Source organism: Bradyrhizobium sp. CCH5-F6, from assembly GCF_001556045.1.
GTDB lineage: Bacteria > Pseudomonadota > Alphaproteobacteria > Rhizobiales > Xanthobacteraceae > Bradyrhizobium.
The window spans coordinates 1-41,769 of record NZ_LSIC01000035.1; the positions used below are offsets into that span (position 1 = coordinate 1).

A 41,769-nucleotide genomic window follows, 5' to 3' on the forward strand; every position below is an offset into this window, starting at 1 on the left:
CGGGCACCAATGCCACTCAGCCTCATCCTGAGGAGACCGCGAAGCGGTCGTCTCGAAGGACGAGGCGCGCGCTCAGGCCCCGCCAAGAACTCATATGCGATACCCCTGCGCTTGCGGGAGAGGGTTGGGGAGAGGGTGTATCCCCAATGGGACAACCCCTAAGAGGAGAAAGCCCTCTCCCGGCCTCTCCCGCAAGCGGGAGGTGAACGATCCGAGGCAATCGATTCGAGCTAAAGCCATTCGGCTTTAGAACTGATACCTCCGCAGCCCCCCATCCATCGGGATCACTGTGCCCGGGATGCAGCGCGCTACCGGTGATGCCAGGAACACGTGATGGCCGCCGGTCCAGATTGCTGCTCCTCGCCCGAAGCGGATTCAAGGGCAGTGCAAATCTCGCTGAACCTCACGGATGGTGGGCCGGGAGCCATCGCTTCAATCGGGCCGTTACACCCGACGTGACATCGGGCGGAACTCATCCCCCCGCCGTCACCGCCCGAGGCGTTGCAGCACGAGCTCGTTCGACTGGGCGGGCAGGGAGAACAGGCGCCGCTTCAGTTCGGCGAAGGCACGATCGGTGATGTCGAGCGTGTTGTCGATGTCGTCCGTCGTCAGGGCGGCGTTGAAGAACATGTTGTGATAGGGGTGAAGGTAGACCCCGGATCGAACTGCAAAGCTGGCCCAGAAGTAACCCTTCCGCATGTCCGGATCGTCATCGAACAGGATTTGTGGCATCTGCGACGGTCCGGTCTGGCGAACCGCAATGCCGTGTGCGGAGGCCTGCGCCGCGATCCCCGCCCGCAGGCGCGTGGAATTGGCGACGATCCGTTCGAGATAGTCGGTTGTCCGGATCTCCCGCAGGGTCGCGATCGCCGCCGCCATCGGCACGGCGGAGAACCAGAAGGATCCCGTGACGTAGATGCTGGACGCTGCGCTGCGCGCCTTCTCCGAGCCGAGAAGGGCCGAGATCGGATAGCCGTTGGCCAGCACCTTGCCCCATGCGCTGAGATCGGGCTGAACGCCGTGCACGGACCAGCTGCAGTCGCGCGAGAGGCGAAAGCCGGTGCGTACCTCGTCGAGGATCAGCAACGCATCCGCATCATCGCAGAGCTTCCTCAGTCCAAGCGCATATTCGGCCGAGGGCGCGTACTGGTCGTTGAACGTCTCATGACGGAATGGCGTCGCGAAAACGCCGGCGACGTCGCCATCGGCCTTGCGAAATGCTTCCGTCGCACTGTCCAGGTCGTTGTAGTTGAAATAGATGATGTGGGCCCGGTCCTCCGCCGTGATGCCCTTCATGTTGGGAGTATTCCAGGGGGCGGCGCCGTGATAGGTGCCCTTCGCGACGAGAATTTTGCGGCGATCCCGATAAGCCCGTGCCGTCACCATCGCCATCGAGGTCGCATCGCTTCCATTCTTGCAGAACATCGCCCAGGCTGCATGCCCGATCATCGATACGAGGTCTTCCGCAAGCACGACCATGGCCTCGGAGGGACCGGTCATGGTGTCTCCCATCGCGGCCTGAGCCCGTGCGGCTTCCTCGACACCGCGGTGCCGGTATCCGAGCAGATTGGGACCGAACGCACACATGTAGTCGACGTAACGGTTGTGATCGCAGTCCCAGAGATAGGCTCCCTCGGCTCGCGAGAAGAACTGCGGAAAGTCCTCTGAAAGAAGAGCGACCGATTCGTGACCATACATGCCCTTCGGGATCACTTGCCGTGCGCGTTCGCGCAGTTCGGAGTCCTTCGAATTTCTCATCATGGATTGTCCTGTCGGATTTGGGGCCGCGCGTCAGCTCGGCATCGCGATGTCGGGACGACGCTGTCTCCACGGCATTGCAGCCTCGAAGGCTGCGGCTGCCTGCAGGACGCCAAGATCGTCGAAGCGACGGCTGACGATCTGCAGGCCCACGGGCAGGCCGGCGCGGGTCATGCCGCAAGGCACGCTCGCCGCCGGATGGCTCGACATGTTGAAGGGGTAGAGGAATTCGGACCATGCGAGCCAATCCCAATCGTGCTCGGGCCAATGTTCCGGCCTGACGCGCTCGACCGGAAAGGCCTCAACCGAGGCGACCGGGGTGATCAGATAGTCCCAATCCTCGAGGAAGCTCGAAATGTCCGCGACGTACGCGTATTTGCGCTCGCGCATGTTCATGTACTCGGTCGCGGAATAGTTGGCGCCCTCGCGAATGCAGGCGACCAGGTCGCTGCCCATGCTGCCCTCCCATTCCGGCAGCAGTCCGGCCCGGCGCCCCCAGAGAGCCGCCCAGAAGAAGCGCCCGAGTTCCGGACCATGCGGCCCCCACGGCGGCGTCACGATCTCCACTTCGGCCTGAAGCTCTCCGGCAAAGACCTTGGCCGCCGATGCAACGATCCCTGCGATCTCGTCATCGACGCGGGCGTGACCGAGGTCGGGGCTGAAGGCGATGCGCTTGCCCTTCATCGAGGTCTTGAGCTTGGCGAGATAGGCATCGGGCGCCGCTTCGCAGCATGTGTGGTCGAGCCAATGCGGGCCGGCCATTGTCTCCAGCATCAGCGCGGCATCGGCAACGGTTCGCGTCATCGGGCCGATATAGGTGGCATAGTCGTTGTTGGAGACCGGCGCGTAGGGGACCCGGCCAAAGGTCGGCTTCAAGCCGAAGACGCCGCAGAAATGCGACGGCATTCGGATCGACCCGGCTCCATCGGAGCCGAGGTGGAGCGGTCCGTAGCCGGCCGCTGCACCTGCGCCTGCGCCTGCAGAGGAGGCGCCGGCATTGAAGCCGCGTTTCCATGGGTTGTGCGTCACGCCCGTCACCGGATTGCGGCTGATGCCGGACCAGCCGAATTCGGACATCGTGGTCTTGCCGAGGATGATCGCGCCGGCTTCGCGCAGGCGGGCGACGACGATATTATCCTCGCGCGCAACAGGGCCCTTCAGCGCATGCGTGCAGGTCGCCGTTTCGTAGCCGGCCACACCGAAGGCGTCCTTGATCGTGACGGGAATTCCTTCGAGAGGCCGCGCCTCTCCGCTGCGCAGGCGCCGCTCGGAGTCCCGTGCTGCAGCCAGCGCCTCGTCTCTCATCACCACGGAAAACGCGTTGATCGAAGGTTCAAGCGCCGCGATCCGGTCGAGAACGCCCGATACGGCTTCGACCGGAGAGAGCTCGCGGCGTTCAAAGCGCGCCTTCAGTTCCAGCGCGGTTGCGTACCCCAGTTCGGCGTGCAAGTCGTTCATGTTTTCGGCCATCCCACCGAGGCGTTGATTGCGTTGGTCGAGGTGTGATCGATGTGCTCTGACCTGCCTGAAGATCAGGCCTTCTTCACACCGTAGAACTGGGAGAAGCCCGAGGGAATGCCGCTGAGCTTTTGCGAGTATGCGGCCGGTTGCGCAAAGTAGCCGAGCGGCAGATATGGTGTGTCCTGCATGGCCTGCGCCTGGATTTCCCGAACCAGCCGCTGTCTTTCCTTGTCGTCCTGGGCCGACAGAAATGCGAGGCGCAGGGCCTCGATCTTTTCGCTGCTCGGCCAGCCAAAGGTGCCAGCCTTCCCAATGCCCCTGAGGTAGGAGTGAGCCGCGGGATTGATTGCGGACGCGCCGGGGACGTAATTGCACCATGCGCTCCAGCCGCCCTGGTCGAGCGGGCGCTGCGACGCAATGCGCTGCAACACGGTGCCCCAATCGGACACCTGGTAATCGACTTCAAGGCCGATCTTTTTGAACATGTCGGCGGCGACCAGGCTCATGGAATTGAGGGCGTGGAGGTCGGCCGGGACGACGAAGACGATACGCTCGCCCTTGTAGCCTGCCGCCTGCAGATCGCGCTTGGCCCTGGCGTAGTCCGGCGCCCCCGCGAAGGCGTCCATGCCCGCATCGTTCGCGAAGGGGGAGGCGGGCAGGAAGAAGCCGACATTGTCCTTCCAGAAAGCGCCATTGGTGCCCATGACGGCCGTCATGAATTCCGTCTGGCTGATGGCCGACAGGATGGCGCGACGGATCGCGGGATTGTCGAAGGGGGGAACGAGATGATTGAGCCTAATCATCGCGAGATAGCCGCCGGTGTCCTTGACCTCGACCTTGATGTTGCCTCGCTTGGCGAGCAGCGGCAACAAGTCTGGAGTCGGTTGCTCCCACCAGTCGACTTCGCCGACCTGAAGGGCGGCCGCGGCCGTCGCCGCATCCGGCAGAACGCGCCAGATCACGCGGTCGAGGTGGACGGTCTTGGGGCCGGCCATGAAGCTGGCGGTGCCTGATGGTCGCGGTACGTAGCCGTCAAACCGCTTGTAGACGACCTGGGATCCGACGATGCGTTCGTCCGGCACGAACTGGAACGGTCCGCTGCCGATCATCTCCTTGACCTGCTCCGTGCCCGGCGTGAGCGCGAGGCGCTCGGGCATGACGGGGCACACGCTTGACGGCTTGCCCAACGCATAGGCCAGCAAGGGAAAAGGCTTCTTCAGGTCGAAGACGATCGTATTGTCGGACGTTGCGGAGAGTTCGGCGGTTGCGCTGCGAAGATCTCCACCGAAGACGTCGCGGCTCCACCAGCGCTTGATGCTGGCCACGGCATCCCGCGCCAGGACCCGTTCTCCGTCGTGAAACTTCAATCCCTCTCGCAGCGTCAATGTCCAGCGCAGGCCGTCGCGGTCGATCTCGTGACCAGCGACCATCTGCGGCTGTGCTTCGAAACGTTCGTCGACGCCATAGAGCGTGTCGAACACCAGCAGTGCATGGTTGCGGGTCACAAGCCCGGTCGTCTGCACAGGATCGAGCAATGTGAGATCGGATTGCGGAACGAAGGTCAGGACCTTCTCGCCCGCCGCCGAGGCGAGGCGAGGCGCTGCAACCGTGGCCGTTGCCGCGGCGGTGGCGGCTTTCAAGAAGTCTCGGCGGTTCATGGCACTCCTTTCAGGAAACGGAGATCAGGCGCGGACCTCACCATGTGCGGCATGATAGTGATAAAAATTTCGATTATAAAGCGGAGTCTTTGGGCGTATCATCCAAGGAAAGATCCCTGCATTTTCACAATCATAGGGAAATATGAGCAAGAAATAGTCGCCGAGTCGCCCACAGCGGAAGCAGCGAGCGTCGGTATCCCAAGAAATAGTGAAATTTTATATGACTATAGGCAGGTTCAGGGGGCACGCCGTTCGACGACTTCCGGCAGGTAGCATCGCAAATATGCGATGGAGCATCTGATCGATTCCTCGAGATATTCCGGGGTGATGGATCGATGGAGGCTGTAGGACAGCGCCCAGATTCCATCCACGAGCGCGATCGACACCGCGACCCATTTCTCCAGATCCGGTACCTTGGGCATATCGAACGTCGCACGCAGATAGGCGGTACGCTGCTTTGCGAGATTGGCGTTGCCGCTGAGATCCGTGTTTCTCACCTCGACACTGACGCCTGCGCCCATGAAAAGCCGCAGCGCTGCAGGATTGCGGTTCAGATGCGCTGCGCCGGCCTTCTGGCTGTTGGCGATGTAGTGCTGCCAGGTCTGAGGACGAGGATGAACCGGTCCAGCGGCGCGTGCCGCGATCTCGGCGTGATAGCGTTGCGCCAGAGCTACGAAGGCGGCGCCTCGGTTCGGAAAGAAGTGATAGACTGAGGCGAGAGGCACATCCGCTCTCTCGGCGATCTGAGCGAGACTGATATCCTCGTCCAGCCGTTCGGCGAGCAGGTCTGCGGTGGCATCAAGCAGAAGCTGAAGCCGCTCGCGACCGCGCTTGCGCATCGGCGAACGACGTCCAGCACCCAATTCTCTGCCGTTCCCCAATTTGCTCGCCATCACGCACAGAGATTCAGACGAAGCGCGAAGCACTGCGCTCATCGACAGCCCGGCGTGTACCGGTCATGGTAGTTACCATCAACCCCTTGTCCAGATCAACCGGTGCTGCCGACGTGAAGCTGTCGCACCGCGTCGGTCGCTTCGTGACTCCGGCCGACATCGTGAAGGCGGCCGTCTCGTCGAGATTGTCGCAGACAGAGTGCGGACGGGGTCGTCATCTCTGCAGCCGAGATGATCTTGCGACACTTCGCGACTTGATCCTGATGGCCGGCCGCTCGCGTCCGGAAGACGCGATCGCCGACGAAGAAGGGTTTGTCTTGCGAGGCAAGCGTCAGGCGACAGGAAGCAATCCGCAGAACTGGCGATCGAAATGCACCAGCGGATCCTTTTGGTCCTCGAGCCGGGCGGCCTTCACCTCGCAGAACAGCACCGAATGCTGGCCGACCGCCTTCTCCTCCACGATCTGGCAGTCCAGCACCGCGAGGGCGCCCGTCAGTGCCGGCACGCCACTCGCCATCTCGACCCATTCGGCGCGCTCGAACCGCTCCGTGCCCTTGATGGTCGAAGACGAGAACAGCTCCGCGAGCTCGATCTGGTCGGAACCCAGCAGGTTCACGCTGACGCGCCGGGTCGAACGCATCGTCTCATAGGCTCCGGCGTCGCGGTTGACGCAGGCGATCAGCATGGGCGGATCGAGCGTCAGCGAGCACACGGCCGTCATGGTCAGGCCGTGACGCTCGCCGTCCCTCGCACTTGCCAGAATGCAGACGCCGCCTGCCAGACGGCGCATGCTCTGCTTGAATACCGCAGGAGAGATCGGCGTCTCCTTCGTCGTAACGGCTTGCTCTATCGCCATATCGCGCTGCCTCGATGTCGTTGGTGCAGGGTCGCATGCGTTGTGACGCCGGCCGGGCGAGCGGGACGAGCCCGTGCCGCTTGGTGCTCGGACCGGACGTCAGGTTCGCACAGCCTCAGGCGAGCGGTGCCGCGCGCGGGTTTTCACCGATGTCGCCCAGAAGCGCGATCTGTCCGCGCAGTCCGGACACGGTGTCGAAGTCGATCACCGCGTGATGGCAGGCCGTGTTGATGTCGCGATAGGCGCGATAGACGTCGCTGCCCTCGTAGACGCCATGCGCACCGGAGGCGGCGAACAGCCTGTCGATGGCGCGGCGGCTGAGCTCGACCACATAGGCCGCATCCCAGCGGAACTGGACGCGTTCGGCCGCGGGCATGGGACCCGCGTCGGCGGCGATCACCTGGTCGAAGCGTTCGCACATGTTGTCCAGCAGCCGTCGCGCGGCGGCCACTTCGGCGCTGGCTTCGGCCACCCGCTGCTGCATGTTGGCGTTCTGCGCCTTCGACACGCCGTGCGCGGTCGTGCGGACCGAGGTCCGCTCGATGAAATGCTTGAGGCCGCGCTCGGCCATGCCGAGCACCGAGCCCGACAGCATCGAGGACAGTCCGGCATAGACCGGCAGCCGATAGAGCGGGCTGTCGGTGTGCGGGCTCATCCCCATGAAGGTCGGGAAGGTCGGCATCGCCCGATGCTCGGGCACGAACACCTCCCGCGCAACGAGATCCTTGGAGCCGGTGCCGCGCATGCCGAGCGTGTGCCAGGTATCGTCGATCTCGATGTCCGCGGCGGGCACCATGACGTGATAATTGAGGTAGCCGTCGGCTTCCGGATTCTTGACCCTCGCGCCCAGGATGAACCAGGGCGAATGATCGCAGCCGCTGCCGAACTGCCAGCGCCCGCTGAGACGCCATCCGCCGCCGACGCGTTCGACCGTCCCCTGCGGCGCCAGCGCGCCGGCAAGCAGATTGTCGGCGTCGCCCTCATAGACCTCCTTCTGGCACTCCTCCGAGAACCGCCCGATGATGTAGTCGTGGGCGACGCAGACCATCAGCACCCAGCTCGCCGCCGAGCAGCTGTGCGCGAGCTCCGCGCAGGTCCAGATGTGCGCGCTCGGGGACAGTTCGAAGCCGCCGAACGCCTTGGGAGTCAGGGCCCGGGCCAGGCCGGATTGGCGCAGCGCCGCCGCTGCATCGTCGTCGAGCCGGCGCAGCCGCTCGCTGTTCGCCGCGGTGGCGTCGAGGCGCGGCAGGATCGCGCGCGCCGCGCTCTTGTAGTCGAATGCGGCCGTGGGCGATCCGGTCCAGTATTCACCCTTCGATACGTTGATGTGGTTCATCGTTTGCTCCTTGATGTCCGTGGTGACGGAATTTTGCGGGACGGGCGGCGGTGGCCCGCCGATGCGCGGCCGCACTCGGGATTGAGGGGATGGCCGCGCGGCGGCATCACGCGGTCGCTCCGGGCGGGAGCGGCGTCTTGCTTCCGCCGGTTCCGAGATAGGTGGCGACGACGTTCGCATCGGCTTGCAGTTCGGCGGCGGGCCCCTCCAGGACCACGCGGCCACCTTCGATCACGTAGCCGTAGTCGGCGATCTGCAGCGCCGCCCTGGCGTTCTGCTCGACGATGAGAAGCGAGACCCCGCGCTCGCGCAGCGACACGACGACGCGAAGGATTTCGCGCACGATGCGCGGCGCCAGACCGAGAGACGGCTCGTCCAGCATCAGCAAGGTGGGACGGGCCATCAGCGCCCGCCCGATCGCGAGCATCTGCCGCTCGCCGCCCGACAGCGTGCCGGCGCGTTGCGCCTTGCGCTCGCGCAGGCGAGGAAACAGGTCATAGACGCCTTCGATGTCGGCGTCGAAATTCCGCTCGCCCTTGCGGAAGCGGGCGTAGGTGCCGAGGATCAGATTGTCGAGCACCGACATTTCGGTGAAGAGCTCGCGGCTTTCCGGCACGAGGCACATGCCCAGCGCGACGCGATCCTCGACCGCCAGCCGGGCAATGTCGGCGCCCGCAAGCGACAGCCCGCCGGAGCAGGGAACGAGTCCCATGATCGCGTTCAACAGGCTGCTCTTGCCCGCGCCGTTCGGGCCGATGACGGTGACGATCTGCCCGCGCGCGACCCGCAGCGCGACGCCCGCGACAGCCTCGATCTTTCCATAGGCGACGTGAATGTCGCGTGCCTCCAGCAGCGTGTCCTTCATTCGATCCCTCCCAGATAGGCTTCGATCACCTTGGGATCGTTCTGGACCTCGCGCGGCGTTCCCGATGCGATCTGCTGGCCGTAGTCCAGCACGACGAGCCGGTCGACGAGGTTCATCACGAAGTCCATGTCGTGCTCGACGATCAGGACGGAGATGCCGTCGGCCCGCAACGCCCGCAGCACGTCGGCGAGGGCCTGCTTCTCCTGAAAGCGCAGGCCGGCCGCCGGTTCGTCCAGGAGGAGGATGAGCGGATCGGCAGCCATCGCGCGCGCAATTTCGAGCACCCTCTGCTTGCCGAGCGGCAGATTGCCGGCGTCGAGCGCGGCATCGGCAGCGAGGCCGGTCATGCCGAGCTGGTGCTGCGCCTCGCGCAGCAGCAGCTGCTCCTGGCCGCGATCGAGGCGGACCATCGAGGCCACGGCACCGGCGCCCGCCCGATGATGAGCGCCCACCGCAACGTTCTCGAGCACGCTCATGTCGGCCTGGAGAATGACATGCTGAAACGTTCGCGCGATGCCGCGTTCGGCCAGCCGGTGAGGAGGTAGTGTGTCGATGCGCTCGCCTCGGAACCAGATCTCTCCGCTGGTCGGCGCCAGCACGCCCGTGATCACGTTGAACAGCGTGCTCTTGCCGGCGCCGTTGGGACCGATCAGGCCGACAATCTCGCCGGGATGGACCTCGAAGCTCACGTCATTGACGGCGACGAGTCCACCGAACTGCTTCCTGGCTCGCTTCACCGAGAGAAGGGCATCGCCGGCCGCGACCCGCGGCCGCCGCGGCAGACGTTCGCCGCCCGGCAACACCCTGGCGCCGGCCCGGGCCGGCAGATAGCGCTTCACCAGGCTCATGACGCCGCCGCCCGAGCCCTGCAGCAGCACGACCATCAGCAGCCCGAACACGCTCAGCTCGAAATGGCTGGAGCCGCCGACCAGGACCGGCAGCGTCTCGCGCAGCCAGTTGCGCAGGAATTCGACGAGCGCAGGTCCGACCAGCGCGCCGGACAGATGAGACGAGCCGCCGACCACGACCATGAACATGTAGTCGATCGAGGCATTGGCGTTGAAGGGGCCCGGATTCACCACGCCGAGATAGTGCGCGATCAGCCAGCCAGAGATTCCTGCGAACATCGCGGCGATGACGAAGGCCTTGGTCTTCAGCTTCGAGATGTCGATGCCGAAGCTCCTCGCCATGGTGGCGTGCCGGACGACGCGCAGGGCCCGCCCGGTGCGGCTGTCGAGCAGATTGCCCGTCATCACCATGACGATGGCGACGATCGTCCACACCACCCAATAGACGGACCTCGTGTCGGCGAACGAAACCCCGAACAGGGTCAATGCGGGGATTCCGGAAAGGCCGTTATAGCCTCCCAGAAACTCGACATTGCCGAACAGGTAGTAGAGAGCGATGGCCCAGGCGAGGGTGCCGAGGACGAGGTAGTGGCCCGAGAGCCTGATCGTCAGCCAGCTCAAGCCGAGCGCCGAGGCTCCCGTCACCAGCAGAGCGGCCGGAAGCGTTTCCCAGGCCGACCATCCGAGCCTGGTGCTGAGCAGGGCGGCGGTATAGGCGCCGGTGCCGACGAAGGCGGCCTGTCCGAACGAGGCCAGTCCCTCCACGCCGGCCAGCAGCACCAGTCCGATGCAGACGATGGCGTTGAGGCCGACATAGTTCAGCGGCGTCAGATAGGACGTCGGAAAGGCGATCGGAGCGATGCCGAGCAGTGCGACCACTGCAAGCGAGAGCCAGCGCATGGTCACTCCGCGTCGTCAGGCAGGGCGTGCCGGCGCCGTTCGATCACGGAACGCCAGATCAGAATGGGGACCAGCAGCGAGAAGACGATCGCTTCCTTGTAGGCCGATGCGAAGAACGAGGCATAGCTCTCGAACAGGCCGAGGAAGATCGATCCGGCGATCGCCGCAGGAAAGCTCGCCAGCCCGCCCAGCACCGCGCCGATGAAGCCCCGCAGGCCGATCAGAAAGCCGCTGTCGTAATAGATGCCCGTGACCGGCGCGATCAGGATTCCCGACAGGCACCCGATCAGACCGGCGATGCCGAACGCAATCGTCCCCGCCGTTTCCGGCTTGACGCCGACGAGCCGGGCGCCCCTGCGGTTGAGCGCCACCGCGCGCATCGATTTTCCCCAGAACGTGCGTTCGAAGAACGCGAACAGGCTGCCTGTCAGCGTGAGCGCGACGCCGATCACCAGCAGCAGATGCCAGGAGATCCGCGTCACCCCGATGTCCAGCCGGCCGGGGATGAACGGCGGCGTACGCATTCCGTCCGGTCCAAAGAAAACGAGGCCGAGGCCCGTGAGCAGGTAGTGAACGGCCACGGCAACGAAGAGCAGGACGAGCACCGGCGAGCCGGCGAGGTCGAGAAAGGCGCTGCGATAGATCATCGGCGCCATCGGCACCGTGATCGCCAGGGTGAGAAGCACCTGAGCGAAGATCGGCAGGTCCATTGGTGCGAGCACGATGGCCGCGCCGACGACTACGGCCGGAAGCACGGCATAGGAGGCCGCCATCAGCCACCAATTGGTGCGGCGACCCGACCGCCACGCCCGCACCCCCTCCCGGGCGAGCGTGGCGCCGCCGAGAGCGGCGAGCAACCAGACCGTCGCCGGCACCTCGTGCCTTTGCAGCACGCCCATGGTGAGCGCGCCGAAGGTGACGAACTCTCCCGCGGGCACCCAGAGGATGCGGGTCACGAGAAACACCAGCAGGATCGACAGTGACAGCAGGGCGTAGATGATGCCCGTCGTCAGTCCGTCCTGCGCCAGGATCAGCGCCATCGTGCCGTTCATCGTCATGACCTGCGTTCTGTGGGTGCGTCTGTTCGCCGGTTACTTGTAGAGCGCGAACGCGCCGTTCTTGACGATCACGAGGACACGCGATCGAGCGTCCACGCCGTAGCGATCCTGATCGGTGAACTTGTAGACGGCGTGGGTGCCGACAACTTCGCGCCCCGAGGCCAGCGAGTCGCGCAGCGCGGCGCGGAATTCCGGCGTTCCCGGCTTCGCCTTCGCGGCGGCATCCGGCACGGCGGCGTTGAGGAGCAGCATGGCGTCCCACGCATATCCGGCAAACGGGCTCGGAGCGCCGGGGCCGTACTTCGCCGTATACTTCGCGTCGAAGTCGAGCGCGACCTTCTTGATCGGGTTGGAATCGGGCAGGCCCGCCGCCACGACGATCGGTCCGGTGGGCAGGATGGCGCCTTCGAGCTGCTTGCCGCCCGCGTTGAGGAACGGCTTCGAGACGGCCCCGTGGGTATGGTAGATCTGGCCCTTGAAGCCCTGGTCCTTCAACGTCAGATGCGGCAGCGTTGCAGGCGTCGCCGAGGCGCCGACGAAGACGGCATCGGGATTGGCATCGAGCAGCTTGAGAACCTGCGCGGTCACCGAGGTGTCGGTCCGGCTGTAGAGCTCCTTGGCGACGATCTGAAGTCCCGCCGCCGTCGCGAGCTGCTCGAAATTCTTCCAGTTGAGCTCGCCCCAGCCGTCATTGTAACCGATGAAGGCGACGCGCTTGAAGTTGCGCGACGTCATGTCGTCGACGATGGCGCCGACCATGATCTTCGCGGATTGCGGCAGATTGAACAGCCAGGCGCGCTGCTCGCTGGGAATGTCGACCGGCACCATGGCGATCTGCGGCGTTCCGCTTTGGGCTGCCGGCGTGAACATCGCCATGGTCGACGGAATGGTGTTCGAGCCGAGGATAATGTCGACCTTGTCCTCGTCGATGAACTTGCGCGCGTTCTTGACCGTGGTCGAGGTGTTGCCGCCGTCGTCGAGCACGATCCATTTGACCGGCACGCCGCCGATGTGATCCGGGAAGATCTCCGCCGCGAGCTTGAACGGCGCGCCGACGGCGGCCGTCGCCCCGGTGAAGTCGGCGGTGATGCCGACCTTCATCTCCTGCGAATTTGCCGGACCGGCGCATAAAGCGGCGCATGCAGCAGCGAGTGCCAGATGTCTCAAGAACATGCTTTTCTCCTCGATTGATCGTGATGTCGTTGCGTTGACGTGAATCCGGCGTGCTCAGGCCCGGCGGCGTCCTGAAGCGGATAGACCAATGGCGGGCAGAGCTCGTCCAGAAGCTCCGCGAAGCGCAGCGTCGTCAGGTCCTCCAGATACGGCCCGATGATCTGGATCCCGATCGGCAGGCCCCTGGCGAGCGAGATCGGACGAACGGTCGACGGCAGATAGCTGAGACCGGCGATGGCCATCCAGAACAGCGACTGGTTGTAATCCTGTCGCCGTCCATTGATCTCGATCGTCCGATCTTCACGCGGCGACGCGGTGTCGTGCGCAAAGGCCAGCGATGCATGAACGGGACAGAGAACGACGTCGTAGGTGCGGAAGAATCGCTGCCATGCCTCGCGGCAACGGCCGCGACGGCTGTTGAGCGACAGCCACGAATGATGCGTCATCCCGGCCGCTCGACGGACGGCGGCCCGATAGCTTCGGTCCCCGCTTTGCAGGCCGGCCGCCTGGTTCGACAACTGCCTCAGAGCCTCGACGGATGCGCGGCGCGAACCGACGGCCCGCATCATCATCATGTAGTCCTGCCAGCAGAGCTCCAGATCGATCGGCCATTCCGGCGCGAGGTCGACTTGTGCGCCCTGGCGCTGCAGATCGGTCGCGAGCCCCGTGATGGCGGCCCGTATCGTGGCGTCGACCGCGCAGGCGCGGTGATCGGGCAACACCGCCACCCGGAAATCGCGCAGCCGCCGGCTCCGCGATTCCGGCAGCGCGAGCTTCCATCCGATGGTTTCGAACCCGCTCGGACCTGCGATGCAGTCGAACAGGACGCGAAGGTCCGAAGCCGATCGCGCCATCGGTCCGATGACCGTCAGGTCCGTCTGCGTGGCGTCCGCATCCAGCGAATGACCGAGCTGGGACACAACGCCGTACGACGGCTTGTGACTGTGCACCCCGCAGAAATGGGCAGGCGTGCGCAGCGAACCCGCGAGGTCGCTGCCGAGCTCGGCACAGGTGAACCCGGCTGCCAGAGCGGCGGCCGACCCGCCGGACGAGCCGCCGCATGTCAGCGCGAGATCCCAGGGGTTGTTGGTCGTGCCGTAGAGCGGATTTGCGGTCTGACAGTCCGCCAGCCCTTCCGGCACATTGGTCTTGCCGAAAACGATGGCACCGGCGGCGGCAAGACGCGCTACGGCGTCGGCGTCATCCGTGGCGAGATGGTCGGCTCGCGACACCATGCCCCAAGTGGTCGGCAGCCCGGCGACGTCGAAGGATTCCTTGACCGTCAGCGGCAGGCCGTGGAGCGCACCGAGCTCGTCAGGCCGGGAACGCATGCGGGCGTCGTCGGCGGCTCTTGCGAGCGCGAGCGCATGGTCGAAGCGGCGGGCAACCACGGCATTGATCTCGCCGTCGAAGGCCTCGATCCGGGCGATGAAGTCCTGGAGCACCTCGACGCTAGAGATCTCTTTCGCAGCGAGTAGCGCGAGGAGGTCGCCGGCCGATTTGAACTGAATGCCCACGCGTGATCCCGTCTGGTTACCGTCGCGGCCGGCGCGGCGAGGCTAGCGGCCGGGGCGCTTCCAACCGGGGCGTACCGCGACGGGAGCGAACCGCTGGGGTGGAGACGCCAGCGATCCTTCGCTGCGGAATGTGCTCCTGTCCCATTGCGTCCCCGTTCAACGGCGCCATTGCCTGATGGCCCGAATTTTCCGGAGGCATTGAGCTAAGTCAAATTCATAGTTATCATTCGCGACATGAACCAAACGAATGATGCGATCGATCTGAACTTGCTTCGGGTTTTCCTGGCGATCTGGGACCTGCGCAGCCTGACGGCGGCCGGCGACCGCCTCGGCCTGACCCAGCCCGCGATCAGCCATGCCCTGCGGCGGCTGCGCGGCCATTTCAACGATCCGCTGTTCGTGCGGGCGACGAACCGCATGCTGCCCACCGACGCGGCGGTGCGCCTGCACGAGCCGCTCGATCAAGCCTTCGCCATCATCAACCGTGCGTTCAAGGAACGGGCCGCGTTCGATCCGCGCCTGACGCAGAGGACGTTCCGCATCGCCATGTCCGACATCGCCGAGGTCTATTCGCTGCCGCAGCTCATGCCCAAGCTGACGCGCATCGCACCGCTCGCCCGGATCGATGTCGTGCCGTTCGTGCCCGACCACGTGGTCGCCGCGATGCGCTCCGGCGAGGTTGATCTCGCGATCGGTCACGTCAAGAACACCGAGGATTGTACCAGCATCGACGTCTTCAACGACCGGTTCGTCTGCCTCGTCCGTGCGGGCCATCCGATGGCAAAGGGACGGCTCACAAAAGCAAGCTTCGCCGGCCTGCGATTCTTCTACGCGAGGATCACCTCGCCGATCCATCATCAGACGATCGAGCAATGGTTCGCCGACAGGGACACCGGCTCCCAGATCGCCGTGCGCGGCCACTTCATGGTCGCACCGGAGATCGTACGAAATTCCGATCTCGCCGCCATCTTTCCGGAGTCGCTCGCGCTGCGGCTGCACCAGGCCAAGGACTTTCGACGGCTTGATCTGCCGTTCGATCTCGCCCCAATCGAGGTGAAGGTGCACAGCCACTCCCGCTTCGCCAGCGACAAAGGGATCAGGTGGATGTGCGAGACGGTCTCGGAAATTCTGAGAGATCACGTGTAGCCGCCTGGGGGCGCGCACGATGCCTGCTGCCGACCATGTCAGTGTCCGGCTTCTTGCTTCGCCTTTCTGTTGTTCGTTTCCTGCCCTGTCCCGAGTGGCGATTTGCCGAACCGAGACGAGCAGTGGTAACCATCGGCGCGGAAGGAAACACGGAAAGGCAAAGGCTGAAACGATGGTATGGGATCCGCAGCAATATCTGAAGTTCTCCGGCCATCGGCTGCGGCCCGCCGTCGATCTCCTGATGCGGATTCCGGATTTTGCGCCGCGCGCGATCGCCGATCTCGGGGCGGGCGCGGGCAACGTGACGAAGTTGATCAGGGAGCGCTGGCCGGACGCGCATGTGACCGGCGTCGAGGGCTCGGCCGAGATGGTGGCTGCGGGGCGGAAAGCGGCGCCGGACGTGGAATGGTCACATGAGGATCTCGGCCATTGGGCTCCCGCCGGGCAGTACGACTTGATCTATTCCAATGCCGCACTGCACTGGCTGCCCGATCATGCGGCACTGTTTCCGTCGGTGATGGAGAAGGTGACGCCTGGAGGCATCTTGGCGGTGCAGATGCCGCGCAACTTCACCGCGCCTTCGCATGTGCTGATCGGCGAGACCGCGCTCGACGGTCCGTGGCGGTCCAAGGTGGAGCATCTCGTCACCCCGCCGCCGGTCGAGGGGCCCGCCTTCTATCACGATCTGCTTGCGCCGATGTCGGCCAATATCGACATCTGGGAGACCGAGTATCTGCAGGTGCTTGAAGGCGAGAACCCCGTGAAGGAGTGGACCAAGGGCACCTGGCTGACGCGCTATCTCGACGTGCTGCAGGGTGACGAGAAGGCCGCGTTCGAAGCCGCCTATGCGGCGCGCGTCGCCAGGGCCTATCCGAAGAATGCGGCGGGGCAGACGCTGTTCCCGTTCCGGCGCCTCTTCATGGTCGCTCAACGCAAACGCTGATGCTCTGCCGCAATGCGACATGACCGCTATTCCCTTGGACTGCTGCGGGTGCCGGGTTGCGCATCGGGCAGTCGCCAAGTTAGCTTCGCTGCGGCAAATCGGGCTTAGGTCTAGTTGTCAGGGGTAGGGGATTGCTGCCGCTCCTGACCCGCAAAACTGTGACGATGGGCAAGACCGTGCTGCACTGACGCCGCGTCCTGCCAAGAACGACACCGACGGTCGGAGGTGAAGCGCACTTCCGGCCGTTGCGCTTGAATGAAAAGATAATCTGGGGGGATCAAGTTGCTGCGTGTGCTGAATCGTTTTCTCGATCATCTCGAGGAGTGGCTGATCGCGACGATGATCGCCGCCGCGACGTCGCTCATCTTCGTCGCGGTGCTGCACCGCTATGGCGCCGGGTTGTCGATCGACATCGCCAAATGGGCCGAAGCCCGCAACTTGACCTTCCTCGCCGTGCCGGCGCGCGCCGCGTTTACCTGGCTTGCCGCGCTCGACCTGTCCTGGGCGCAGGAGCTCTGCATCTACATGTTCATCTGGATGGCGAAGTTCGGCGCCGCCTATGGCGTGCGGACCGGCATCCATGTCGGCGTCGACGTGCTGGTCAACATCCTGCCCGGCGGGTCGCGCCGGCGCGTGATCACCTTCGGCCTTCTGTGCGGCGCTCTTTTCACCGCCATCGTCGGCTATTTCGGGGCCGCCTTCGTCACCCACATGTGGCAGAGCGGCCAGCAGTCCAACGATCTCGAAGCGCCGATGTGGATGGTCTATCTCACCATCCCGCTCGGCTCCGGCCTGATGTGCTTCCGCTTCCTCCAGGTCGCCTGGTCGTTCTACCGCACCGGCGAACTGCCGCACCACGACATGGCCGGCGTCGAGGGCGTCGAAACGGATCCGGTGCATCCGGCCCCGGTTACGCGCAGCCAGGTCGTCCGCGACGAGCGCAGCCCGCTCGGCTGGATCCTGATGCTGCTGCCGGTCCTGATCGTCGCCATATGCTTCGCCCATGCGGGCCACCTCATCACGCTGCCGCAGGGCGTGCGCGTCGCCATCGTGTTCGCGCTGCTGCTCTCGCTGATGCTGACCGGCATGCCGATCTCGATCGCGCTGGGTCTGACCGTGCTCAGCTTCATGTTCACGCTGACCGACGTGCGCACGGAATCGGTGGCGCTGAAGCTGTTCACCGGCATCGAGAATTTCGAAATCATGGCGATCCCGTTCTTCATCCTCGCCGGCAACTTCCTGACCCATGGCGGCGTCGCGCGACGGATGATCGCGTTCGCGACCTCGCTGGTCGGCCATTGGTACGGCGGTCTGGCGCTGTCGGGCGTGGTCGCCTGCGCGCTGTTCGCCGCGATCTCCGGCTCCTCGCCGGCGACCGTGGTGGCGATCGGCTCGGTGATCCTGCCTGCGATGGTCGCGCAAGGCTTTCCGAAGCGGTTCGGCGCGGGCGTGATCACGACGTCGGGCTCGCTCGGCATCCTCATTCCGCCGTCGATCCCGATGGTGCTCTACGCCGTGTCCACGAACAGCTCGGTGGGCAAGCTGTTCATCGCCGGCATCGTGCCGGGACTTGCGCTCGCCTCGCTGCTCGGCGCCACGACGTTCTATCGGGCCTGGCGCAACGACTATCCGCGGATGCCGAAGGCCACCTTCCTCGAGCGTCTCGATGCATTCCGCAAGTCGATCTGGGGCATCCTGCTGATCGTGATCGTGATCGGCGGCATCTACAGCGGCCTGTTCACGCCGACCGAAGCCGCCGCCGTCAGCGCGGTCTACGCCTTCATCGTCGCGGTGTTCATCTACAAGGACCTGAAGCTGCGCGACGTGCCGCGCGTGCTGCTGTCATCGGCGAATCTGTCCGCGATGCTGCTCTACATCATCACCAACGCCGTGCTGTTTTCGTTCCTGATGACTTACGAGAACGTGCCGCAGGCGCTGGCGCAATGGATGATCGACCAGGGCCTGGGGTGGATCGGCTTCCTGCTGCTCGTCAACCTGCTGCTGCTGGTGGCGGGCAACGTGATGGAGCCGTCCTCCATCATCCTGATCATGGCGCCGATCCTGTTTCCGGTCGCGATCAAGCTCGGCATCGATCCGATCCATTTCGGCATCCTGATGACGGTCAACATGGAGGTCGGACTGTGCCATCCGCCCGTCGGCCTCAATCTCTACGTCGCATCGGGCATCGCCAAGATGGGCATCACCGAGCTCACGGTCGCGGTGTGGCCGTGGCTGTTGACGATGCTGGGATTCCTGGTGGTGGTGACGTACTGGCCCGGCCTGTCGCTCTGGCTGCCTCGCTTGCTCGGCATGTAGCCGCCGCGGGGCCTGGGGCGAGACATGGCTAATGCACGGTAAATCCGCATGCTCAAATGCGGTCGTTGAGTAGCGAGCGCATCTTTACGGGTCCGCGGTAGATAAATGCCAGTGATGGGAGCTGGCATGTTCTTCAACAGAATGGAATCCGGACCGGCGTCGATTTCGGACGCCGTCCATTTGGAAGTCATCACGGGCCTTCACGGCACGATGATGCCCACCATTCTCGCTGCCGCCTGCCAGGCGATGGTCGGCGCCATCACGACATACGAGACCGGTGACCTGATGACGGCCGGCCTGACGGTCGCCGGCGTGGTGGTGGCGATTGTCCGTCTCGCCGAGATATTTGCGTTCCGCCACCGCCTCGCGGCTTCGCCCCGGCTCGATCGGGCCGAGGCCGTGCACTGGGAACGGCGCTACATTGCCGGCACCGTGGTGACGGCCCTCGTGCTCGGTGCGTTTGCCGCGCGCAGCATCGTGCTGAACGATGCGCTCTGCTGCGTGATGGCGGTCGGCATTGGTTTCGGCTTCGGCGCCGGCGTGGTGGCGCGGCTGGCGCTGCGTCCCGTCGCGGCGCTGCTCGATCTCGTCGCGATCGCCGCGCCTGCCGCGATCGTGAGCTTCATGCAGCCCGATCTCCGTCATGTCGGGCTCGGTCTCCTCATCCTGATGTACGTGGTCGCGAGCTTCGAGATGGTTCGGCTCAGCTTCAACGCCTCGATCAACCAGATCACGCTCAAGCGCCAGTTCGAGCAGCTCGCGCGCTCCGACCCGATGACCGGCGTGTCCAATCGTTCGGTGCTGGCGAAGGATCTGCCCGTGATGCTGTCGGCCGGGATGGTTGCCGTCCATACGCTGGATCTCGACCGCTTCAAGGAAGCCAACGACCGGTTCGGTCACCCCGCCGGCGATGCGCTGCTGAAACAGGTCGCCGGGCGGCTCAAGGCGCTGGCCGCGCCTGACGACCTCGTGATCCGAATGGGCGGCGACGAGTTCGTCCTGGTGCAGCGCGCCGCGTCCGACGCGGAGGCAATGGCACGGCGGATCGTGCAATCGATCGGCAGGCCGTACGAGGTTGACGGACAGGTGATCGATCTCGGTGCGAGCGTCGGCGTGGCCGTCGCGCCGGACGACGGCCGAACCGCAGAGGCGCTGTTGTCGCGCTCGGACAAAGCGCTGTACCGTGCCAAGCAGAATCGTGGCGGCTACGTGCTGGCCAGCGAGTTGCGGACGGCGGACAATGCCACGGCATCGCGCCAGGCCGTTGAAGGCGTAGCTGCTTAGACGGCGCACCCTCTCCTCGTCGGGAGGTGAGAGGGGAAGAGGGCATCTCGTTCTGTTTCCTTCGTCTCCTCCAATGGCAATCGACCGCAAGATGCGGTTAGATGCCGTGCATCAGGCCGGGAGGATACAAATGACCGAACTCAGCAATGAGCCAAAGGACGCATCGCCGTCCGTCATCGCGCAACATGAGGCCATGCTGAACGCCTTGCCGTTTTCCGACAGACGGGATTTCGACGACGCCGCGCGCGGCTTTCTCGGCACGATCGAGAATGCGACGATCACGAATCCGCAAGGGCGGACGGTCTGGAGTCTCGAGCCCTACGGTTTCCTGTCCGCCGAGCAGGCGCCGCCCACGGTGAATCCGAGCCTGTGGCGGCAGTCGCGGCTCAACATGCAGCACGGCCTGTTCGAGGTCGTGCCCGGCGTCTACCAGGTACGCGGGCTCGACATCGCCAACATGACGCTGATCGAGGGCGACAGCGGCGTCATCGTCGTGGACACCCTGACCTCGATCGAAGGCGCCCGCGCCGCGCTCGATCTCTACTTCAAGCACCGCGGCACGCGGCCGGTCGCGGCGATCATCTTCACCCATACCCACACCGACCATTGGGGCGGCGCGCGGGGCGTGCTGGATGAGGATGCGCTAGCCACTGAAAGCGTGCCGATCATCGCGCCGAACCTGTTCATGGAACATGCGGTCTCCGAGAACATCATCGCAGGGCCTGCGATGTTGCGCCGGGCGCAGTATCAGTTCGGTCCGCTCCTCGCCAAGGGCGTGCGCGGGCAGGTCGATTGCGGTCTCGGCAAGTCGATGGCGGCAGGGTCGGTCGCGCTGCTGCGCCCCACGGACCTGATCATGGCGACCGGCGATACGCGCGTGATCGACGGCGTCGCATTCGAATTCCAGATGGCGCCGAACAGCGAAGCGCCGGCGGAGATGCACTTCTTCGTCCCGCGCTACAAGCTGTTGAACCTCGCCGAGAACTGCACGCACAATTTCCACAACCTGCTGCCGTTCCGCGGTGCAGACGTGCGGGACGCACTGGCCTGGTCGAAATATCTGGGCGAGGCTTTGCAGCTCTGGGAAGGCAAGGCGGAGGCGATGTGCGGCCAGCACCATTGGCCGGTGTGGGGTCGCGAGCGGATCGGCACGATGATCCGCCAGCAGCGCGACCTCTACAAGTTCGCGCATGACCAGACCATCCGCCTGATGAACCACGGCCTGACCGCAGCCGAAATCGCGGAAACGATCCAGCTGCCGAAGAGCCTGGAAGGCGCCTGGCACGGCCGCGGCTATTACGGCCATATCCGCCACAATGTGAAGGCGATCTACCAGAAATATCTCGGCTGGTACGATGCCAATCCCGTCAATCTCGATCCGATGCCGCCGGTCGAGTCGGGCAGGAAATATGTCGAGTATATGGGCGGCGCGGACGCCATCCTCGCGCGGGCGGCTGCCGATTTCGACAAGGGGGAATTCCGCTTCGTCGCCCAGGTGCTCGGTCATCTCGTCTTTGCCGAGCCGAACAATGCGGCGGCGCGCGCACTTCTGGCCGATACGCTGGAGCAGCTCGGCTATGCCGCCGAGAGCGCGACCTGGCGCAACGCCTATTTGTTCGGCGCGCAGGAATTGCGACAGGGCATGCCCAAGGTGCCGGCGCGCCCGCCGATGCCGCGCGAGACGCTGGCGGCGCTGCGCACCTCGCAGCTCTGGGACGTGCTCGGCATCCGACTCAACGGTCCCAAGGCGGAAGGCAAGCACATCGTCTTGAATTGGCGCTTTTCCGACACCGGGGAGACGTTCGTTCTCAATCTGGAGAACTGCGCGCTCACTTACGCCGAGGGCGTGCAGGCGGAAAATGCGGACGCCAGCTTCACGCTGGCGCGCGCTACGCTGGATGAAGTGATCGCGAAGCTGACGAGCTTTCCGGAAGCGGTCGCTGCCGGCAAGGTCAAGCTCGCGGGCAACCCGATGAAGCTCGCCGAGCTGATGGGCCTCATGGACGAGTTTCCACGGATGTTCGAGATCGTGGAGCCGAAGCGGGCCGTGGTGAGGTAGAGGCTAACTCTCTTCCCTTCTCCTCTTGTGGGAGAAGGTGGCTTAGGCGGCCTTCGGCCGCCGTTCTCAAGAACGCCGAAGCGAAGCTTCGGCTATGGCGCCGGATGAGGGGTATGTCTCCGCTGCGAGAGTTTCAATGCGGAAGTAGCCCGTCACCCAAGCGAGTGTGCCGCTACCTTCTCGAGGCCCTCTCCCACAAGGGGAGAGGGCACTTCGACTGGCAGTGATGTAGAAGCGCGCTACTCCGCGCTGCTCACCAGCTTGATCCGCGGCGCCTTCTGCTCGGCGAGACTGCGATAGGCCGCGAGGTAATCCAGCGCCATGCGCCGCGCGGTGAAGCGTGTCTCGAACTGCTTGCGGATTGCGGTTCGGTCCAGCTGCGCGAGGCGGTTGACCACGCCTGCCGCGCTGATGACGTCCTCGACGATGAAGCCGGTGAGGCCCTCGTCGATGATCTCCGGCACCGAGCCGCGGTTGAAGGCGACCACCGGCGTTCCGCACGCCATGGCCTCGATCATGACGAGGCCGAACGGCTCCGGCCAGTCGATCGGCAGCAGAAGTCCGAGCGCGCCGCTGAGGAAGTCCGATTTCTCGTGATCGCCGATCTCGCCGATGAACTCGACCAGCGGATTATTCTCGATCATCGGCCGGATCAGCTCGTCGTAGTAATCCTGGTCGGCGCGATCGACCTTGGCCGCGATCTTGAGTGGAATGCCGCAATGAGTGGCAATCTTGATGGCGCGGTCGACGCCTTTTTCCGGCGCGATGCGGCCGAGCACGGCGAGATACTCCTGTTTCGCCGGCTTCGGCGTCAGCAGATTCTCCGGCAGGCCATGGTGGATCGTCGTCACCCAGTTCGCCTGCGGCACCGGCCGCCGCTGCGCATTGGAGATCGAAATCACGGGCATCTTGGAGAAGGTGTTGAAGACCGGCTGGTGCTCCGGCAGATCGAGCCGGCCGTGCAGCGTGGTCAGGAACGGCGTGGGTTGCCGGTGGAACAGCGACCACGGATAGTAATCGAGATGGAAGTGGAGGAAGTCGAACTCCTCGTCGTCACATTTCTGCCGCACCCGCTCCAGCAGCACCATGTGCAGCGCATTTGGATCGCGCACGGAACCGTCGAGACGGAGCGCCCGCGGCCAGAGCGCATCCAGCTTTGCCGATGTTTGCGAGTCGCCGCTGGCGAACAATGTCACGTCATGTCCGAGGGCCACCAGCTCTTCCGTCAACCAATGCACCACCCGCTCGGTGCCGCCATACAGCTTGGGTGGAACAGCCTCCGTCAACGGAGCTACCTGCGCGATGCGCATCTCACCATCTCCTCTGTGCGATCATGATTGAAACCCCCGACTGTACGGCACCGGCATGCCAGACAGGGGAACGTTCTCGCACCTGCGAAGTTCCTCTTCCCAAGCGTTACTTATTCGACAAGTTCGCGGGCCGTCTCGATGCTGCCACTCCATCTTCTCAGATCGTCCGCATCCGCATGTCGTGATCGCCGGGGCCGGGAACCCAGGCGAAGAGGTCGATGTTCAGTCGATCAGTAACAAAATGAAAATCAGCATAACGGGGCGATAGCGATATGGATCATCTTTCTGGATACGCGCGCAGGCCATTTGCCTTTGTCTTGCGCTATCTTCGGATGCGAATAGTGTCGCATGTGGTGATCCTGACCGCGGTCGTCGCGGCAGTTGCCTGCTCCGTAGGCACCCAATATGGGGTCAAGTCCCTTGTCGACGCCTTGTCGGCGGGACCTTCACAAGGCGGCGGCGTATGGCTGGCATTCATTCTGCTCATGTCCCTGATCGCCGCAGACAACTTTCTGTGGCGGATCGCGAGCTGGACAGCGAGCTTCACCTTTGTCCGGGTCACGGGTGATTTACGGCGTGATATATTTCGTCATCTGACCGGGCACGCGCCGAGCTACTTCTCGGACCGGATGCCGGGGATGCTGACGAGCCGCATCACGGCGACCTCGAACGCGGTGTTCACGGTCGAGAACATGTTCGTCTGGAACGTGTTGCCGCCCTGCATCGCCACAATTGCGGCAATCGCACTGATTGGAACCGTCAGTCCCTATATGGCCCTCGGCCTGATGGTGATCGCCGGAGGCATGGTAATTTTGATGTTTCACCTCGCCGCCGCCGGCAAGCCGCTGCATGACGACTTTGCCGACAAGGCCGCCGCGGTCGACGGCGAGATGATCGACGTGATCAGCAACATGCCGCTGGTCCGTGCCTTTTGCGGCATCGGCCACGAGCATGAGCGGTTCGACGCGACGGTGAACCGGGAGCTCACCGCGCGAAGCCGCAGCCTGCGTTATCTGGAAAAGCTGCGGCTGTTGCATGCCGCCATCACCGTGCTCTTGACGATCGCGCTGATGGCCTGGGCAATCACGCTCTGGCAGAAGGGCCAGGCAACGACCGGCGATGTCGTGCTGGTCTGTACGCTTGGCATCTCCATCCTGAGCGCCACGCGTGATCTTGCGGTGGCGCTGGTCGATGTCACCCAGCACGTTGCGCGCCTGACCGAGGCGATCGCCACGCTGCTGGTGCCGCACGAGTTGCGCGATCACCCCGAGGCGGAGCCGCTGGTGAAGAGCGGCGCGGCAATCGCTTTCAACAACGTCACCTTCGGCTATCCCGGTGGCGACAAGATCTTCGAGCGGTTCAGCCTGCGGCTTCAGCCCGGCCAGCGCGTCGGCCTGGTCGGCCAGTCCGGCGGCGGCAAGTCGACGCTGTTCACGCTGCTCCAGCGCTTCTACGACGTCGACGATGGCCGTATCACCATCGACGGCCAGGATATCTCGAAGGTGACGCAGCTGAGCCTGCGCGAGGCGATTTCCGTCGTGCCACAGGACATTTCCTTGTTTCATCGCTCGATCCGCGAGAACATCCGCTACGGCCGGCCGAACGCGACCGACGACGAGGTGCTGCGTGCGGCGATCGCGGCGCGCTGCGATTTCATTGACAGCCTGCCCGAAGGCCTCGACACGATGGTCGGCGACCGCGGCGTCAAGATGTCCGGCGGCCAGCGCCAGCGCATCGCGATCGCGCGCGCCTTCCTCAAGGACGCGCCGATCCTGCTGCTGGACGAGGCCACCGCCGCGCTCGACAGCGAATCCGAGGAAGCGATCCGCGAGGCGCTGTCGCGCCTGATGCGCGGCCGCACCGTGATCGCAATCGCCCATCGTCTGGCGACGCTGCGCAATTTCGACCGCGTCGTGGTGTTGAGACATGGTAAGATCATCGAGGACGGCTCGCCGGAGCGTCTGATGCAGGGTCACGGGCCGTATCGTGAGCTGGTCACGCAGGAAATGAGCCGGCTCGCGCAAGCTGCCGCGTAATCCAATAGTCGCGTTCTCGAGTTGGTTGCGTTTCGAAACAAGCGCAGGGGAGCAGCTCATGTCGGCCGAAGCCGTAGCCCAATTCGCCTCCGTGACGAGGACCTCGGAACAGGTCGCGGAACAACCTTTCTATATTCCGATGACGGGGCCGTCGGCACGGCCGCGGCGGTCGCTCAAGCACGACGACACTTTCATCGTGCTCGACAGCCATGGCGACATCGGCGCATCCGCCGGCGGGCCGGACGGCCTGTTCCACCACGATACGCGCTATCTCGCACGGCTCGAGCTCGTGCTCGACGATCTCCAGCCCCTTCTGCTCGGCTCGAACCTGCGCGACGACAATTCGGCGTTGACCGTCGACCTCACCAATCCGGACATCTACCGGCAGGGCAGCCTCATTCTGCAAAAGGACCTGCTGCACATCGTGCGGACGATCTTCCTGTGGCGCGGCACGGCCTATCAGCGCATCGGCGTCCAGAACCACGGTGAACGACGCGCCAGCTTCGATCTGACGCTGCTGTTCGGCAATGATTTCGCCGATCTGTTCGAGGTCCGCGGCGAGCGCCGACCGCGCCGTGGGATCGGAACGAGCCGGCTGCTCGGTGCGACCGACGTGCTGTTCGAATATCGCGGCCTCGATGAGGCCGAGCGGACCACCGGGCTGCACTTCGATCCGCATCCGACGCGGCTGTCGGTCAATGCCGCGACCTGGGAGCTCGACCTGGAGCCGCACCAGACCAAGTCGCTGTTCGTGGCGGTGTCCTGCAACCGGCCGCTGACGGAAAAGCCGGTGAGGTTCTTTCCGGGCCTGCTGGCGCATCGCCGCGAGATGCGGCAGTCGACCATGGGCACGGCCAGCATCGAGACGTCCAACAACATCCTCAACGAGGTGCTGTGCCAGGCCATGGCCGACCTCAACATGCTGATGACGGAGACGCCGCAGGGGCGATATCCCTATGCCGGCATTCCCTGGTACTCCACGACGTTCGGCCGCGACGGCCTCATCACCGCGCTCCAGATGCTCTGGGTTGATCCGCGCATCGCCAAGGGTGTCCTGCGCCGGCTCGCGCATTTCCAGGCCGAAGCCATCGATCCGCGCGCGGATGCGACGCCCGGAAAGATCCTGCACGAGATGCGGGGCGGCGAGATGGCGGCGCTGGGGGAGGTGCCGTTCGCGCATTATTACGGCAGCGTCGATTCGACCGCGCTGTTCGTGCTGCTCGCGGGAAGCTATTTCGAGCGCACCGGCGACGAGGCCACGTTGATCGAGCTATGGCCGGCGATCGAGGCGGGACTTGCCTGGATCGACGGTCCAGGCGATCCCGACCAGGACGGCTTCGTCGAGTACCAGCGCGCGACCGAGAAGGGGCTGGCCAACCAGGGCTGGAAGGACTCTTACGACGCGATCTTCCATGCCGACGGCAAGCTTGCAGAGGGCAATATCGCGCTCGCGGAAGTTCAGGGCTACGTCTATGCAGCCAAGCAACTCGCCGCGCGTTGCGCGTTACGGCTCGGCAAGCCGGACCGCGCGCGCAAGCTCGAGTCCGAAGCCAAGGCGCTCGCCGAACGCTTCGAGAAGGCGTTCTGGTGCGAGGAGATCGGCACCTATGCGGTCGCGCTCGACGGCAACAAGCGACCTTGCAAGGTGCGGACCTCGAATGCCGGGCAGGTCCTGTTCAGCGGCATGATCCGCGAGGATCGCGCCCGCATGGTCGCCGCCGACCTGATGCGGCCGCATTTCTTCTCGGGCTGGGGCATCCGCACCGTCGCGCAAGGCGAGGTGCGCTACAACCCGATGTCCTACCACGACGGGTCGATCTGGCCGCACGACAACGCGCTGATCGCGCTCGGGCTCGCGCGCTACGGCCTCAAGCACTCGGTGGCGCATGTCTTCAAGGGGCTGTTCGACGCGGCGACCTACATGGATCTGCGCCGGCTGCCCGAATTGTTCTGCGGCTTCCGGCGCGAGAAACGGCGCGGGCCGACGCTCTATCCGGTCGCCTGCGCGCCGCAGGCCTGGGCCAGCGCGACGCCGTTCACGCTGCTGGAGGCGGCACTCGGCCTCGAGTTCGACGTCGCGCGCGGCGAGATCCGCCTGCGCAATCCGCATCTTCCGGCATTCCTCAACGAGGTGATCCTGCGCGATCTGCGCCTCGGCGAGTCCAGCGTCGATCTTCGCGTCAGCCGCCACGGCGACGACGTGGCGCTGGAGGTGTTGCGCACACGCGGCCAGATCCAGGTCTCGATCGTGCTGGCGCGCTAGCGGCGCGCAAGGAGGGTGTCATGCGTGGGACCGGAACATTGATCCTGAGCGCGGCGATCGCGGTTGCCGTGACGGTCGCACCGTCGCGCGCCGCGGAGGATCCGCCCGCAGGCCAGAACGAAACGAATGCGCCGCCGACGGCCCAGCCGCCGGTTTCGACCGTTCCGGTGACGCCCAAGGACGCCGCCCCGCCGCCCTCGGTGACCATCATCGGCGCGAGCGAGGCCCACGGCGTACTCGGCCGCGACGTTCGCAGCGCCGCCGGCGAGGGCATGGGCCGCATCGTCGACGTCATCGTCGATCGCACCGGCCACGTGCGGGCCGCGGCGATCGATTTCGGCGGCTTCCTCGGCGTCGGCAGTCGCAAGATCGTGGTGGACTGGAACGCGCTGCGCTTCGGCAAGATCGCCAACAAGAAGGACAGCATCACGCTGGAATTGACCAAGGCGCAGGTCGCGGCCGCGCCGGAATACAAGGAAGACACGCCGATCGTCGTGCTGGGAGCGTCCGGCAGCCTTCAACCGCTGCAAGCGATCCAGTGAGGTGCCGGGAGGGCTCACCGCCTGTGCTGTTGTCGAGCAAGCCGAAACACGCAGGCCGCGACGCGCGCGTCGAGCAGGAAAATATTGTCTCGCAGCCGGCTGCAAACCTTCCGGCGCCCTCGCGCCAGAGCTTGCGCGGCCTCGACTGGTTCATCTTCTTCCTCGCCGACGTGCAGACCGGGTTCGGTCCGTTCATCGCGGTCTATCTGACGACGCAGAAATGGACCCAGGTCGAGATCGGACTCGTGCTGTCGATCGGCGGCATCGTCGCGCTGATCGGGCAGATGCCGGGCGGGGCGATCATCGACGCCGCGAAATCGGAGCGTCTGGTCGCCGCTCTCGCGATCGCGACCATCGGCGCCTGCGCGCTTGCCTATGCCGCGATGCCGATCTTCGCCGTTGTGGTGGCCGCGGCCACCCTGCACGCGGCGGCGAGCTGCGTGCTCGGGCCGGCGATCGCCGCGATCAGCCTTGGCCTCGTCGGGCCGCTCGCGATCGGCGAACGACTGGGCCGCAACGCGCGGTTCGCCTCGCTGGGCAATGGCGTGGCGGCAGCGGTGATGGGCACCGCGGGCTACCTGCTGTCGAGCCGCTCCGTATTCCTGGTCACATTCCTGCTCGTGATCCCGACCCTGATCGCGCTGTCGCGAATCCGCGAGGAGGAGGTCGACATCAGGCGCAGTCACGGCGAGATGCCGCCCGAGGCCGCTGACCGCGGCGACGCCAATATCTGGCACCTGATCCGGCAGCGTCCGTTCATCGTCTTCGCACTCAGCGTGCTGCTGTTGCAGCTCGCGAACGCCACGATGATGCCGCTGATGGCGAGCGCAGTGACGGCGCGGTCGAGCCAATGGGCGACCGTGCTCGTCGCCGCCTGCATCATCGTGCCGCAGGCGATCGTGGCGCTGCTGTCGCCGACAGTCGGGCGCAAGGCACAGCTCTGGGGCCGGCGTCCGCTGCTCCTGATCGGATTCGGTGCGTTGACGATTCGCGGCCTGCTGTTTGCGACCGTGCGCGATCCCTACCTGCTGGTGCTGGTGCAGGTGTTCGACGGCTTCACCGCCGCGGTGTTCGCAGTCATGATTCCGCTGATCGTGGCCGACGTCGCCTTCGGCAGCGGTCATTTCAACCTGGCGCAGGGGATCGTGGGGACTGCGACCGGCATCGGCGCATCGCTGAGCACGGTGCTCGGCGGCTATGTCAGCGACAAGTTCGGCAATGCCACCGCGTTCATCGGGCTGTCCGGCGTCGCCGCGACGGGACTCCTTCTGATCCTGGTGATGATGCCGGAAACCCGGCGCACGGCATGATCGCGGCAAAAATGAAAAGGCCGGCCGAATCGGGTTCGGCCGGCCAAGTCATGGGGGGAGAAATCGATCAGGCGTCGAGATTGTGCAGGCGTTGACGGTTGCGCAGCACGATCTGGCGGGCGCCGGAGAAGCCGAGAATGCCCTGGGCGTGAAGCTGCGACAGTGCGCGCGACACGGTTTCGAGGGTGAGGCCGAGATAGTCGCCGATGTCGCGGCGGCACATCGGCAGCGCCATCATGCCGGCAACGGCGAGGCGGCGGTCCATTTCGAGCAGGAAGGTCGCGACACGCTCCATCGCGGTCTTGCGGCCCAGCAGCAGCATGTGGTCCTCGGCATGACGAAGCTCACCGGCGGTCATGGCCCAGAGCTTGCGGGCGACCTGTACGTCGGTGGCTGCGGCCTTCTCGAGGCTCGCACGCTTCACGAGACGCACGGTGGTGTCGATGATGGCTTCGGCGGCGAGGCGGTGAGTGGGACCGGATTCGAGGCCGAACACGTCGCCGGGAAGATGGAAGGCGCCGATCTGGCGGCGGCCGTCGGAAAGGAGCTTGTAGCTGCTCACTGCGCCCGACACGACCTGGTAGACATACTCGGATGGCTCGTCCTCGCCATAAATCTCCTCGTCCTTGCGATAGGAGAACTCCGTGGCGACCAGGCCGACATGGCCGGCAATTGCGCCGAACTGGTCGGTGACGGGATGGGCAGGAGCAATCTTGCCAACAATCTGGGTGTTGATCGCCTGGGTGTTGAGGGTCTGGGTGAGCATCTGCGCCATCTCCGTTGTGATGACGCTTAGGTACGCGGTATCGGGTGCCTCGAAAATTTCGCGAGATATCTTAAGGGGGTTACCCTACGTAGAATCCCGGAGGTCAGTCGAGGGGACGATCCTGGATGGCGTGGCGGATGTATTTGACCAGGTTTTCATCCAGAAGCGGCTTCAAAACCACGTCCTTGATGCCCGCCGTCGCAGCCCGGACGGAGATGTTCTCGTCGGGATAGCCGGTGATCAGGATCACAGGCGCGTTGCAGTCGGATTTGCGCAGGCGGCTGGCCAGCTCAATGCCATTGATGTCCGGCATCTTGTAGTCGATGACGTAGCAGTCCGGTCCCGGCGCGCCGCTGACATTGAGCAGCGCAGTGCCGCTCCTGAAGGTCCGCACGGCGAAGCCGTCGGTCTCCAGCAGGAAGCGCAGGGATCCCAGGACGGCGGCATCATCGTCGACCACAAAGATGGTGGGTCGTGCGAGGGACGCCGGGCGCGCATGATATGAGCTGACCTCGATCATATTGCCTGGTTAGCACGGCCCCGGGAAGGCACCTTGACTTGCCTCAATCGTTGAGCATGCCGGCGCGCATCGCCAGCCGGACCAGCTCCGAGAGGCTGCCCGCCTGCATCTTGGTCATGACGTTGGCCCGGTAGACCTCGATGGTGCGCGGGCTGATGTCGTATTCGCGGGCGATCAGCTTGTTGGAAAGGCCTGCGATCAGCCCTTCCATGACCTGGCGCTCCCTCGGACTCAACGAGGCGACGCGGGCAGCGATGTCCTGCGCGACGGCCTCGCTCTTGGCCGTCGGCTCGGCCTGGAGGATCGCCGCTTCGATCATGGCGGTGAGACGGTCGTCATCGAACGGCTTTTCCAGGAAATCGACCGCCCCGAGCTTCATCGCCTCGACCGCGAGCGGCACGTCGCCATGACCCGTCATGATCAGGATCGGGAACGGGCTCTGCTGCGCCTTCATGCGTTTCAGCAGCTCGATCCCGTCGAGGCCGGGCATGCGCACGTCGGAGAGGACGCAGCCGAAGGAAAGGGCTGGCAGGGCTTCGAGAAAGGCCAGGGCGTCGTCGAACAGGGTGACGGAGAAGCCGGCGGAATCCAGCAGGAAATTCAGCGAATCGCGCATCGCCGGGTCGTCGTCGATGACGTAGACATGTCCCTTGGTCGTCATGAATCAGTTCTCGTCGGTTGCCGGCAGGGTGAAGCGGAATGTCGCCCCTCCCGCTGCGTTGCTCTCGGCCCACATGCGGCCGCCATGGGCCTCGATGATCGAGCGGCTGATGGAGAGGCCAACGCCCATGCCGGTGTCTTTGGTGGTGAAGAAAGTCTGGAACAGGTTTGGGATGACGTCGTCCCGGAAGCCGATGCCGGTGTCGGAGACCTCCACCTCGATCATGTCGCCGCCGGCACGGGTGTTGGCGACGACGAGCTCGCGCCGCGGCGACTGTGCCATTGCTTCGAGCGCATTGCGGAACAGATTGACCAGCACCTGCTGGATCTGCACCCGGTCGGCGAGGACGAGATCGGCGTCGGGATCGAGGCTGAAGCGGAGCTGCACGTTCTGCTCGCGCGCGCCGGCGAGCCCGAGAGCGCCGGCTTCCTCGATCAGCTTGGACAGGCTCTCGACCCGCTTCTCCGATTCGCCGCGGGAGACGAAGTCGCGCAAGCGGCGGATGATCTGCCCGGCGCGCAAGGCCTGCTCCGCCGCGCGATCCAGCGCGCTTTCGATCTTCGGCGTGTTGGGATCGCTGCTTCCGGCGAGGAGGCGCCGTGATCCCTTCATGTAATTGCTGATCGCTGCCAGCGGTTGGTTGAGCTCGTGGGCGAGGGCGGAGGCCATTTCGCCCATGGCGGTCAGCCGCGAGACGTGGACGAGCTCGGACTGCAATTCCTGGAGCCGCGCCTGGGTCTGCTGGTGCTCGGTGAGGTCGCGCACGAAGCCGGTGAAATAGGGCTCGCCGGCGCGTTGGGTCTGCCCGACGGACAGGTGCATCGGGAAAGTCGTGCCGTCGCGGCGTTTGCCGGTCACGATGCGGCCGATCCCGATGATGTGCGGATCGTTCGTCCTGAGATAGCGCGTGAGATAGGAGTCATGACGCGACTGGTCGGGCTCCGGCATCAGGATGCTCACGTTCCGGCCGATGGCCTCCTGCCTGCTGTAGCCGAACAGCCGTTCCGCGGCGCTGCTGAAGAGCTGCATGATGCCGCGCGAATCGATGACGATCATGGCATCGGGCACGGTTTCGAGAATCGAGCGAAGATGATTCTCCTGGGAGCGCAGGGCCTCCTCGAGATGCTTTTCCTCGTTGATATCGAGGAATATCCCGCTGAGATGACGCGGCGTGCCGGAATCGTCCCGGATCACACCCGCCCTGGCCCGGATCCATTGACCGGTCCCGGCCCCGTTGACGACCTTGAAGGACAGATCAAGTCCTCCCCCGCCTTCCGAGGTGCGCCCGATCGCCTTCAGGAATTGGTCCCGATCGCTTGGTTCCAGCAGGGAAAGAAAGCGATCGTAGCTGACGGCCTGGTCCCGCTCGAGGCCAAACAGCCGCTTGGCCATGTCCGACCACTCGAGTTCGCGCGTCTGCAGATCAAGGTCCCAGGTGCCCACCCCGAAGCCCTCGATGCGGCCCCGGAATTGCTCGCCCCGACCATCGTCCGCCGGATGGGTCACGCGCGTCGGCGCCAAGCTCTGCTCCTAATCCTTGGCGGACAGGCAGGATGCCTTTACCGCTCGGGCAATTTCGCCCAAGGCTCGCTCCGAGGCAAGCGCGGACGTTGAATTCACTGGCGGATTTCCCGCAAGACGGAGAGACGAGTCAGAAGCGCTTGTTTTTGATCTATCTCAGCCTGCCGCGCGGCAGCAGGTCTAGGATAACGAAAATTTGGTGATGCTGGAGATATCCGATGACATACGCGACCGTCATGGTCAGCTTGGCGCTCAATCAGTCCAACGAGGCGCGCCTTCGGGTCGCGGGGGAGCTCGCCGAACGATTCGAGGCCGCCATCATCGGGGTCGCCGCGGCGCAGTTCGCGCCGCCGCTCTATTTCTCGGATGGCACCGAGGCGCAAGCGCTGATCGACGAGGGCGAAGCTTCGGTCAAGCAGCGGCTGGCTGGGCTGGAAGCGCAATTCCGCGAGGCCACGAAAAATCGCGGCGGACATGTGGAGTGGCGCTGCGCCATGGATTTTCCGGCACGATTCGTCCTGGCGCAGGCGCGTTGCGCCGATATCGTCGTCAGCGGGGGGCAGAGTCCGGCCTTCTCCGATGCTTTCTCGCTCGTGAGCCCCAAGGATCTGGTGATGCAGGTCGGCCGCCCGCTTCTCGTCGTCCCCGACCGGGCAAACTGGCTCGACCTGCGCAACGTGCTGGTGGCGTGGAAGGACACGCCGCAGGCGCGGCGGGCGGTAGCCGACGCGCTGCCGATGCTGCGCAAGGCCAGGGACGTCACCATCGTCGAGATTCCAGAGCAAGGCGACGACCGTTCGGCCGTGATGGCCGGCGTCGCCGACGTTGCCGCCTGGCTCGGCCGTCATGGCGTGACCGCGACCGCACGCGTCTCGGAGGCCCATGGACGCGAAGCCCCGGCGGCGCAATTGGAGAAAGTCGCCGGCGACGTCGGCGCCGGCCTGATCGTCGCGGGTGCCTACGGTCATTCGAGATTTCGCGAACTGATCCTCGGGGGCGTCACTCAGTATCTGGTCACACAAGCCACCCGCAGCGTGCTGCTGTCGCACTGAGCGCCGGCCCGTCAGTATGGAAGCGAGGAGGACGCGCCGTGTATAGATTTCTCGAGCAGACCGTCGACGGCTACATGACGCGCGACGTCAAGACGGTGCAGCGCGACCTCAACCTGCTTCAGCTGAGCGAAATGTTCGAGACGGACGATTTCAACAGCTATCCGGTCGAAGACGACGGGCAAGTGGTCGGCATCGTCACCAAGTTCGACATTCTGAAGTGCTTCGCCTTCACGCCGAGCCAGATGTTGCCGCGCTACGACGATCTGATGAGCCGCAAGATCGGCGACGTCATGACGCCCGAGTTCATCTATGTCAACCCGGACACGCGGTTGACACGCGTGCTCCAGATCATGGTCGAACACCGCATCAGGAGCATCATCGTGCTCGACGGTGCACAGAAGCTGGTCGGCATCATCGCCCGCGAGGACGTCATCGCGGCACTCAAGGCCAGCGCGGGCGACTGACCCGCGTCCTTCGATTCCCGCGGTTTCCAAACTCCGTGATTTCACGGAGGTGATTTCCTTCGTGCGATTGGCCTGCCGCCCTCTCGTGCTCTCGCACCGTGGCGAGAAGGCCTCTTAAATCCGCGCCGCGTCCGTCCACGTCGACGGGAAAACCCATCCATCTTGATTTCAATCAATTCCCCGCGGGGGTGAATGTGGTTTCTGGCGCTGTGTTCTTTCAGAGAGAATCCGCATGAGCCAGCCCTCCATCTCAAAATCCATGACCGTCGGTGAAAGCGGCTTGGCTGTCGTGTTCGCAGTCACCGCCTTCCTCTGCGTGATCGCCTCGGCCAAGGCGCTCGATGCTCCCTTCGCCTTCCACGCCGCGCTGAGCGCGGCGGCAAGCGCGGCTGCGGTGTTCTTCATCGTCAACCGCTACTTCGAGCGGCCGGCGGCGCTGCCGCCGGCGGAGATCAACGGCCGCCCGAACTACAACATGGGGCCGATCAAGTTCTCCGCCTTCATGGCGATGTTCTGGGGCATTGCCGGCTTCCTCGTCGGTCTCATCATCGCCTCGCAGCTGGCATGGCCCGCGCTGAACTTCGATCTGCCCTGGATCAGCTTCGGCCGCCTGCGGCCGCTGCACACCTCCGCGGTGATCTTCGCCTTCGGCGGCAACGTGCTGCTCGCGACCTCCTTCTACGTCGTGCAGAAGTCCTGCCGCACGCGCCTCGCCGGCGACCTCGCGCCGTGGTTCGTCGTGCTGGGCTACAACTTTTTCATCCTGATCGCCGGCACCGGCTATCTGCTCGGAGTGACGCAGTCGAAGGAATATGCCGAGCCCGAATGGTATGCCGACCTCTGGCTGACCATCGTCTGGGTGGTCTATCTGCTCGTCTTCGTCGCCACCCTCATCAAGCGCAAAGAGCCGCATATCTTCGTCGCGAACTGGTTCTATCTCGCCTTCATCGTGACGATCGCGGTCCTGCATCTCGGCAACAATCCGGCCCTCCCGGTCTCGGTGTTCGGCTCGAAGTCCTACGTCGCCTGGGGCGGCATTCAGGACGCCATGTTCCAGTGGTGGTACGGCCACAACGCGGTCGGCTTCTTCCTGACCGCCGGCTTCCTCGCCATCATGTACTACTTCATCCCGAAGCGCGCCGAGCGGCCGATCTATTCATACCGGCTCTCGATCATCCACTTCTGGGCGCTGATCTTCCTCTACATCTGGGCCGGCCCGCATCATCTGCACTACACGGCGCTGCCGGACTGGACGCAGACTCTGGGCATGACCTTCTCGATCATGCTGTGGATGCCCTCCTGGGGCGGCATGATCAACGGCCTGATGACGCTGTCGGGCGCCTGGGACAAGCTGCGCACCGATCCCGTGCTGCGCATGCTCGTGGTCTCCGTCGCCTTCTACGGCATGTCGACCTTCGAAGGCCCGATGATGTCGATCAAGGTGGTCAACTCGCTCAGCCACTACACCGACTGGACCATCGGCCACGTGCATTCCGGTGCGCTCGGCTGGGTCGGCTTCGTCTCCTTCGGCGCGCTGTACTGCCTGGTGCCGTGGGCCTGGAATCGCAAGGGGCTCTACAGCCTCAAGCTCGTCAATTGGCACTTCTGGATCGCCACGCTCGGCATCGTTCTCTACATCTCGGCGATGTGGGTGTCCGGCATCCTCCAGGGTCTGATGTGGCGCGCCTACACTTCGCTCGGCTTCCTCGAATATTCCTTCATCGAGACCGTCGAGGCGATGCACCCCTTCTACATCATCCGCGCCGCAGGCGGCGGCCTGTTCCTGATCGGCTCGCTGATCATGGCCTACAATCTCTGGATGACGGTTCGCGTCGGCGAGCAAGAAGTCCAGATGCCCGTCGCTCTTCAGCCGGCGGAATGAGGAGCTCAAGCAATGTCGTTCTGGACACGCCACCAAGTCTTCGAAAAGAACTCGATCATCCTGATCGTCGGCATCCTGCTGGTGATCGCGATCGGCGGTCTCGTCGAGATCACCCCGCTGTTCTACCTCAAGAGCACGATCGAGAAGGTCGACGGGGTCAGGCCCTACACGCCGCTGGAGCTCGCTGGACGCAACGTCTACGTCCGCGAGGGCTGCTATCTCTGCCACTCGCAGATGGTCCGGCCCCTGCGCGACGAGGTCGAGCGCTACGGCCACTTCTCGCTGGCCGCCGAGAGCATGTACGATCACCCGTTCCAGTGGGGCTCCAAGCGTACCGGTCCCGATCTTGCCCGCGTCGGCGCGAAATACTCCGACGACTGGCACGTCACCCATCTGACCAACCCGCGCGCGATCGTGCCGCAATCGGTGATGCCGGGCTATCCGTTCCTCAGCAAGACCGAGATCGACCCTGACGCGATCGCCGGCGACATGCGTACGCTAAGGACCGTCGGCGTACCCTATAGCGACGAGCAGATCGCCAACGCAGCCGCCGACTTGAAGGCCCAGGCCGATCCGGAGAATGCCGGCACCGACGCCTTCAGCAAGCGCTACGCGAAGGCCGTCGTGCGCAACTTCGACGGCAAGATCGGCACGCCGACCGAGATGGACGCGCTGGTCGCGTACCTGCAGATGCTCGGCACGCTGGTCGACTTCAAGATCTACAACGAGAAAGCCAATCTTCGCTGAGAAGGCATGAACGATGAAAGCCATCCTGACCGTCCATAATCTTGCGTCCGATCTCGTGACGACGATCTGGACACCGGTGTTCGTAGCGATCTTTCTCGCGATCATCGCCTACGCATTCTGGCCCCGTAACAAGGCTGTGTTCGACGAAGCAGCGCACCTGCCCTTGCGGGAGGAGTAGAGAACCATGACCGACCATTCTAGCGACATCGATTCCGTCTCCGGCACGTCCACGACCGGCCACGAGTGGGACGGCATCAAGGAGCTCAACACACCGCTGCCGCGCTGGTGGGTGATCACCTTCTACCTCACCATCGTCTGGTCGATCGGCTACTGGATCGTCTATCCGGCCTGGCCGCTGATCTCCAGCAACACCACCGGCGTGTTCGGCTACTCCTCGCGCGCCGACGTCGCGGTCGAGCTCGCCAACCTCGAGAAGATCCGCGGTGACAAGATGGTGGCGCTGGGCGCCGCCTCGCTCGCCGAGATCGAGAAGGATCCGGCGCTGCTGGCGCTCGCCCGCGCCAAAGGCAAGACCGTGTTCGGCGACAATTGCGCGCCGTGTCACGGCACGGGCGCCGCCGGAGCCAAGGGCTATCCGAACCTGAACGACGACGAATGGCTGTGGGGCGGCTCGCTCGACCAGATCATGCAGACCATCCAGTTCGGCGTGCGTTCCGGCCATGCCAAGACGCGTGAGGGCCAGATGCTCGCCTTCGGCAAGGACGGCGTGCTGAAGCCGGACGAGATCGTCACCGTCGCCAATTACGTGCGGGCGCTGGCGGGTCTGCCGACCCGGGCAGGCTTCGACAAGGCCAAGGGCGAGAAGATCTACGCGGAGAACTGCGCGGCCTGTCACGGCGATGCCGGCAAGGGCAACCCGGAACTCGGCGCGCCGAACCTCACCGACAAGATCTGGCTCTATGGTCCGGAGGAGGCCACCCTGATCGAGACCATCACCAACGGCCGCGCCGGCGTCATGCCGGCCTGGGAAGGCCGGCTCGATCCCGCCACCATCAAGGCGATGGCGGTCTACGTCCACTCGCTCGGTGGCGGCAAATAGCCGGCGCGCGACAGCCGATTTCCAACGGGGGCGCAGAAAAACGCCCCCGTTTGCGTTGGATCAAGTGACCGACGAACACCGGGTCTAGGTTTAATCGCACCTCCTGAGAAGATTCCGCGATGAACAAGACCGTCAATCCGAACGAACTGAAGCCGGCGGACGACAGCGGGCCGCTCTATGTCCCTCGCAAGAAGGTCTATCCCCAGAGCGTCTCCGGAACGTTTCGGCGGATCAAATGGGGCCTGATGGCGTTCTGCCTCGGTGTCTACTACTTGCTGCCTTTCGTGCGCTGGAACCGCGGCCTCGGCGCTCCCGATCAGGCAGTTCTGATCGATCTTCCCAACAGCCGCTTCTACTTCTTCTTCATCGAGCTGTGGCCGCAGGAGGTCTATTACTTCACCGGCCTGCTGATCGTGGCCGCGGTGGCCCTGTTCCTGATGAACTCCGTCGGCGGCCGGATCTGGTGCGGCTATCTCTGTCCGCAGACCGTCTGGACCGACCTGTTCTACGCCGTCGAGCGCCTGATCGAGGGCGACCGGCGCGAGCGGATGAAGAAGGACAAATCGTCCGACCCGATGAATCTCGAGCGCATCTCCGAGATCGTGCTCAAGCATTCGATCTGGCTCATGATCGCCTGGTGGACCGGCGGCGCCTGGGTGCTCTATTTCAACGACGCGCCGACGCTGGTGAAGGAGCTCGTCACCTTCCAGGCGCCAATGATCGCCTATATCTGGATCGGCATCCTCACCGCGACGACCTACGTCCTCGCCGGCTTCATGCGCGAGCAGGTCTGCACCTATATGTGCCCGTGGCCGCGCATTCAGGCCGCGCTCACCGACGAATGGGCGCTCAACGTCACCTATCGCTACGACCGTGGCGAGAAGCGCACGTCGGTCAAGAAGGCCGCCGAGTTGCGGGCGCTCGGCCAGACGGTCGGCGACTGCGTCGATTGCTACCAATGTGTCGCGGTCTGCCCGACCGGCATCGACATCCGCAACGGGCCGCAGCTCGAATGCATCCAGTGCGGGCTCTGCATCGACGCCTGCGACAATGTGATGACGAAGATCGGCCGGCCGAAGCGCCTGATCGGCTACGACAACGACATCAATATTCACCGCCGCCAGGAAGGCAAGGCGCCCATCTACCGGATCGTTCGGCCCCGCACCATCGTCTACAGCGCGATCATCGTGGCCATCGGCGGCTTCATGACGTACACGCTCGCGACCCGCAGCCTGCTCGACGTCAACGTGCTGCATGATCGCAATCCGGTCGCGGTCAAGCTCAGTGACGGCTCGATCCGCAACGCCTACACGGTGCGCCTGCTGAACAAGAGCGGCTACGACCGCATCATCGCCATCGACGCGCACGGCCCGGCGAATGCGACCGTCCACGTCATCGGCGTCGATTCGGTGACGCCGGATCGGCCGATGATCGTGGTCCCGCGCGATTCCACCAGCGAGCTGCGGCTGCTCGTCACCGCGCCGGCCGACAACAATCCGGAGAAGTCGATCCCGGTCCGCTTCCACGTCACCGATATCGGGCTCGGCGAAGTCGCATCCGCCACCGACAATTTCGTTTCGCCTTGAGGATCAGGAGACTGCCATGGCTTCCAAGCCGCTGACCGGGACCAAGGTCTTCCTCATGCTCGTCGCCTTCTTCGGCGTCGTGATCGGCGTCAACGGGACCATGATGAAGCTCGCGATCGCGACGCTGCCCGGCACCGACGTCGACAGCCCCTATGCCGCCGGCCTCGTCTATGACCGCGAGATCTCGGCGGCGCAGGAGCAGGCCGCGCGCAAATGGAAGGTCAGCGCCCATATCGAGCGCCGCAACGACGGCGGCGCATTGGTCCAGGTCGAAGCCCGCGATGCGAGCGGCCAGCCGATCTCCGGGCTGAAATTCGACGGCCGCCTGGAGCGGCCGACCGACAAGCGCGCCGATCTCGCCGTCGAGCTCATCGAAGCCGGCATCGGGCTCTATCGCGGCAATGCCGCATCCGTCGCGCCGGGCCAATGGGATCTCGTGATCGAGGGCGAGGCGCGGGGGGCGCGCGTTTTCCTCTCGCGCAACCGCGTGATCCTGAACTGAGGATTTTGTCATGCAGGTCTCGCGCGATTTCTCTCACTATGTTCGCGATGCGGGCGAGGGCCGCCGCCATATCGACCTCGCCGTCGAGGGGGTTCACTGCGCCGGCTGCATGGCCAAGATCGAACGCGGCCTGTCCGCAATCCCCGACGTCACGCTCGCGCGCGTGAATCTCACCGATCGCCGCGTTGCACTGGAGTGGAAGGCGGGTACGCTCGACCCCGGCCGGTTCATCGATCGGCTCGAGGAACTCGGCTACAAGGCCTATCCCTACGAGACCGAGAGTGCGGAAGTGGCGGAGGTCGCCGAATCGCGCTTCCTGCTGCGGTGCCTCGGCGTTGCCGCCTTCGCTACCATGAACGTGATGATGCTGTCGATCCCGGTGTGGTCGGGCAACGTCTCGGACATGCTCCCCGAGCAGCGCGACTTCTTCCACTGGCTCTCGGCGCTGATCGCGTTGCCCGCGGCCGCCTATGCCGGCCAGCCGTTCTTCCGCTCGGCTTGGCGCGCGCTGTCGGCGAAGACCACCAACATGGACGTGCCGATCTCGATCGGCGTGATCCTGGCGCTCGGCATGTCCGTGGTCGAGACCATCCATCATGCCGAGCACGCCTATTTCGACGCGGCGATCATGCTGCTGACCTTCCTGCTGGTCGGCCGCGTCCTCGACCAGAACATGCGGCGGCGGACCCGCGCGGTCGCCGGCAACCTCGCAGCATTGAAGGCGGAGACGGCCGCCAAGTTCGTCGGTCCCGACGAAATCTCGCAGGTCCCCGTGGCGGCCATCCATCCCGGCGACATCGTGCTGCTCAGGCCGGGCGAGCGCTGCGCGGTCGACGGGACCGTGATCGAGGGCCGTTCCGAGATCGACCAGAGCCTGATCACCGGCGAGACGCTCTATGTCACGGCGGAGCAGGGCACGCCGGTCTACGCCGGATCGATGAACATCTCCGGGACGTTGCGGGTGCGGGTCTCGGCGGCGTCCGAGGCGACGCTGCTCGCCGAGATCACGCGACTGCTCGACAACGCGCTGCAAGCACGCTCGCGCTACATGCGGCTCGCCGACCGCGCCTCGCGGCTCTACGCGCCGGTGGTGCATGCGACCGCGCTTCTGACCATCCTCGGCTGGGTCATCGCCGGGGCCGGCTGGCACGATGCGATCGTGACCGGCGTCGCGGTGCTGATCATCACCTGTCCCTGTGCGCTCGGGCTGGCGATCCCGACGGTGCAAACGGTGGCGTCGGGCGCGATGTTCAAGGCGGGTGTGCTGCTCAATGCGGGCGATGCGATCGAGCGGCTGGCCGAAGCAGACCATGTCATCTTCGACAAGACCGGCACGCTGACGCTGCCCGACCTCGAAGTGATGAACGCGGCCGCCATTCCTGCCGACGTTTTCGAACTCGCCGGGCGCCTGGCGCTGTCGAGCCATCATCCCGTCGCCGCCGCCGTCGCTCAGGCTGTCGGTGCGAAGTCTCCGAT

At 64.7% G+C, this 41,769-nt stretch carries 34 protein-coding genes and 1 pseudogene; 19 read left to right on the forward strand and 16 right to left on the reverse strand.

The features are described from left to right. Positions 1-486: 486 nt before the first annotated feature. From AX729_RS06170 to AX729_RS06220, 11 genes are all read right to left on the reverse strand, one after another. Positions 487-1,761: an aminotransferase class III-fold pyridoxal phosphate-dependent enzyme gene (locus AX729_RS06170; RefSeq protein ID WP_061021140.1), complete on the reverse strand. Its 1,275-nt coding sequence runs from the start codon at positions 1,759-1,761 to the stop codon at positions 487-489. Between the two features lie 30 nt (positions 1,762-1,791). Continuing rightward, positions 1,792-3,216: an amidase gene (locus tag AX729_RS06175; protein WP_061021201.1), complete on the reverse strand. Its 1,425-nt coding sequence runs from the start codon at positions 3,214-3,216 to the stop codon at positions 1,792-1,794. A gap of 74 nt (positions 3,217-3,290) precedes the next feature. Further along, on the reverse strand, positions 3,291-4,877 hold the full coding sequence (locus AX729_RS06180; protein WP_061021141.1) for an ABC transporter substrate-binding protein: 1,587 nt from the start codon (positions 4,875-4,877) through the stop codon (positions 3,291-3,293). 236 nt (positions 4,878-5,113) lie between these two features. After that, positions 5,114-5,803, reverse strand: coding sequence for a TetR/AcrR family transcriptional regulator (locus tag AX729_RS06185; RefSeq protein ID WP_197433539.1), 690 nt, complete (start codon positions 5,801-5,803; stop codon positions 5,114-5,116). 298 nt (positions 5,804-6,101) lie between these two features. Next, on the reverse strand, positions 6,102-6,626 hold the full coding sequence (locus AX729_RS06190) for a flavin reductase family protein (protein ID WP_061021146.1): 525 nt from the start codon (positions 6,624-6,626) through the stop codon (positions 6,102-6,104). Positions 6,627-6,741: 115 nt separating this feature from the next. Continuing rightward, positions 6,742-7,962, reverse strand: coding sequence for an acyl-CoA dehydrogenase family protein (locus AX729_RS06195; RefSeq protein ID WP_197433540.1), 1,221 nt, complete (start codon positions 7,960-7,962; stop codon positions 6,742-6,744). A 106-nt stretch (positions 7,963-8,068) separates the two neighbouring features. Further along, positions 8,069-8,827: an ABC transporter ATP-binding protein gene (locus AX729_RS06200; protein WP_061021149.1), complete on the reverse strand. Its 759-nt coding sequence runs from the start codon at positions 8,825-8,827 to the stop codon at positions 8,069-8,071. Further along, positions 8,824-10,575, reverse strand: a complete 1,752-nt coding sequence (locus tag AX729_RS06205; protein ID WP_061021151.1) for a branched-chain amino acid ABC transporter ATP-binding protein/permease — start codon at positions 10,573-10,575, stop codon at positions 8,824-8,826. The genes AX729_RS06200 and AX729_RS06205 overlap by 4 nt, the downstream gene beginning before the upstream one ends. Before the next feature lie 2 nt (positions 10,576-10,577). After that, a complete protein-coding gene (locus AX729_RS06210) occupies positions 10,578-11,633 on the reverse strand; it encodes a branched-chain amino acid ABC transporter permease (RefSeq protein WP_245325074.1) in 1,056 nt (351 codons plus the stop codon). 33 nt (positions 11,634-11,666) lie between these two features. Beyond that, positions 11,667-12,806, reverse strand: coding sequence for an ABC transporter substrate-binding protein (locus AX729_RS06215; RefSeq protein WP_061021154.1), 1,140 nt, complete (start codon positions 12,804-12,806; stop codon positions 11,667-11,669). Then, positions 12,797-14,323, reverse strand: coding sequence for an amidase (locus AX729_RS06220; protein ID WP_061021155.1), 1,527 nt, complete (start codon positions 14,321-14,323; stop codon positions 12,797-12,799). Before AX729_RS06220 ends, AX729_RS06215 begins: the two co-directional genes overlap by 10 nt. Positions 14,324-14,557: 234 nt before the next feature. On the opposite strand from AX729_RS06220, the gene AX729_RS06225 reads away from it, so the two are divergent. The 6 genes and pseudogenes from AX729_RS06225 (at position 14,558) to AX729_RS06245 (ending at position 22,071) form a co-directional block, all read left to right on the forward strand. Continuing rightward, the gene (locus tag AX729_RS06225; RefSeq protein ID WP_061021157.1) at positions 14,558-15,469 is read left to right on the forward strand and encodes a LysR family transcriptional regulator; all 912 of its coding nucleotides are present in this window, start codon (positions 14,558-14,560) and stop codon (positions 15,467-15,469) included. A gap of 172 nt (positions 15,470-15,641) precedes the next feature. Next, positions 15,642-16,412 carry a methyltransferase domain-containing protein gene (locus tag AX729_RS06230; RefSeq protein ID WP_061021159.1) on the forward strand — a complete coding sequence of 257 codons (771 nt, stop codon included), beginning with the start codon at positions 15,642-15,644 and terminating at the stop codon, positions 16,410-16,412. Positions 16,413-16,751: 339 nt separating this feature from the next. Then, positions 16,752-17,231, forward strand: a pseudogene (locus tag AX729_RS41630) (TRAP transporter small permease); the annotation flags it as partial. 216 nt (positions 17,232-17,447) lie between these two features. Next, positions 17,448-18,728 carry a TRAP transporter large permease gene (locus AX729_RS41635; RefSeq protein WP_245325075.1) on the forward strand — a complete coding sequence of 427 codons (1,281 nt, stop codon included), beginning with the start codon at positions 17,448-17,450 and terminating at the stop codon, positions 18,726-18,728. Positions 18,729-18,854: 126 nt separating this feature from the next. Further along, complete coding sequence (locus tag AX729_RS06240; RefSeq protein ID WP_061021163.1) at positions 18,855-20,012, forward strand: GGDEF domain-containing protein; 1,158 nt, start codon at positions 18,855-18,857, stop codon at positions 20,010-20,012. A gap of 130 nt (positions 20,013-20,142) precedes the next feature. Continuing rightward, positions 20,143-22,071 carry an alkyl/aryl-sulfatase gene (locus tag AX729_RS06245; RefSeq protein WP_061021165.1) on the forward strand — a complete coding sequence of 643 codons (1,929 nt, stop codon included), beginning with the start codon at positions 20,143-20,145 and terminating at the stop codon, positions 22,069-22,071. 239 nt (positions 22,072-22,310) lie between these two features. Here the strand turns inward: AX729_RS06245 and AX729_RS06250 are convergent, their stop codons facing one another. Beyond that, positions 22,311-23,381 (reverse strand): glycosyltransferase family 4 protein, encoded by a 1,071-nt coding sequence (locus AX729_RS06250; protein ID WP_061021167.1) that lies wholly within the window; start codon positions 23,379-23,381, stop codon positions 22,311-22,313. A 272-nt stretch (positions 23,382-23,653) separates the two neighbouring features. On the opposite strand from AX729_RS06250, the gene AX729_RS06255 reads away from it, so the two are divergent. Genes AX729_RS06255 through AX729_RS06270 form a run of 4 tightly spaced genes read left to right on the forward strand, consistent with a single transcriptional unit; the run spans position 23,654 to position 29,532 of the window. Further along, positions 23,654-25,417: an ABC transporter ATP-binding protein gene (locus tag AX729_RS06255; RefSeq protein WP_061021169.1), complete on the forward strand. Its 1,764-nt coding sequence runs from the start codon at positions 23,654-23,656 to the stop codon at positions 25,415-25,417. Positions 25,418-25,475: 58 nt separating this feature from the next. Then, positions 25,476-27,680 carry an amylo-alpha-1,6-glucosidase gene (locus tag AX729_RS06260; RefSeq protein WP_061021171.1) on the forward strand — a complete coding sequence of 735 codons (2,205 nt, stop codon included), beginning with the start codon at positions 25,476-25,478 and terminating at the stop codon, positions 27,678-27,680. Between the two features lie 20 nt (positions 27,681-27,700). Then, positions 27,701-28,222 carry a PRC-barrel domain-containing protein gene (locus AX729_RS06265; protein ID WP_061021172.1) on the forward strand — a complete coding sequence of 174 codons (522 nt, stop codon included), beginning with the start codon at positions 27,701-27,703 and terminating at the stop codon, positions 28,220-28,222. A gap of 23 nt (positions 28,223-28,245) precedes the next feature. Further along, positions 28,246-29,532 (forward strand): MFS transporter, encoded by a 1,287-nt coding sequence (locus AX729_RS06270; RefSeq protein WP_061021175.1) that lies wholly within the window; start codon positions 28,246-28,248, stop codon positions 29,530-29,532. A 67-nt stretch (positions 29,533-29,599) separates the two neighbouring features. Here AX729_RS06270 and AX729_RS06275 read toward each other — a convergent pair whose 3' ends face one another. The 4 genes from AX729_RS06275 to fixL form a co-directional block, all read right to left on the reverse strand. Then, a complete protein-coding gene (locus tag AX729_RS06275; protein ID WP_061021203.1) occupies positions 29,600-30,298 on the reverse strand; it encodes a helix-turn-helix domain-containing protein in 699 nt (232 codons plus the stop codon). Between the two features lie 103 nt (positions 30,299-30,401). After that, entirely contained in the window at positions 30,402-30,818 is a 417-nt protein-coding gene (locus AX729_RS06280) for a response regulator transcription factor (RefSeq protein ID WP_061021177.1), read from the reverse strand. A 43-nt stretch (positions 30,819-30,861) separates the two neighbouring features. Further along, positions 30,862-31,479, reverse strand: coding sequence for a response regulator FixJ (gene fixJ, locus AX729_RS06285; RefSeq protein ID WP_061021178.1), 618 nt, complete (start codon positions 31,477-31,479; stop codon positions 30,862-30,864). A 3-nt stretch (positions 31,480-31,482) separates the two neighbouring features. After that, positions 31,483-33,000: a sensor protein FixL gene (gene fixL, locus AX729_RS06290; protein ID WP_082770354.1), complete on the reverse strand. Its 1,518-nt coding sequence runs from the start codon at positions 32,998-33,000 to the stop codon at positions 31,483-31,485. A 218-nt stretch (positions 33,001-33,218) separates the two neighbouring features. Between fixL and AX729_RS06295 the strand changes: the two genes are divergently transcribed. The 9 genes from AX729_RS06295 to AX729_RS06335 form a co-directional block, all read left to right on the forward strand. Continuing rightward, positions 33,219-34,052: a universal stress protein gene (locus AX729_RS06295; RefSeq protein WP_061021180.1), complete on the forward strand. Its 834-nt coding sequence runs from the start codon at positions 33,219-33,221 to the stop codon at positions 34,050-34,052. A 38-nt stretch (positions 34,053-34,090) separates the two neighbouring features. Next, entirely contained in the window at positions 34,091-34,516 is a 426-nt protein-coding gene (locus AX729_RS06300; RefSeq protein ID WP_061021182.1) for a CBS domain-containing protein, read from the forward strand. Positions 34,517-34,748: 232 nt separating this feature from the next. After that, a complete protein-coding gene (ccoN, locus tag AX729_RS06305) occupies positions 34,749-36,398 on the forward strand; it encodes a cytochrome-c oxidase, cbb3-type subunit I (protein WP_061021184.1) in 1,650 nt (549 codons plus the stop codon). A gap of 12 nt (positions 36,399-36,410) precedes the next feature. Further along, positions 36,411-37,145, forward strand: a complete 735-nt coding sequence (gene ccoO, locus AX729_RS06310; RefSeq protein WP_061021187.1) for a cytochrome-c oxidase, cbb3-type subunit II — start codon at positions 36,411-36,413, stop codon at positions 37,143-37,145. A 13-nt stretch (positions 37,146-37,158) separates the two neighbouring features. Next, entirely contained in the window at positions 37,159-37,323 is a 165-nt protein-coding gene (locus AX729_RS06315; RefSeq protein WP_061021190.1) for a cbb3-type cytochrome oxidase subunit 3, read from the forward strand. Between the two features lie 6 nt (positions 37,324-37,329). Beyond that, positions 37,330-38,205, forward strand: a complete 876-nt coding sequence (ccoP, locus tag AX729_RS06320; protein WP_061021193.1) for a cytochrome-c oxidase, cbb3-type subunit III — start codon at positions 37,330-37,332, stop codon at positions 38,203-38,205. A 119-nt stretch (positions 38,206-38,324) separates the two neighbouring features. Continuing rightward, complete coding sequence (gene ccoG / locus AX729_RS06325; protein ID WP_061021195.1) at positions 38,325-39,791, forward strand: cytochrome c oxidase accessory protein CcoG; 1,467 nt, start codon at positions 38,325-38,327, stop codon at positions 39,789-39,791. A gap of 16 nt (positions 39,792-39,807) precedes the next feature. Continuing rightward, complete coding sequence (locus AX729_RS06330; RefSeq protein WP_061021197.1) at positions 39,808-40,293, forward strand: FixH family protein; 486 nt, start codon at positions 39,808-39,810, stop codon at positions 40,291-40,293. A gap of 10 nt (positions 40,294-40,303) precedes the next feature. Then, positions 40,304-41,769 (forward strand): heavy metal translocating P-type ATPase (locus AX729_RS06335; protein WP_061021199.1); only part of this gene is annotated, 1,466 nt, incomplete at its 3' end.

Coding starts and splice junctions, on each gene's coding strand:
- AX729_RS06170 (WP_061021140.1), bottom strand. CDS start 1,761: ATGATGAGAAATTCGAAGGACTCCGAACTGCGCGAACGCGCACGGCAA.
- AX729_RS06175 (WP_061021201.1), bottom strand. CDS start 3,216: ATGAACGACTTGCACGCCGAACTGGGGTACGCAACCGCGCTGGAACTG.
- AX729_RS06180 (WP_061021141.1), bottom strand. CDS start 4,877: ATGAACCGCCGAGACTTCTTGAAAGCCGCCACCGCCGCGGCAACGGCC.
- AX729_RS06190 (WP_061021146.1), bottom strand. CDS start 6,626: ATGGCGATAGAGCAAGCCGTTACGACGAAGGAGACGCCGATCTCTCCT.
- AX729_RS06195 (WP_197433540.1), bottom strand. CDS start 7,962: ATGAACCACATCAACGTATCGAAGGGTGAATACTGGACCGGATCGCCC.
- AX729_RS06200 (WP_061021149.1), bottom strand. CDS start 8,827: ATGAAGGACACGCTGCTGGAGGCACGCGACATTCACGTCGCCTATGGA.
- AX729_RS06205 (WP_061021151.1), bottom strand. CDS start 10,575: ATGCGCTGGCTCTCGCTTGCAGTGGTCGCACTGCTCGGCATCGCTCCG.
- AX729_RS06210 (WP_245325074.1), bottom strand. CDS start 11,633: ATGACGATGAACGGCACGATGGCGCTGATCCTGGCGCAGGACGGACTG.
- AX729_RS06215 (WP_061021154.1), bottom strand. CDS start 12,806: ATGTTCTTGAGACATCTGGCACTCGCTGCTGCATGCGCCGCTTTATGC.
- AX729_RS06225 (WP_061021157.1), top strand. CDS start 14,558: ATGAACCAAACGAATGATGCGATCGATCTGAACTTGCTTCGGGTTTTC.
- AX729_RS06230 (WP_061021159.1), top strand. CDS start 15,642: ATGGTATGGGATCCGCAGCAATATCTGAAGTTCTCCGGCCATCGGCTG.
- AX729_RS06240 (WP_061021163.1), top strand. CDS start 18,855: ATGTTCTTCAACAGAATGGAATCCGGACCGGCGTCGATTTCGGACGCC.
- AX729_RS06245 (WP_061021165.1), top strand. CDS start 20,143: ATGACCGAACTCAGCAATGAGCCAAAGGACGCATCGCCGTCCGTCATC.
- AX729_RS06250 (WP_061021167.1), bottom strand. CDS start 23,381: ATGCGCATCGCGCAGGTAGCTCCGTTGACGGAGGCTGTTCCACCCAAG.
- AX729_RS06255 (WP_061021169.1), top strand. CDS start 23,654: ATGGATCATCTTTCTGGATACGCGCGCAGGCCATTTGCCTTTGTCTTG.
- AX729_RS06260 (WP_061021171.1), top strand. CDS start 25,476: ATGTCGGCCGAAGCCGTAGCCCAATTCGCCTCCGTGACGAGGACCTCG.
- AX729_RS06265 (WP_061021172.1), top strand. CDS start 27,701: ATGCGTGGGACCGGAACATTGATCCTGAGCGCGGCGATCGCGGTTGCC.
- AX729_RS06275 (WP_061021203.1), bottom strand. CDS start 30,298: ATGCTCACCCAGACCCTCAACACCCAGGCGATCAACACCCAGATTGTT.
- AX729_RS06280 (WP_061021177.1), bottom strand. CDS start 30,818: ATGATCGAGGTCAGCTCATATCATGCGCGCCCGGCGTCCCTCGCACGA.
- fixJ (WP_061021178.1), bottom strand. CDS start 31,479: ATGACGACCAAGGGACATGTCTACGTCATCGACGACGACCCGGCGATG.
- AX729_RS06295 (WP_061021180.1), top strand. CDS start 33,219: ATGACATACGCGACCGTCATGGTCAGCTTGGCGCTCAATCAGTCCAAC.
- ccoN (WP_061021184.1), top strand. CDS start 34,749: ATGAGCCAGCCCTCCATCTCAAAATCCATGACCGTCGGTGAAAGCGGC.
- ccoO (WP_061021187.1), top strand. CDS start 36,411: ATGTCGTTCTGGACACGCCACCAAGTCTTCGAAAAGAACTCGATCATC.
- AX729_RS06315 (WP_061021190.1), top strand. CDS start 37,159: ATGAAAGCCATCCTGACCGTCCATAATCTTGCGTCCGATCTCGTGACG.
- ccoP (WP_061021193.1), top strand. CDS start 37,330: ATGACCGACCATTCTAGCGACATCGATTCCGTCTCCGGCACGTCCACG.
- ccoG (WP_061021195.1), top strand. CDS start 38,325: ATGAACAAGACCGTCAATCCGAACGAACTGAAGCCGGCGGACGACAGC.
- AX729_RS06330 (WP_061021197.1), top strand. CDS start 39,808: ATGGCTTCCAAGCCGCTGACCGGGACCAAGGTCTTCCTCATGCTCGTC.